This window comes from Spirosoma sp. 48-14 (assembly GCF_001898575.1).
In the GTDB taxonomy this organism is placed as follows: Bacteria; Bacteroidota; Bacteroidia; order Cytophagales; family Spirosomataceae; genus Spirosoma.
On sequence record NZ_MKUD01000019.1, the window covers coordinates 57,672 to 115,342 of the forward strand.

Annotated in this window: 56 protein-coding genes and 1 tRNA gene (2 of these 57 cut by a window edge); 33 read left to right on the top strand and 24 right to left on the bottom strand. The window is 49.1% G+C overall.

What is annotated here, in order from left to right; all coding sequences use genetic code 11:
• Positions 1-369, top strand: partial view of an ABC transporter permease gene (locus tag BGO59_RS11845; protein WP_293683837.1) — the final stretch only. Its footprint begins 2,265 nt before the window's first position; only the last 369 of its 2,634 coding nucleotides appear in the window; its start codon lies off the left edge, out of view; the stop codon is at positions 367-369.
• A gap of 191 nt (positions 370-560) precedes the next feature.
• Here the strand turns inward: BGO59_RS11845 and BGO59_RS11850 are convergent, their stop codons facing one another.
• Together BGO59_RS11850 and BGO59_RS11855 are read right to left on the bottom strand one after the other, a co-directional pair.
• Positions 561-1,436 carry a hypothetical protein gene (locus BGO59_RS11850; RefSeq protein WP_293683838.1) on the bottom strand — a complete coding sequence of 292 codons (876 nt, stop codon included), beginning with the start codon at positions 1,434-1,436 and terminating at the stop codon, positions 561-563.
• A gap of 194 nt (positions 1,437-1,630) precedes the next feature.
• Positions 1,631-1,837: a hypothetical protein gene (locus BGO59_RS11855; protein WP_293683839.1), complete on the bottom strand. Its 207-nt coding sequence runs from the start codon at positions 1,835-1,837 to the stop codon at positions 1,631-1,633.
• Positions 1,838-1,845: 8 nt separating this feature from the next.
• Here BGO59_RS11855 and BGO59_RS11860 point away from each other — a divergent pair, with 8 nt between their 5' ends.
• The 7 genes from BGO59_RS11860 (at position 1,846) to BGO59_RS11890 (ending at position 8,507) form a co-directional block, all read left to right on the top strand.
• A complete protein-coding gene (locus BGO59_RS11860; RefSeq protein ID WP_293683840.1) occupies positions 1,846-3,024 on the top strand; it encodes a helix-turn-helix transcriptional regulator in 1,179 nt (392 codons plus the stop codon).
• Between the two features lie 70 nt (positions 3,025-3,094).
• On the top strand, positions 3,095-3,901 hold the full coding sequence (locus BGO59_RS11865; RefSeq protein WP_293683841.1) for a C10 family peptidase: 807 nt from the start codon (positions 3,095-3,097) through the stop codon (positions 3,899-3,901).
• A 129-nt stretch (positions 3,902-4,030) separates the two neighbouring features.
• Positions 4,031-5,272, top strand: a complete 1,242-nt coding sequence (locus BGO59_RS11870) for a DUF1343 domain-containing protein (RefSeq protein WP_293683842.1) — start codon at positions 4,031-4,033, stop codon at positions 5,270-5,272.
• A 186-nt stretch (positions 5,273-5,458) separates the two neighbouring features.
• The gene (mnmA, locus tag BGO59_RS11875) at positions 5,459-6,574 is read left to right on the top strand and encodes a tRNA 2-thiouridine(34) synthase MnmA (RefSeq protein ID WP_293683843.1); all 1,116 of its coding nucleotides are present in this window, start codon (positions 5,459-5,461) and stop codon (positions 6,572-6,574) included.
• Positions 6,575-6,702: 128 nt separating this feature from the next.
• A complete protein-coding gene (locus BGO59_RS11880; RefSeq protein ID WP_293683844.1) occupies positions 6,703-7,410 on the top strand; it encodes a DUF1080 domain-containing protein in 708 nt (235 codons plus the stop codon).
• A gap of 108 nt (positions 7,411-7,518) precedes the next feature.
• Positions 7,519-7,773: a hypothetical protein gene (locus tag BGO59_RS11885; protein WP_365981833.1), complete on the top strand. Its 255-nt coding sequence runs from the start codon at positions 7,519-7,521 to the stop codon at positions 7,771-7,773.
• Between the two features lie 65 nt (positions 7,774-7,838).
• On the top strand, positions 7,839-8,507 hold the full coding sequence (locus BGO59_RS11890) for an HAD family phosphatase (protein WP_293683845.1): 669 nt from the start codon (positions 7,839-7,841) through the stop codon (positions 8,505-8,507).
• Between the two features lie 217 nt (positions 8,508-8,724).
• On the opposite strand, the gene BGO59_RS11895 is transcribed toward BGO59_RS11890, so the two are convergent.
• A complete protein-coding gene (locus BGO59_RS11895) occupies positions 8,725-11,961 on the bottom strand; it encodes a hypothetical protein (protein WP_293683846.1) in 3,237 nt (1,078 codons plus the stop codon).
• A 161-nt stretch (positions 11,962-12,122) separates the two neighbouring features.
• Here BGO59_RS11895 and BGO59_RS11900 point away from each other — a divergent pair, with 161 nt between their 5' ends.
• The 5 genes from BGO59_RS11900 (at position 12,123) to BGO59_RS11920 (ending at position 19,026) form a co-directional block, all read left to right on the top strand.
• Positions 12,123-13,166, top strand: coding sequence for an agmatine/peptidylarginine deiminase (locus BGO59_RS11900; RefSeq protein WP_293683847.1), 1,044 nt, complete (start codon positions 12,123-12,125; stop codon positions 13,164-13,166).
• Positions 13,167-13,299: 133 nt separating this feature from the next.
• On the top strand, positions 13,300-14,022 hold the full coding sequence (locus BGO59_RS11905; RefSeq protein WP_293683848.1) for a hypothetical protein: 723 nt from the start codon (positions 13,300-13,302) through the stop codon (positions 14,020-14,022).
• Positions 14,023-14,114: 92 nt separating this feature from the next.
• The gene (locus BGO59_RS11910; RefSeq protein WP_293683849.1) at positions 14,115-16,469 is read left to right on the top strand and encodes a peptidylprolyl isomerase; all 2,355 of its coding nucleotides are present in this window, start codon (positions 14,115-14,117) and stop codon (positions 16,467-16,469) included.
• A 123-nt stretch (positions 16,470-16,592) separates the two neighbouring features.
• Complete coding sequence (locus tag BGO59_RS11915; protein WP_293683850.1) at positions 16,593-17,966, top strand: peptidylprolyl isomerase; 1,374 nt, start codon at positions 16,593-16,595, stop codon at positions 17,964-17,966.
• 97 nt (positions 17,967-18,063) lie between these two features.
• Complete coding sequence (locus BGO59_RS11920) at positions 18,064-19,026, top strand: MoxR family ATPase (protein WP_293683851.1); 963 nt, start codon at positions 18,064-18,066, stop codon at positions 19,024-19,026.
• A 63-nt stretch (positions 19,027-19,089) separates the two neighbouring features.
• Here the strand turns inward: BGO59_RS11920 and BGO59_RS11925 are convergent, their stop codons facing one another.
• The 3 genes from BGO59_RS11925 to BGO59_RS11935 all read right to left on the bottom strand — a co-directional run bounded on the left by BGO59_RS11925 (position 19,090) and on the right by BGO59_RS11935 (position 22,049).
• Positions 19,090-19,275 (bottom strand): hypothetical protein, encoded by a 186-nt coding sequence (locus BGO59_RS11925; protein WP_293683852.1) that lies wholly within the window; start codon positions 19,273-19,275, stop codon positions 19,090-19,092.
• An 82-nt stretch (positions 19,276-19,357) separates the two neighbouring features.
• Positions 19,358-20,347, bottom strand: coding sequence for an ABC transporter ATP-binding protein (locus BGO59_RS11930; protein ID WP_293683853.1), 990 nt, complete (start codon positions 20,345-20,347; stop codon positions 19,358-19,360).
• Positions 20,348-20,426: 79 nt separating this feature from the next.
• On the bottom strand, positions 20,427-22,049 hold the full coding sequence (locus tag BGO59_RS11935) for an NADP-dependent glyceraldehyde-3-phosphate dehydrogenase (RefSeq protein ID WP_293683854.1): 1,623 nt from the start codon (positions 22,047-22,049) through the stop codon (positions 20,427-20,429).
• Positions 22,050-22,290: 241 nt separating this feature from the next.
• On the opposite strand from BGO59_RS11935, the gene BGO59_RS11940 reads away from it, so the two are divergent.
• Positions 22,291-22,524 carry a hypothetical protein gene (locus BGO59_RS11940; protein ID WP_293683855.1) on the top strand — a complete coding sequence of 78 codons (234 nt, stop codon included), beginning with the start codon at positions 22,291-22,293 and terminating at the stop codon, positions 22,522-22,524.
• Between the two features lie 39 nt (positions 22,525-22,563).
• Here the strand turns inward: BGO59_RS11940 and BGO59_RS11945 are convergent, their stop codons facing one another.
• Positions 22,564-22,971: a hypothetical protein gene (locus tag BGO59_RS11945; RefSeq protein WP_293683856.1), complete on the bottom strand. Its 408-nt coding sequence runs from the start codon at positions 22,969-22,971 to the stop codon at positions 22,564-22,566.
• A gap of 459 nt (positions 22,972-23,430) precedes the next feature.
• On the opposite strand from BGO59_RS11945, the gene BGO59_RS11950 reads away from it, so the two are divergent.
• The 8 genes from BGO59_RS11950 (at position 23,431) to BGO59_RS11985 (ending at position 34,043) form a co-directional block, all read left to right on the top strand.
• On the top strand, positions 23,431-23,511 hold the full coding sequence (locus BGO59_RS11950) for a potassium-transporting ATPase subunit F (RefSeq protein WP_020599353.1): 81 nt from the start codon (positions 23,431-23,433) through the stop codon (positions 23,509-23,511).
• A gap of 13 nt (positions 23,512-23,524) precedes the next feature.
• Positions 23,525-25,240 (top strand): potassium-transporting ATPase subunit KdpA, encoded by a 1,716-nt coding sequence (gene kdpA / locus BGO59_RS11955; protein WP_293683857.1) that lies wholly within the window; start codon positions 23,525-23,527, stop codon positions 25,238-25,240.
• A gap of 81 nt (positions 25,241-25,321) precedes the next feature.
• The gene (gene kdpB / locus BGO59_RS11960; protein ID WP_293683858.1) at positions 25,322-27,412 is read left to right on the top strand and encodes a potassium-transporting ATPase subunit KdpB; all 2,091 of its coding nucleotides are present in this window, start codon (positions 25,322-25,324) and stop codon (positions 27,410-27,412) included.
• A 59-nt stretch (positions 27,413-27,471) separates the two neighbouring features.
• Positions 27,472-28,035 (top strand): K(+)-transporting ATPase subunit C, encoded by a 564-nt coding sequence (locus BGO59_RS11965; RefSeq protein ID WP_293683859.1) that lies wholly within the window; start codon positions 27,472-27,474, stop codon positions 28,033-28,035.
• 28 nt (positions 28,036-28,063) lie between these two features.
• Complete coding sequence (gene kdpA / locus BGO59_RS11970; RefSeq protein WP_293683860.1) at positions 28,064-29,791, top strand: potassium-transporting ATPase subunit KdpA; 1,728 nt, start codon at positions 28,064-28,066, stop codon at positions 29,789-29,791.
• A gap of 94 nt (positions 29,792-29,885) precedes the next feature.
• Positions 29,886-31,073, top strand: a complete 1,188-nt coding sequence (locus tag BGO59_RS11975) for a porin (RefSeq protein WP_293683861.1) — start codon at positions 29,886-29,888, stop codon at positions 31,071-31,073.
• 54 nt (positions 31,074-31,127) lie between these two features.
• Complete coding sequence (locus tag BGO59_RS11980; RefSeq protein WP_293683862.1) at positions 31,128-32,258, top strand: sensor protein KdpD; 1,131 nt, start codon at positions 31,128-31,130, stop codon at positions 32,256-32,258.
• Positions 32,259-32,261: 3 nt separating this feature from the next.
• Positions 32,262-34,043 carry an ATP-binding protein gene (locus tag BGO59_RS11985; RefSeq protein ID WP_293683863.1) on the top strand — a complete coding sequence of 594 codons (1,782 nt, stop codon included), beginning with the start codon at positions 32,262-32,264 and terminating at the stop codon, positions 34,041-34,043.
• Positions 34,044-34,411: 368 nt separating this feature from the next.
• Here the strand turns inward: BGO59_RS11985 and BGO59_RS11990 are convergent, their stop codons facing one another.
• The 5 genes from BGO59_RS11990 to BGO59_RS12010 form a co-directional block, all read right to left on the bottom strand.
• Entirely contained in the window at positions 34,412-34,759 is a 348-nt protein-coding gene (locus BGO59_RS11990) for an L-rhamnose mutarotase (RefSeq protein ID WP_293683864.1), read from the bottom strand.
• A 42-nt stretch (positions 34,760-34,801) separates the two neighbouring features.
• Positions 34,802-35,614 (bottom strand): sugar phosphate isomerase/epimerase family protein, encoded by an 813-nt coding sequence (locus BGO59_RS11995; protein ID WP_293683865.1) that lies wholly within the window; start codon positions 35,612-35,614, stop codon positions 34,802-34,804.
• Positions 35,611-36,651, bottom strand: coding sequence for a zinc-binding alcohol dehydrogenase family protein (locus BGO59_RS12000; protein ID WP_293683866.1), 1,041 nt, complete (start codon positions 36,649-36,651; stop codon positions 35,611-35,613). Before BGO59_RS12000 ends, BGO59_RS11995 begins: the two co-directional genes overlap by 4 nt.
• Complete coding sequence (locus BGO59_RS12005) at positions 36,644-37,600, bottom strand: aldo/keto reductase (protein ID WP_293683867.1); 957 nt, start codon at positions 37,598-37,600, stop codon at positions 36,644-36,646. The genes BGO59_RS12000 and BGO59_RS12005 overlap by 8 nt, the downstream gene beginning before the upstream one ends.
• Before the next feature lie 396 nt (positions 37,601-37,996).
• Positions 37,997-38,080 (bottom strand) — tRNA-Leu (locus tag BGO59_RS12010).
• A 177-nt stretch (positions 38,081-38,257) separates the two neighbouring features.
• Here BGO59_RS12010 and BGO59_RS12015 point away from each other — a divergent pair.
• Positions 38,258-40,966 carry an ATP-binding protein gene (locus BGO59_RS12015; RefSeq protein ID WP_293683868.1) on the top strand — a complete coding sequence of 903 codons (2,709 nt, stop codon included), beginning with the start codon at positions 38,258-38,260 and terminating at the stop codon, positions 40,964-40,966.
• Positions 40,967-40,987: 21 nt separating this feature from the next.
• Here the strand turns inward: BGO59_RS12015 and BGO59_RS12020 are convergent, their stop codons facing one another.
• On the bottom strand, positions 40,988-42,226 hold the full coding sequence (locus tag BGO59_RS12020) for an ABC transporter permease (RefSeq protein ID WP_293683869.1): 1,239 nt from the start codon (positions 42,224-42,226) through the stop codon (positions 40,988-40,990).
• Positions 42,227-42,386: 160 nt separating this feature from the next.
• On the opposite strand from BGO59_RS12020, the gene BGO59_RS12025 reads away from it, so the two are divergent.
• The 3 genes from BGO59_RS12025 to BGO59_RS12035 all read left to right on the top strand — a co-directional run bounded on the left by BGO59_RS12025 (position 42,387) and on the right by BGO59_RS12035 (position 44,954).
• On the top strand, positions 42,387-43,649 hold the full coding sequence (locus BGO59_RS12025) for an asparagine synthetase B (RefSeq protein ID WP_293683870.1): 1,263 nt from the start codon (positions 42,387-42,389) through the stop codon (positions 43,647-43,649).
• A 1-nt stretch (position 43,650) separates the two neighbouring features.
• A complete protein-coding gene (locus tag BGO59_RS12030; RefSeq protein ID WP_293683871.1) occupies positions 43,651-44,109 on the top strand; it encodes a hypothetical protein in 459 nt (152 codons plus the stop codon).
• Positions 44,110-44,177: 68 nt separating this feature from the next.
• Positions 44,178-44,954 carry a prohibitin family protein gene (locus BGO59_RS12035; RefSeq protein WP_293683872.1) on the top strand — a complete coding sequence of 259 codons (777 nt, stop codon included), beginning with the start codon at positions 44,178-44,180 and terminating at the stop codon, positions 44,952-44,954.
• Positions 44,955-44,960: 6 nt separating this feature from the next.
• On the opposite strand, the gene BGO59_RS12040 is transcribed toward BGO59_RS12035, so the two are convergent.
• Positions 44,961-46,019: a DNA/RNA non-specific endonuclease gene (locus BGO59_RS12040; protein ID WP_293683873.1), complete on the bottom strand. Its 1,059-nt coding sequence runs from the start codon at positions 46,017-46,019 to the stop codon at positions 44,961-44,963.
• A 126-nt stretch (positions 46,020-46,145) separates the two neighbouring features.
• Here BGO59_RS12040 and BGO59_RS12045 point away from each other — a divergent pair, with 126 nt between their 5' ends.
• Positions 46,146-47,402: an NAD(P)/FAD-dependent oxidoreductase gene (locus BGO59_RS12045; protein WP_293683874.1), complete on the top strand. Its 1,257-nt coding sequence runs from the start codon at positions 46,146-46,148 to the stop codon at positions 47,400-47,402.
• Between the two features lie 20 nt (positions 47,403-47,422).
• Here BGO59_RS12045 and BGO59_RS12050 read toward each other — a convergent pair whose 3' ends face one another.
• From BGO59_RS12050 to BGO59_RS12095, 10 genes are all read right to left on the bottom strand, one after another.
• The gene (locus BGO59_RS12050; protein WP_293683875.1) at positions 47,423-48,355 is read right to left on the bottom strand and encodes a bifunctional riboflavin kinase/FAD synthetase; all 933 of its coding nucleotides are present in this window, start codon (positions 48,353-48,355) and stop codon (positions 47,423-47,425) included.
• 49 nt (positions 48,356-48,404) lie between these two features.
• The gene (gene truB / locus BGO59_RS12055) at positions 48,405-49,127 is read right to left on the bottom strand and encodes a tRNA pseudouridine(55) synthase TruB (RefSeq protein WP_293683876.1); all 723 of its coding nucleotides are present in this window, start codon (positions 49,125-49,127) and stop codon (positions 48,405-48,407) included.
• 87 nt (positions 49,128-49,214) lie between these two features.
• Positions 49,215-50,060 (bottom strand): undecaprenyl-diphosphate phosphatase, encoded by an 846-nt coding sequence (locus tag BGO59_RS12060; protein WP_293683877.1) that lies wholly within the window; start codon positions 50,058-50,060, stop codon positions 49,215-49,217.
• A 118-nt stretch (positions 50,061-50,178) separates the two neighbouring features.
• Positions 50,179-50,517 (bottom strand): DUF3098 domain-containing protein, encoded by a 339-nt coding sequence (locus BGO59_RS12065; protein ID WP_293683878.1) that lies wholly within the window; start codon positions 50,515-50,517, stop codon positions 50,179-50,181.
• A 108-nt stretch (positions 50,518-50,625) separates the two neighbouring features.
• Complete coding sequence (locus tag BGO59_RS12070; protein ID WP_293683879.1) at positions 50,626-51,507, bottom strand: permease-like cell division protein FtsX; 882 nt, start codon at positions 51,505-51,507, stop codon at positions 50,626-50,628.
• 147 nt (positions 51,508-51,654) lie between these two features.
• Positions 51,655-52,989: a tyrosine-type recombinase/integrase gene (locus BGO59_RS12075; RefSeq protein WP_293683880.1), complete on the bottom strand. Its 1,335-nt coding sequence runs from the start codon at positions 52,987-52,989 to the stop codon at positions 51,655-51,657.
• A 2-nt stretch (positions 52,990-52,991) separates the two neighbouring features.
• Positions 52,992-53,177 carry a hypothetical protein gene (locus BGO59_RS12080; RefSeq protein ID WP_293683881.1) on the bottom strand — a complete coding sequence of 62 codons (186 nt, stop codon included), beginning with the start codon at positions 53,175-53,177 and terminating at the stop codon, positions 52,992-52,994.
• A 153-nt stretch (positions 53,178-53,330) separates the two neighbouring features.
• Positions 53,331-53,645 carry a hypothetical protein gene (locus BGO59_RS12085; protein WP_293683882.1) on the bottom strand — a complete coding sequence of 105 codons (315 nt, stop codon included), beginning with the start codon at positions 53,643-53,645 and terminating at the stop codon, positions 53,331-53,333.
• 24 nt (positions 53,646-53,669) lie between these two features.
• Positions 53,670-54,290, bottom strand: coding sequence for an SHOCT domain-containing protein (locus tag BGO59_RS12090; RefSeq protein WP_293683883.1), 621 nt, complete (start codon positions 54,288-54,290; stop codon positions 53,670-53,672).
• A 32-nt stretch (positions 54,291-54,322) separates the two neighbouring features.
• Complete coding sequence (locus tag BGO59_RS12095; protein ID WP_293683884.1) at positions 54,323-55,141, bottom strand: helix-turn-helix domain-containing protein; 819 nt, start codon at positions 55,139-55,141, stop codon at positions 54,323-54,325.
• A gap of 110 nt (positions 55,142-55,251) precedes the next feature.
• Between BGO59_RS12095 and BGO59_RS12100 the strand changes: the two genes are divergently transcribed.
• From BGO59_RS12100 to BGO59_RS12125, 6 genes are all read left to right on the top strand, one after another.
• Entirely contained in the window at positions 55,252-55,500 is a 249-nt protein-coding gene (locus tag BGO59_RS12100; RefSeq protein WP_293683885.1) for a hypothetical protein, read from the top strand.
• 3 nt (positions 55,501-55,503) lie between these two features.
• Complete coding sequence (locus tag BGO59_RS12105) at positions 55,504-56,220, top strand: Rha family transcriptional regulator (protein ID WP_293683886.1); 717 nt, start codon at positions 55,504-55,506, stop codon at positions 56,218-56,220.
• An 11-nt stretch (positions 56,221-56,231) separates the two neighbouring features.
• The gene (locus BGO59_RS12110; RefSeq protein ID WP_293683887.1) at positions 56,232-56,546 is read left to right on the top strand and encodes a hypothetical protein; all 315 of its coding nucleotides are present in this window, start codon (positions 56,232-56,234) and stop codon (positions 56,544-56,546) included.
• Positions 56,547-56,552: 6 nt separating this feature from the next.
• A complete protein-coding gene (locus BGO59_RS12115) occupies positions 56,553-56,873 on the top strand; it encodes a hypothetical protein (protein WP_293683888.1) in 321 nt (106 codons plus the stop codon).
• Between the two features lie 268 nt (positions 56,874-57,141).
• Entirely contained in the window at positions 57,142-57,528 is a 387-nt protein-coding gene (locus BGO59_RS12120; protein ID WP_293683889.1) for a hypothetical protein, read from the top strand.
• A gap of 10 nt (positions 57,529-57,538) precedes the next feature.
• Positions 57,539-57,671: the beginning of a hypothetical protein gene (locus tag BGO59_RS12125; RefSeq protein ID WP_293683890.1), read on the top strand. It continues 398 nt past the right edge of the window; only the first 133 of its 531 coding nucleotides appear in the window; it begins with the start codon at positions 57,539-57,541; its stop codon lies beyond the right edge, outside the window.

A 57,671-nucleotide genomic window follows, 5' to 3' on the forward strand; every position in this document is an offset into this window, starting at 1 on the left:
GAAACCTCCACACTGATCGCGATTTTGATTGCCTGCCTGGGCCTGTTCGGTCTGGCTACGTTCTCCGCCGAACAGCGTACCAAAGAAATTGGCGTTCGGAAAGTACTGGGCGCATCGGTCGCCAGCATCATCGCCCTCATGACCAAAGATTTCCTGAAACTCGTAGCCATCGCCATGCTGATAGCTTCGCCCATTGCCTGGTATGCCATGAGTCAGTGGCTGCAAAATTTCGAGTTCAAAATCGGAATCACTTGGTGGGTATTTGCCCTAACAGGTCTGTTGATGGCGGTCATTGCCCTGCTGACGGTTAGTTTCCAGAGCATCAAAGCCGCCCTGATGAACCCGGTAAAATCACTGCGTTCGGAATGATTGGGTGTCGAAATTGATGTACCAATAGTGTATTATAGCCTGTTTAAACTTCTGTGGAATAGTTATTTATGTCATCCCGACGCAGGAGGATCTTCGGTGAGTGCCCATTGAGTAGCCTGTTTTCGAAAATCCCTCCTGCGTCGGGATGACATAAAATACCAACAAGTTCTTAATCCCGATTAATCCCGGCCTTACTGATTAATTGCTAAAAGAAGGCCGGGAATCATCAAAAGACCATCTAAATACACATAATATACATAGTCGGACAGGGGTGACTGAAGCCGACGAGCACTCAAAACCAGGAGTACCATAGGCAAGCCCAGACATAGGAGAGTTTTCGGCGGGATTCCCTGAAAAAACAAGGCCGTAAGCGTAACCACATAAGCCACCACTAACCCCCGAAAAAACAGGAGTGCCTGCTGGTTTGTGAGCATCGATACAATGGTTAGCCATTTCGATTTACCGTCATCGCTCCGGTCGCGGTAGTCGAACCAGAAGGCAATGCTGTAGATGAATACAAACCAGTTTAAAGCCCAGGTAACGACGAGCATACTGCTGAAATGCCGGGTTGTGTCGTTAATGAGCAGCGGAAGCCCAACCATAACGTATGTCCAGACCATCGACAGGTAGGCCGTTTTGAGAATGGCAATCCGGCGCAGTGCCAAAAAAGGCCAGAAATTAAGCTTGGGAGCCGTATACAAAAACGCCAGCACAACAACCGGAAAAAGATCGTACAGATAGGTCTTGAGTGCGTACAGTTCGCGTAAACCAATAATGGCCGACAGCAGAAAAAGCACGAGTAGCAACGGTTTGTTTCGTTGATTCCAGCGAAGCCGCAGAGCGCCTGCCGTCGATAAATCGGTCGGTACATCGGTCAGGTACCAGTGTAGAGAATAACTGCCCAGAGTGCCCGCAAACACGAAGAGCAAAAGCGAACGGGGTAGCCTGAGATCAAACAGCAATGCGGTCGTCTGGCATAAAACAACAGCGCAGAACGCAATGTAGGCATTGCTAAACAGAATGAACTGGAGCGCAGATTCTAAAAAGCCAAGCAGGGCTCGACGCATTCGATCATGATCAACTACGTGCATCAACGATACAGACAAGTCAAATTCTCAACTAGACGGTTAATGTGTACCCACACTATTGACGCGTGTACGGCAAGTATAGTCTGGTAATTTTTAGGGGGCAAAGCCATACCGAATCACCTCCCAAAATAAGGTAACAATTGACAGAACTTGTTGGTTATGCTGCTATTTAACTACCATTCCTTTAGCTTATCACCCTCCACCGTGAAGGGCGGCCGTTTGGCGGAAGTTATGACATCAAGACCGAACGTACCCCAAACGGCTGGTGCATTAATCATCTGAAATAAAACCTTAAATAGACCGATGGCAACGCATCGCTTCAATAAGGTCGTTTTACCCGTACTTTTGTTGTACCGGCCCGTTGGGGGTTGGTACAGCAAAAACACAGGTGAATATAAGCCTACACCCTTTCGACCTCATTGTTATCCTGGGTATCGCACAGGGACTTTTGTATGCTATCCTGTTGCTGACAAAGTATGGCCAATACCCTAGTAAGCAGTTACTGGCTTTTTTGCTGTTTGTTTTCTGCATTCTCAGTGCCAAAATTCTACTTCACACGCTGGGTTTATGGCAGAATCCGCATCTACGATATATCCCGCTGGCTTTCGACCTTGCCATCCAGCCGCTGCTTTACCTCTATGTAGTGTCGCTGACCCAGCGAAATTTCGTGTTTAAGCGAGCGTATTGGCTTCACTTTACCCCCACGCTGCTTTTTATGCTCCATGCCGTGCTGGTTTACAGCCGAACCCAGGCGACGGATAATCTGGCGATCAAAGACCAACTGGCCGAAGACCTGTACTTCAACACAGTGAAATCCATTGAAGACGTTCTGTCGGTTCTGTCGGGTATTGCGTATGGATTGATTAGTTATCGTCGGTTGGTTCGTTACCGGCAATGGTTGTTCAATTCAATTTCCAATTCGGCTTATCCAGGCTATTTGTGGCTGCGTACGATACTGGTTCTCATGGGAGGAGCCTTGCTGTTGCTGGGCCTGAATCTATTCCTGGATATGGGGTTAGGCTTCAATGGCCGGTACTTTTTTCATTGGCAGCTATTTTATGTGTATCTGGCCGCAAATGTGTACTACCTGGGCATTGTTGGGTATCAGCAGCCACCGTTTGACGTAGCGTTTGATGAGTCGGTAGCCGATACGTCGCCTAAACGAGTGCTCGATACGTTGAAAGACGACCAGATTCAGGGCGTAAAAAGCCGTATCGAAACTGCCCTCGAACAGGAGTCCGTTTTTTTGGACCCCGATCTGAGCCTGAATAGTCTGGCCGTTCACCTACAGGTTTCACCAGGGATTGTTTCGGCCGTAATTAACAGCGAATTCGAGAAAAGCTTTCGGAGTTTGATTAACGAACGGCGCGTCGAGGAAGTAAAGCGTCGGCTGACCGACCCGGCCTACAAACATCTGTCAATACTGGGCATTGCGCTGGAAACGGGTTTTAATTCGGAAGCCAGTTTTTACCGGGTCTTCAAATCCGTAACCGGGCTGTCGCCCCGACAATATACGGCCCAGAATACTCCCAATATCGTTATTGAGAACTCTCAAAAGCCAAAATGAGAGGTTTGCCAGCGAACGGCATGCGTGTTTTGCCCCGACAATTTATCGTTCAACGCAAATCATCATCGTCATGCTGCGAGTTGCCTTCATTAGTTTTCTGGTTATCCTTTCCTTGACAACCGTATCGGCCCAGTTGCAGGAGCCGGTTCAAAAAAACGGTACTGTTCTGCTGAAAACCCACTGGGATCAGTTTGGCCCCTATGCCCGCTATGCCCCCGATAACCATGTGTTGGGTTGCTGGAGTACGGCGCTGGCCCAGATTTTTTATTACCATCGGCTTCGGCCCACAGGTGTCGTTTCGTATCAATGCTCAAAAGGGTATAAAATTGAGGATACGCTGGCCAATCATACGATAGCGTGGGATCAGTTTGCGACACGTATCGAGCCAACTACGCCCCATGTGGCCCAGGATAATGTGGCCCGGTTTTCGTATATGACGGCCGAAGTGATTCGCAAAGATTTTGGAACGGGTAGCTATCTGGAAATGGTGAACCCCGTCGGGCAGGTAAATGCCTATTTCCCCTGCCAGGCTGAGTTTTATGTGTCGTTTACCGAACCAATTCCACTCTCTAAGGAACAGTTAGCGGCTATTGCCCAAAAAGAAAACATTCAGCATGTGCTACAACGCGATGAGGTAGTGAAGCTGATTCAGCGCGAAATTGATGCGAAACGGCCTGTGTATTTTCATTTCGGGAATTTCACGACCTACGGTCATTCAACCGTTATCGACGGCTGCCAGCAGGAAAACAACACGTTTTGGGTGCATATCAATTACGGCGCTGGTGGAAAACGCAGTGGTTGGTATGATCTGTTTAAGCCGATTGATGTTGCCGACGACATAAAACTGCGCGCCTTTGTCACTGTCAAACCCAATTAATTGGTCATTATTGTTGATTCTTCGGCTTGTCCGCGATACAATCGTGGGCAAGCTAATGGTCGATTGTAAACTTGTAGGTCAGCTTTTTTATCCGCAACTTGCCTTTTCATTGTCGATTTGCTGATGTTCATGAAAACAATTGCCCTCTTTTTGGCTCCACTTCTCCTGGGGCTTCTTTTTCCAACTACGCCTGCCGAAGTAACTAGCAACTTCCTTACGATAACTCCGCCTAAAGCCGCCAAACTCATGACAGGTGCCGATCAGATTTCGGCTTATCTGCCTTACCTGAAAGGAAAACGCATTGGTATGGTCGTTAACCAGACGTCGATCATCGGCAATAAACCGAGTGTCGATAGTCTGTTGAGCCTGGGCGTTACCATTGTCCGAATATTCGGACCAGAACACGGATTTCGAGGAAATGCCAGCAACGGAGCCAAAGTAGATGACGCGGTCGATACAAAGACAGGTATTCCAATCATTTCGCTATACGGAAAGAACAAAAAGCCCTCACAAGAGCAACTCGCCGACATTGACCTGATGGTTTTCGACATTCAGGATGTAGGTTGTCGGTTTTACACGTATATCAATACGCTCAACCATGTGATGGAAGCCTGCGCCGAGCATAAAAAGGAGCTGATGATTCTGGACCGTCCTAATCCGAACGGATTCATCATCGACGGGCCGATTCTGGAAAAACACCTGTATTCGGGTATCGGTATGCACCCTATTCCGATCACACACGGTTGTACCATCGGGGAGTTTGCCCAGATGATCAACGGCGAAGGCTGGGGTGGATTGCCCGGAAAAAACCTGTGTCAGCTCAAGATTATCAAGGTTGCCAACTACACGCACGATACGCCCTATACGTTGCCGGTTCTGCCTTCACCGAACCTGAATACGCAGCAGTCGATTATGCTTTATCCAAGCACCTGCTGGTTCGAAGGCACGATCATTAGCCAGGGGCGAGGTACGTATATGCCATTCACCGTCTTAGGGGCTCCGGCGCTCAAAGGTATCTACCCGTTCTCATTTAAGCCCGTCAGTATCAAAGGCATGAGCGAAACTCCTCTGCATCAGGATACCGAATGCTATGGCCTCGACCTGCGGAATTACGACACAAATACATTTCGCAAAAGCCGACAGCTTAATCTCCAGTGGCTGATGGAATTATACAAAGCGTATCCCAATAAAGAGCAGTTCTTCGATACAAAATATAGCAACCAGATTGGCAATTTCAACTTCCGCAGTGGCAACGAAGACCTGAAGAAACAAATCATTGCCGGTGTATCGGAAAAAGAAATCCGCAAAAGCTGGGAACCCGGTTTGTCAGCCTACAAACAGATGCGGAAGAAGTATTTGCTGTATCCATAGTTTTTCTGACAGGATTTACAGGATGAACAGGATTTTTGCCAAGACGGACGAATCCTGTTTTATCCCGTAAATCATGTCAGAAAAAGCCCATTGGAAACCAATTTCAACAAATCCGGTGTTGAACCCTTATTGGATAATTTTCTAGCAAGTTAAATCGGAGGGCTTTGAACCCTCGCAGATACGTACATGAGTAAACACGGACGCATTCTGGTCGCCATGAGTGGCGGCATTGATTCTTCACTGGCATCGGTTCTGCTGCACGAAGAAGGATACGAGGTCATCGGCATGACCATGAAAACCTGGGATTACGCATCCTCAGGAGGTACCAAAAAAGAAACCGGCTGTTGCAGCCTCGACAGTATTAACGACGCCCGCAACATCGCCGTCAGCCTGGGATTCCCTCACTATATTCTCGACATCCGCGACGAATTTGGGGATTATGTCATTGACCATTTCACAGGCGAATACCTGGAAGGCCGCACCCCAAACCCCTGTGTTCTTTGCAACACGCACATTAAATGGGACGCCCTACTCCGCCGGGCCGACCGGCTCGATTGTGAGTTTATTGCAACCGGGCACTACGCGAATATCCGACACGAAAACGACAGGTTTGTGATCTCGAAAGGGGTCGATACCCTCAAAGATCAGTCGTATGTACTGTGGGGCGTATCGCAGGAGAGCCTAAGCCGGACCAAACTGCCACTGGGCCACCTGCGCAAATCCGAAATTCGGGAGATGGCTAAAGAACGGGGTTTTATTGAACTGGTTACCAAATCAGAATCGTACGAAATCTGCTTCGTTCCCGACAACGATTACCGGGGATTTCTGAAACGACGGATGCCAGGTCTGGAGGCCGAAGTGGCCGGCGGTAATTTTGTGATGGAAGGAACAGGCAAGGTACTAGGTAAACACCAGGGCTATCCGTTCTATACCATTGGGCAGCGAAAAGGGCTCGGCATGGCGTTTGGGCAACCAATGTTCGTGACTGAAATCCGAAAAGACACCAACGAGGTTGTGCTGGGCGTCGACAAGGATTTACTGCGCGATGGTATGATTGTCAGCAAATTGAACCTGCAAAAGTACGATCATATTGCCGGGCTGCTCGAAACCGTCACGAAAGTACGTTACAAAGACCCCGGCACGTCCGCTACCATTTCCCAATCGGGCGATAAAATCGAGGTGCTTTTCCACGAAGGCGTTTCGGCTATTGCTCCTGGTCAGGCCGCTGTTTTTTACGAAGGCGACGACGTGGTTGGCGGTGGCTGGATCATGAAAAGCTTCCGCCAGTCGGATGCCCTTTAAATAGGGTTTAAATACAGAGTCACGGAGAATACAGAGTTTACTGGGTTCTTCGTGTCTCTGTGTTTAAATCAGACTTATTTTTACCTTGAAGCAGGATGTTTATATTCGTGCTGCAAAACCACCAAGTCATGTCTAAACTCACCTTTACGGCTTCACTGATTTTTAGCATATTATTTTCGTTGGCAGTCCATTCGCAATCCATTTCGATTCCGCCTAAAGGGCATCCTAACCCAAGTGGTGCGGGCTGGAAGCACCTCTTCGGACCCGATCTTTCAGAAGCCGTTTTTCCTAAAGGTGTCTGGTATCGGGATGATGAAGGAGCTTTGACCGCCACAGCCGATAAAACCATCTGGACGGCTATTCCTTACGACGATTTTATTCTGGACCTTTTTTTCAAAACCGCCGATGGTACGAACAGTGGTGTAGTGGTTCATGCCAGCGATACCACCAACTGGATTCCGAATTCAGTAGAGATTCAGATTGCCGACGATTACGCCAAACAATGGGCCGATTCGCCCAAAACCTGGCAATGTGGTGCTTTTTTTGGTCACCAGGCCGCTACGAAACAAAAGGTGGTGAAGCAACCAGGCGAGTGGAACCGCTACACCATTACCTGCCAGGGCAAAATGATCTATGTAGTGCTGAACAACGAACTGGTGAACACGATCGATCTCACCAAATTTACATCGACCAAAACCAATCCTGACGGCTCGCCAGTACCCGAATGGCTCAACAAGCCTGCTGCCGATCTTCCATTGCATGGATACATAGGCTTACAGGGCAAACATGCTGGTGCTCCCATCTATTTCCGAAATATTAAGGTCAAGGCCCTATAGCGTGGATGGCCCGTCCGCGTAGCCGAAGGCTACGTTGTAGAGGCTACTACATTCTCCTCTGCGTTCTATAAAGCGAACCGGGACAGGGGATATTATTGTTGCACAACTATGATACCTACCGAACCGCAGACTCGCTTCAGCCATACATTACCCGAACTCCGTTTTTCTTTAAGCCTGCTTTATGTAGGGCGGTTTCTGCTGGGAATGCACAATGCTGCGCCGACGGACGAAGAGCGTGTTCAGGCATTCGATGACCATATCGAAACGGTTACTGATGAGCTGGTCGCTACAGAATTACTGCACGAAGCCGCTGTGCTGGCCGGAGATATTTTACCAAACACCTCACCAGAGAATCCAGTTTAAGCAACGTTAAGCAGCAATCATCATTCTATACGTTTCCTGCTTTTGCTGCCGAAATCCATTCTATTATGCCCAATGCTCCGTTTGCCGCCCTGTTTGACATGGACGGTGTTTTGATCGACAATGCCGATTTCCACCTGAACGCCTGGTTGCAATTTGCCCAAAATCACGGTCTTTCGCTCACCCGCGATCAGTATATGGACCATATCAATGGCCATATATCTGCCGATTCACTGGCCTATGTCCTGCAACGCGCGGTTACACCTGCTGAGGTAATCATACTGACCGAAGAAAAAGAAGCAATTTATCGGGAGTTGTACCGTCCTCATCTTCGGCCCACACCGGGTTTGATTACGTTTCTGGATGCACTCAAAAGAGCGGGGATTCCAATGGCCGTTGGTACTTCAGCGCCTGAAAGCAATGTGGGTTTTACCCTCGACGGAACCCATCTACGTCCCTACTTCGATGCAATTGTCGATGCCAGCATGATTCATAAAGGCAAACCTGATCCCGAAATTTACCTCACAGCCGCCCAGCGTGTAGGCGTAGAACCCAGTCACTGTGTGGTTTTCGAAGATGCGTTTGCAGGTATCGAGGCTGGACTTCGTGCCGGAATGAGCGTCATTGCCCTGGCCACTACACACACCCGTGCCGAATTAGCCGATAAGGGAGCCAAACTAATCATCGACGATTTCACCCAATTGACTGTGGAGCAGGTACAAGCCTTGGTTGGCTGAGTTAGTAGGCGGAGTCAGGCTCTTACAACCTGACCCGTGAAGTTTTTGAAAATCGAGCCAGCTAAACTGTTCGGTTTTGAGAAACCTCACGAGGTCAGATTTAAGAATCTGACCTCACCCTATTGACTAATACAAACAACGTCTTAATTGATTCTCTACGATCTGTCTCCTCACAGATCGTGGGCAACTGTTCATTTGAAAGAATTTACAGCTTTATTTACTGAGGCTTTACCAATCGTTCTTTCGTTGTATCGGTCAACTGGCGAAGGGCCGTTAGTTTGTCGGACGCGAGTTTGCTTCGACTCAGCCAGCCATCAAACAAGTCGAAGCTCCACCCGTACACTTTGGCCGGATGCAGGCTAAAATACTTCGTTAACCGTTCCAGTGCCTGCGATCCAGTCTGTTCATTTTTCAGAACGCTCAGGCAATTGGCCAGATATTCTTTCAGAATTTCGTACCCATCCCGGATCTGTTCTGTCGGCAGGTTATTCAGGGCTCGTTGCGCCCGGTCGTACTGGCCGGTTAGTAAACTCAGTTCCACAATCGTCAGGCGGGTACCGGGGTCGGGATACGTCAGTTTTTCATAGGCTCGAATGGCCCGGCAAAAATTGGAATCGGCTTCGACCAGCTTATTTTTCTGGGCCAGATACCGGCCACTTTCGGTGTAAATATGCCCACTCAAGGGTGTTTGATCATTCGTCGGTAGAAACCGTTCGGCCTGTACTATGGCTTTAAATGCTTCTTCTGGCTGGCCCGTAACCCCCAAAATAGCTGCTTTCTGTTGCCAGTATGTAGCCAGATTTCGATTAGCCGATGCTGGATCCGTAAATTTATCCTTACGGAGCATCGGAGCATACTCAATGGCTTTATCGTAATCGGCCAGGGCATCGGCATACTCCCTCCGGAAAAAGTGCATACTGGCTCGATGGGCATACGGCAAGGATAGAATCGTATCGGGCGCATAGTCGATAGCCTTCTGAAGATCAGTCATGGCACCTGACCAGTCGCGTGTTCGGGCTTTCTGATTAGCTATTTGCTGGTAAGCGGCAGTCACTCTTCGATTCGGTTTACGCAAGCTTTCCAGTGGTACTAATCCAGCCTCCACAAAGCCTACCCGTAGGGCCTCTTTATCATGAAAACCCTGGTTAAGCGCATCAGGAAGCCGGTTGTCCCACAACGAAACAACATTTAGTTTGGGGGCATAGAGAATCTCGACGGGCAACTCCATCAATCGATTCTGATGCAGATTGAGCATACTCCAACTCACCTCTTTCCAGGGAATGGCGGGGAGATGACTGATATTACATTCCGTAAGACTCAGGTTAAACAGGCTTTTCAGCCGGGCCAATTTTGTCAGCACGTCATCGATGTCCAACTGAGGTTGGCGCTCAATAGCGACATCCCACAAATTGGTACAATAGACCAAACTATCCGGTAATTGCTGCAAGCCTCCCGTTGCTCCTTCCAACACTTTTTCTTTACCTGTAACTCTCAGATTACGAAGCTTCACCAAGCGGCCAATGGAGTTAGGCAAACCTTCCAGCTTATTCCGTTCCAGCGACAGACTGGTAAGTTCCTGACAGTTCCCGAGGCTAGTTGGCAAGGCGATTAACTCGTTATTACTCAGCATCAATTGCTCAAGTTTAATTAAAGCACCGATATTATCAGGCAGGAGCCGTAACTGCGTTCCCATAATCGTAAGTGATTCCAGATTTCGCAACTCACAAATGGACGCAGGCAACTCAGTGATCGGATTTGGATAAATAGCTAGCCGGGTCAGTTTTGTCAGACCGCCTATCGTGGCGGGTAAGGCAGTCAGTTCATTGGTTCCAATACTCAAATCGGTCAGATTGCGAAGTTGGCCGAGTTTATCGGGGAGGTTTTTTAGTCGGTTATTGCCAATCGTTAACTGTTGTAACGAATCCAGTTGACCGATACTGGCTGGCAACTCCCGCAACTGATTATTCTGCAACGAAAGCCAATGAAGCTTTCGCAGTTTACCCAGGTCGTCGGGCAGCCGTTCCAACTGATTATTGTCTACGTTCAACGTTCGCAAGGCCGACAAACGTCCAAAAGACCCAGGCAATTGCGTTAGTTTGTTGCGAGACAGTTCAAGTGTAGTCAACTGTGTCAACTGACCCAGGGCATCCGGCAACGTCACCAGTTGATTCCCACTGGCCATCAGTCGATGTAGCGACCGTATCCGGCTAAGATCGGGCAGTTGAGCCAGTTTATTTCCAGACAGATTCAGGTCTTCAAGTGCGGTTAACTGGCCAATGTCAGCCGGGACAGAATCAAGACCGCAATAACTTACACCCAATTTTTTCAACTGACGCAACGAACCGATGGACACGGGTAGCCGATCCAGTTTCAGATTCTCGATATACAATTCCGTTAGTTGATTCAGCTGGCCCAGACAATCAGGAATTTTCATCGACGTCCCTCGCCCGGTCAGTCTCAGCGACCGTAGGCGAGCCAGCGAACAGATACCCGACAGATCAAACGGGTGCGCGCTCTGGATGGTGAGCCGTTCCAGAGCAGGCAGGTAAATGAAATCACGGGTATTGATCACTAACTCCGAGTTGTTGTTTACATAAAACTCTTTTAGACTCGTTAGTTTATTTAATCGTAGCTCCCGCAATGAACGGATATTATCCAGCGTCAGTATGTTCAGGTTGGTAAGTCCATCAATTGTTTGCTGAAACGTCGTAGAATCGACCTTGACAATTGCCAATGACAGCTCCTGCAATTGCGTTAAGTTTCGGAATAACTCTGGTTTAATTACCCAGTTCTGCCCGCTAACCTTCAATTGCTCCAGTTTATTCAACTGACTCAAATCGAGCACTATAGGATCGATAGACGGAACGCTGTTCTGATCGAGATGGAGAATTTTCAGGGTAGGCAACTTTTCTATGATCGGCTTCCATAATCGATAATCACCATTGAGTCGAATATCCATCAGTTTTGGCCACTGCTGAATCGTATTGGGTGCCGTTTTTAACAAACGAGCGGTTTCTGGTTTATTTTCGATGAGTGCATACCCCAAAATGACCAGCCGCTCTAACGATGGCCAGTTCCGAACAGCCTGAAAGAGCGAGTCTGTTTGCCCGACTGTCAACCCGCTCAGGCTTAAAACGCGCACCGATGATAACTGACTCAACACAGCCAGATTTCCCTGCCGATATACCGACTGATCGATGCTTAAGGCTTCTATTTTTTCACCAGCTTTTGCCCGCTGAAGCAATTGATCGAGATTTTCAAAGCTATGCGCATCTGGCTTGGGATAATAGCTAGACGGCATATACGTATTGACTGGCTTATACACAGGATGCCAGAAGGGTAATCGATCAAGCGCCGATACCGGCTTTGACATGGGTTGAGCGATACCTTTTGTTGCCCAGATCAGGAGCAACGCAATCGCCTTGAGCCAACAAAGTTGCCTGTTGAACTGCATATTTATGTATTTTTGCCGGTGTGCTGTAATGGTTGCATGAAGATACAGCCATTGATTGAATCAACCACATTATCAATGTATGATGAATACGCTGAAATGAATAAGGTTAGCCACTACCTTATCGTGCATGGTATTCATTATTCATCCTATATCGTTCGTAAATGTCTTTTCTTCCTGCCCGTGAGGGCTTTTTCTTTCCTGCCGAATGGCATCCACACATGGCCACCTGGCTCAGTTGGCCACATACCGAAGCTTCCTGGACCAAAGATCGTCAGGAGCTGATGTTTCCGGCCTATATCGACTTCATCAAGGCCATTGCCGAAAGCGAGCAGGTGTGCATTAACGCCCATAATGAGATCGTTATTCAGGCAGCTAAACTCCGCTTATTGGCAGCCGGAGCCGATATGAGTAGGATTACACTCCTGCCCCACCCGACCAACGATTCCTGGTGCCGCGATCATGGACCTGCATTCTTGATCAACCCGGCCAAAAAAGAACGAATGATTGTAAACTGGGGGTATAATGCCTGGGGAGAAAAATACCCTCCGTATGATCGGGACGACCTAATTCCGGTCGAAATCGCGCATTACCGGGGATTAAATTACGTAACACCGGGTATCATTATGGAAGGTGGGTCGGTCGAATTTAACGGGGCAGGTACGGTACTGACCAGCCGGGCATGTTTACTCAACCAAAACCGTAATAGCCATCTGAACCAGGCCCAGATTGAACAGTATCTGTGCGATTATTACGGTGTTCAACAGGTACTCTGGGTCGAAGAAGGCATCGTTGGTGATGACACTGATGGTCATATCGACGATACGGTCCGATTCGTCAATGAAGACACGGTGATAGCTGCCTATGAATCGAATCAGCAGGACGATAACTATCCGTTTTTGCAGGAAATCCATCACGAACTCAGGCAAATGCGGCTTCTGAATGGCAAGCAACTGAACATTGTTGAGCTGCCCATGCCCGATCCGGTTGTTAGCGACGGTTTGCGGCTCCCCGCTTCGTATGCCAATTTCCTGATCACCAATGGTGCCGTCATTGTCCCTACGTTCCGGTGTACCAAAGATCAGCAGGCCCTCGACATCATCGGCACCTGTTTCCCCGACCGAAAAATCATTGGTATCGACTCAACCGACATCGTCTGGGGCCTGGGTAGTTTTCACTGCCTGAGTCAGCAAGAGCCACTTGTCTGAACCGGGATTCCGCTGATTAAACTGATTTTTATGATTTTGTTTATCTGGAATAAACTCTTCTCAGTTTAGCTACTTGATATGATTCATAAACATCCATTTACCAAAATCTCGCTTGTTCTGGTATACTGAAGCAATGAATATTTTTAACAAAATCATAAAAATCAGTTTAATCAGTGCAATCCTGGTTCAGACAATGGGCTGCGTGCGTCAACCGGCTCTTACGGCTGAGCTGGTTCCCCGTTCGTTAAAGGCACTCAATCTGGAAGAGACCCTTACCCGGCGCGATGAACTGATGTTGGCCTATTCGCTGACGAGCTACGATGCCCAGAATAAGGCGGTTGGGGTTGTCAATGGCGGCTGGGGCGTGGTGCCGGTCCAGAAAGATCAACAGATTGACCTGCAAAAGAGTGGTTCGGAACCAATTAGCCCGGCCAAGCCCATCAGCCTGACCTTACCGCGCAACGGACGCATTGTGGCCTCATTGGTGCTGATTGAAGTGGACGATTACACCCGTGCCCGGGAAACAATGGCTAAAATCCAGAAAATCCACAATGTAGTGGCTATTCCGGTTGGCTTACTCATTACGGCAACCGAAGTTCTGACGCCACTCAAATATGTATCGGCAGGTCTGGTGGCATCAGGAGTTGGCTTACAATTGATCGATAAACTCGACGAAGATGATTTGCTGGGTCAAAGTAGTGTAGAACTCCGGGAGGCTGATCTTCGAAAATCAGGCCAGCGTCTGGTGCATGTACCGGCTCAGTTTACGGGTCAGCATATGAAGGATGCATTCGACTACCGACTGGACTACGATGTGCTCCTCAAAACCGTTAAAATTCAGCCTGTTCGCCAATAACCTTGCTACCCAATCGTTCCTTTAACGGGAGCGAATGTTTTTGTTATCAGAACTGTTTTACCCCTACGTTCCCAATCACTTAAATCGACGCTATGCGCCATATAACTGGAGGTTTATTGCTGGCTTTACTTGTCTCAGCCTGCAAAACAACCACACCTGTTGTTCAGCAAACTCCCCCAAAACCAGTCATTCTGACCCTGGGCAACAAGACATTCACGACCGATGATTTTTTTCAGTCGTTCACCAAAAATCAACTTTCGGCGGACTCGGCCCAACGTACCGATATCAAAGAGTATTTTGATTTATACACGAATCTTAAACTAAAAGTACTAGCTGCCGAAGCCGAAGGGCACGACACGACCGAAGCCTTTCGGGAAGAGATGGCCACCTACCGGAAGCAACTGGCTCAATCATATTTAACCGATAAGTTACAGGTCGAATCTTTGGCGGCAGAAGCCTACCAGCGTATGCAACAGGATGTGAATGCCCAGCACATTCTGATTTCAGTATCGGAAGATGCGCTTCCTGCTGATACATTGGCTGCTTATCAGAAAATTGTATCCCTACGTCAGCAAGCACTGGCCGGAACGGATTTTGCTCAGCTTGCCCGCGATAACTCGCAGGATGTGGCTACGGCTAAAACGGGTGGAAATTTGGGCTTTGTTCCGGTCTTCGACGTGGTGTATCCGCTCGAAACAGCCATTTACACGACACCCGTTGGGAGCATTTCGCAGCCCGTTCGAACCCGATTTGGCTATCATTTGATCAAGGTCAATAGCCGTCGGCCTAGTCGGGGGCGGGCGCGGGTAGCGCACATTCTGGTCCGCATTAGTCCCAGTGCCGACGAGGCAGGTCAGAAAGCCGCTCAGGAGCGTATCGATGCCGCTTATGCCCGTTTGCAAAAAGGTGACTCGTTCGAACTGGTTTGTCGCGAAGTTTCCGATGATGCTACCTCCAAAAACAACGGTGGAGTTTTACCCCTGTTCGAACCCGGCCGCTGGGTGCCTGCGTTTGAAGATGCTGCTTTCTCGCTCATCAAACCGGGCGACTATTCGAAACCCGTTCACACTAATTACGGCTGGCATATCATCAAACTCATCGAGCGTCGGGCCATTGACCCCTACACCACGCTGGCCCCTTCGCTGCGGCAACGGGTTACGACCGATAGCCGGGCCGAGATGCTCCGGCAAGCTACCGTGCAACGGTTACGGAAAGAGTATGCTGTTGAAGATGTCAAATCGCTACTCGATGTTGCGCTTACCAAAGCCGACAGCAGTTTACTACGCGGACAATGGCGCTACACCGAACCGCTCGACCCAACCCTTCAGGGAAAGACGCTCGTTACCATAGCCCGGCAGCCCTTCACGGTCAATCAGTTTTTTGCCTTTGTTCGTCAGCGACAGCAACCCCAGCGAAATCCAGCCCTGGCTTCCAATCCGGCTACACCGGCCGACCGACCAGCTACGGGGTCTCCGATTGTTGCAATGCGTCGGCTGTACGATCGTTTTGTTGGTGATCAGTTAATCGCCACCGAGGAAGCTAATCTGGACAAAAAATCACCCGAATTCCGGGCATTGATGAACGAAATCCGCGATGGGGTACTGCTTTCGCAAATGATGGAACAGAATGTGTGGGATCGTTCGATGAGTGACTCTACGGGTCAACGGCTCTACTTCGAGCAGAATAAAGCGAAATATCGCTTCCCGGAACGGGCCGTTGCCACCATCGTAATCGCTCAGAACGACAGCCTGTTAGCCCAGGCGACAACGCTTTTTAGCAACCGCCCACCCTATCAGCTTAAGCGGTCGGCCGCACCTTTGTCGTTTACCAAAAATCAGACAACGCTAACTCCGCAACTACGCGAAACCCTGTTCGATGTACTGGTTGTCATGAGTCGCAACCCCGATTATGTGGTTGAAGTGAGCGGCTCACACGACCCTACTGAAACCGATACCGTCTCGGCCGGTCGCATTCGGAATGTGGTCAATTACCTTCAGAAGAACGGTGTGGCCTTGAGTCGGATCATGGAGAAAGATTACCAGGGCGCCCGACCAGGGGTAGCTCGTGATGCGCAGCGGAATGTTACGTTCCAGTATTTCAGCAATTCGAAAGAGGATGTCGTACGTGTGCTCAACAGCCGATCCGCAGCTACTGGAAACCAGCCAGCCATCACGCTTACAGAAGGTGTTTTTGCCGAAGGGTCGAATCCCTACCTCAACGCCATCAATCAGTGGAAAGTGGGGACTACTACCTTGCATCGCGACAATAAATCCGTTGCCGTCATCATCAGCCGGATAGAACCCGCCCGTGCCAAAACATTTGCCGAAGCCCGTGGAACGGTTATCAACGAGTACCAGGCTCAGCTTGAAAAACAGTGGCTTACACAACTCAAACAAACATACCCCGTTAAAGTAAACGAACAGGAAATTCAGCGGTTGGTAAAATAAGCTTGGAGCGAGGAGCTTGGTGCAGGGAGTTATCTCAACCACCCAACTCCAAGCACCAAGCTCCTCGCCTTAATTTTTCTTAAAACACAGGCCTATAGCGGTTCTGTGCGTATATTTGAGATTATGAAAAAAGTAATCAGCAGTGTGCTTCTTATTTTGACGGGCTTTCTCCTGACAGCTCCATCGTTTGGGCAGGGACAGGGTTTAAGCCTCAATAAAATAATCGCCAAAGTCGATAATTACTATGTGCTGCGCTCCGACCTCGAAGAGGCTTACCAGTCGTATGTCGGACAAAATCAGACCCCTCCGCAGAAATGCCAGTTGCTCGAAAGCTTGGTAATCAATAAAATGATGCTGGCCAAAGCAGAGATCGACTCAGTCGTAGTAGACGACAAAATCGTGGACAACGAACTCGATACCCGTATGCAATACATGGTGCAGCAGTTCGGGTCCGAGAAAAATATCGTTGAAGCCTACGGCAAAAGCCTGGAGATGCTGAAAAGCGAGCTACGCCAGCAGGTGAAAGATCAGAAGATTGTCCAGAAAATGCAGCAGAAAATTACGAACGATGTTAAGATCACTCCCCGCGAGGTTCGTAAGTTTTTCGATAGCATTCCCAAAGACAGCCTCCCTTACATGCCTGCCGAAGTGGAAGTTGGCCAGATTGTCCGATTTGCCAAACCGACTAAAGAGCAGAAAGAAGCCTTGCGCCAACGGCTGCTTGATTTGAAAAAGCGCGTTGAAAAAGGGGAAGATTTTGGTAAGCTGGCCAAAGAAAACTCCGAAGACGTAAGCTCAGCCGAACGCAATGGGGATTTAGGGTTTGCCAAGCGGGGGATGATGGTGGCTCCTTTTGAAGGCGCTGCGCTCAAACTGAAACCCAACGAAATGTCGGATGTGGTTGAATCGGAATTTGGGCTTCACCTGATTCAGTTAATCGAAACCCGTGGTGCCGAATACCACGCCCGGCACATTCTGCTACGCCCCGATTACAACCGCCTTGACCTGACAGGCCCAACCCATTACCTCGATAGTCTGCGGAACCTGATTCAGATCGACTCACTGAAATTTGACAAAGCCGCCAAAGATTTTTCGGAAGATAAATCCACGGCCGATGCAGGTGGACTGCTCCGCGATCCACAATCGGGTGCCAGCCGTTTGGCGATGGACGGTACCATGGAATATGCCCTGTTCCAGATGCTCGACACCATGCAGGTAGGAGCCATTTCGAAACCGTTACCTTACCGGACCGAAGATGGCAAAAGTGCGGTACGGTTGTTGTACTATAAAAGTAAGATTGTCCCCCATACGGCTGACTACACGAAAGATTTTGAAAAGCTACAAACCATTGTACTTCAAAATAAGAAAAACCGGGCTATCGACGACTGGTTCCGCAAATCGATTGCTGACGTGTATATTACAATCGACCCGGAATTTCATGGCTGTCGAATCTTCGGCACAACCCAAAATAGTGCAGCCAGTACTGGTGGAAATTAATTTTGAATGATAGAATGATTGACTTGTTTACTAATGATCTCACTGAAACAAGTCAATCATTCTATCATTCTATTATTCAAAACTAACTTTTATACCTGTGCCTTACTCATCGGACGTTGCGGCTGCCGAAGCCCTTACAAACTCGTATCAAAAGCTCAAAAGTGAAATTTCCAAAGTCGTCATTGGGCAGGATGAAACTGTCCGTCTGCTGTTAACGGCTATCTTCTGCCAGGGGCACTGTCTGCTGGTTGGAGTGCCGGGTCTGGCAAAAACACTGCTGATCCAGACCATCGCCAGTGCCCTCGATCTTGACTTTAACCGTATTCAGTTTACACCTGACCTCATGCCATCGGATATTCTGGGTTCGGAAACGCTTGATCAGGAACGTAACTTCAAATTCATCAAAGGGCCTGTCTTTGCCAATATCATTCTGGCCGATGAGATCAACCGGACTCCGCCTAAAACCCAATCGGCTCTGCTCGAAGCCATGCAGGAATACGCGGTGACTATTGCCGGGCAAAAATATAATCTGGGTCGCCCCTTCTTCGTACTGGCTACCCAGAACCCGATTGAACAGGAAGGAACCTATCCGCTCCCCGAAGCGCAGTTGGACCGGTTCATGTTTAATATTTATCTGGATTACCCATCGTATCAATCGGAGCTGGACATCGTAAAAAACACCACTTCCGATCAAAAGAACGAAGTAAAACGGGTCATTACCGGCGAAGAAATTCGGGAATTCCAACACCTTGTACGCCGAGTACCCGTTGTCGACAACGTCGTTGAATACGCGGTCAAGCTCGTGCACAAGACTCGTCCGAATACCGAAATGGCCTCTTCCGATGCGAACCAATACCTCGAATGGGGGGCAGGACCACGGGCATCGCAGGCACTGATTCTGGCCTCTAAATGCAATGCCCTGCTCAATGGCAAATACTCGCCCGATATTGAAGATGTGAAAGCCGTAGCCCTACCAATTCTTCGTCACCGGGTGGTTCGGAACTTCAAGGCTGAAGCCGAAGGAATCTCTGTCGAGCAATTGATCAAACGACTTTTATAACCAATAGAAGACATAAAAAAGAGAAAAGGATGGCTTGCAAGTCATCCTTTTCTCTTTTTTATGTTAGTCGTTCTCCGCGTCCTTTTTGTTCGTTTTTCCTAAATAGTCACTGTCTCCATCGCCCATACCCGTCGATTGATCATCGACACCCGTTGGTTCGACGCCTTCGGTTTTCTCGCCAACCAGAACGGTTTTCTTCCCGGTTTTTATATCCTGATCAATGTCCTGCAAATTATCCTGACGATTCATACTACATACGAGTTTGTTACAACCTTCGGCACTCTACTGGCCTGGTTTAACAACCGTACGCAATCAGAATAGTTATTGAAAATTAGCTTTTGAGCCGCCAGACCGCCTTGTCATCAAAGGAGATTTTTACCTGCTGATTGACGAGCAGATCATCGCGGGTCGTTAGCAAACGTAAGGACAGGTAGCGTGACACCTGCACATCCAGTTCGTAATGACTTCCCTTGAAAAAGATAACTCGTATCGTTCCGGGCGTTCCTTGTTCATCGAGTCGAACCTGTTCAGGACGCAGGCAAATCAACTCTTCTGACTGTTGCGGCTCTGTAAGGCCGAATACCGGCAAATACTTCGCTTTGAAGATATTGGCCAGACCCGTCATACGTGCCGCATAGGCTGTAGCGGGCTGATGGTACACGGTTTTAGGCGTCCCCGACTGAACCAGTTTTCCATCGCGCAAAATACCCAGCGTATCGGCCAAAGATAGCGCATCCGACGCATCGTGGGTGACAAACAGACAAGACGTCTGTTCATGATGTACCAGATCGAAAAGAAGATCCCGAACAATAAGCCGGTTGGGTAAATCGAGATGGCTAAAGGGTTCATCCAGCAACAGCACAGCAGGTTTATCGGCAATAGCGCGGGCAATGGCCGTACGCTGTTTTTCGCCACCCGACACCTGGCGCGGAATCCGGTCCTGTACGTCAGTTAGACGACACAGTTTTAGTAACTGATCTACGCGAAAATCGCGGTAGGCTTTTTCGAAAAAGCGCAGGGCGTAGGCGATGTTTTCCCGGACCGAGACATTAGGCATGAGCTGGTACTCCTGATGCACCAGCCGTATATCGTCGTGACCAGCGACCAGCTTCTCCGACGGCCCCACGACCCGTTGCCCATTCAACCAGACTTCCCCCGCATCGGCATCTGACAGGCCAGCCAAAAGATTAAGCAGGGTACTTTTGCCGGAACCACTAGCACCAACCAGTGCCATAATTCGACCGGGTTCCAGCGTCAGCGAAACCTGCCGGACGGCAGCGACCTCCGCGTATGTTTTCGTAAGTTTAGTGGCAGTGAGCAATTGTATATAGCCCGGATGGCCACATCCGGGTTAAAACTGATTTGACATCCCCGAACGTGGCCGCCCAGGCTATAGGACATCAAAAAATAAAGTTTGTACTTAAGAATTCTGATTTGTGTCCACGAACAATATCGTTCAGAATAGTCTTATTGGTTCCAGTATCTTTCGTAGCCACCGCCGACCGAATCGAAAACGACCGCAGCGCATCTTCAACAGAAAGCGTCCCTTCAGCCGAATCTTTCCGCCCTGTAAAGGGGAACGTATCGGGCCCGCGCTGACATTGAGCATTGATATTCACCCGGCTTACCAGATTCACTAACGGGTCGATCAGTTTGGCGATGGCGTCGGTATCGGTTCCAAAAATACTGGCCTGCATGCCATGATCGTCGGTGATCAGGTACTGGATAAATTCTTCTTCGTCCGTATAAGCCACAACAGGAATGACCGGGCCAAACTGTTCTTCGCGGTACAGCCGCATCCCCTCACGAACGGGGTACACTACAGCCGGTCGGAATAGCGATGCTTCCGTTTCGCCCCCCCCTTCATTGACGATAGACGCTCCACCAGCCTGAGCATCAGCGATGATGTCGGCCAGATACTGGGTCTTATTGGGTTCAGGTAATGGCGTGATCTGAGTGCCAGCTGTCCAGGGCATACCTGGTTTCAGTTTACTAACGGCAGGGCCAAATCGTTTCAGGAACTCTTCGACAATTGACTCGTGCGCCCAAATAATCTTAATAGCCGTACACCGTTGACCGTTAAAGGATAGCGTTCCGAGTAAACACTCACTCACGGCTACGTCCAGATCGGCGTCGGGTAGAATGATCGCTGCATTTTTAGCATCCAGACTCATGATGGACCGGAGCCGATTTAGTTTAGGGTGCTGACGTTGCAGTTCGTCGGCTACGCGGCTAGAGCCGATCAGGGTCAGCACATTCACTTTTCCGGACTGCATCACGGGAGGCACCACATTGGCACCACGCCCATACAACGAATTTACCACGCCTTTGGGAAAACTGGTACGAAATGCTTCGAGCAATGGATAATGCAGTAGTGAACCGTGCTTAGGCGTTTTGAACAGGATGGTGTTACCCATCAAAATAGCCGGGATCAGCGTTGTATACGTCTCGTTCAGTGGGTAATTGAAAGGCCCCATGGCCAGCACAACACCCAGAGGAGACCGACGGACCTGCCCAATAATACCCTCTTCAATACGAAACCGCGACGAGTTATGGTCCATATTTTTGAGCGTGTCGATGGTATCGTAAATATACTTTACTGTACGGTCAAACTCTTTGGTCGCGTCGGCCAGATTTTTGCCAATTTCCCACATAATCAGGTTCACGACCAGCTTCCGTTGTTCCAGCATTTTACCCACAAACGTTTCCATGCAGGCTATCCGGTCGGCCACTCCCATTTGTGGCCATTCGCCCCGGCCATTGTCATAAGCGGCAACGGCAGCGTCCAGAGCCTCCAGGGCTTCTTTTTCTCCCGTCACGGGAAAACTGCCAACCAGTTTTCGTTCTAAGGTCCCATCGGCAGCGGGAATGCAAATAGGCGAATATACCTCCGATACTGGGCCGTCCCACTGACGCATTTCACCATTGAGCAGGTATTCGCGCTGATGAATGGGTTCAATTCGATACTCGGCTGGAATTTGATCATCGGTCGGGAATAGTCCCGCCAGGTTTGAATCGTTCATGAGCAGAATCAACTTGGAAAAGAAACGGCGGTAAACGTCGGTATTTAGCGACCAAAATCCAACCCGGCCAAAAACAAAATGCCCCCGGAAATGCCGAAACAGGAAATCTTAATCGGGAATTAAGCCTGCGAAAACGTTAATCTTTATCGGGATTGCCTTTACTGAGCTCGTAGCGGCCTATTTTCCCCATTCTTTTCGTACAACTCACCTATAACATCCCTGGTCTAAGACAGGCTGAGCAATGGAAATCAATCACGACTTACTCCTCGCTCTGGGCTTTGTAAAACTGCCGAATCGAAAATCAGGATACACCTATAAGGGTGTAGCAGGCCGATTGCTGGCAGAAGACAATACCTTTTTCTTCTACGATTTCGCCCCAGCCATTCGCACGAAATCCGAACTACAATTCATGATGATGGCCATCGACTACCGACAGCGGCTGGAAGATGAGGCATTTGATCAATCGACACTGTAAGGGGAAAGCGAAAGAGGTACGAAGCGTTCTCTTCTGAATTTACATAGGCTGCACGCTTTTCAGGTTCAGCTTGTTGTCGAACACAAAAACTTTTTCGTTGATACGCAGGCTTCCCAGATGGTTTTTTGCCCGGTATTTCACCCGGACAATGATGTAAGCTTTTTGGGGATCGACCCGACCAAAGTCAGCCTCTTCCCGAATGATTTCCAGACTCGACGGATTGGGGGTAGTTGTTTTCAGGTATTCCTCCGCCGTCATTTTGGCATCCAGTAGCTCTTCGTGCCGAATCTGCCCTTCAATCAACAAGAAAGGCCCGGACTCAGCCATCTCGTAAAAATTCAGCGCAACAGACGTCCTCAGGTCTGGTTGATTAGTTATTACCCCTCCTAAAGCAGCAGGAACGAGCGCATATATACTAATAACGAGCGGTAAAAATTTCTTAAGCATAGCGAACTCTGTTTAAGCCGTACTGCCAATAGCCAGACGAGCTGGTTCCTGACTTCGTCAAATATATACAGTACGCGTTTATTTGCCCTTACCTGTACCGGCCAAGTTAGGCAAAGGTCTACGCCCCCGGCCTCTCTCGATCGTATGGTCGTTACCCGGCGACCCTTCCAAAATGGAAATACACCCTTCCAAAATGGAAAGCTTTCCAGTAGGCCCTCATCTGCAAGCACATCGACCAACAAATACAAGTTACTTCATTTCAGATAGTTAACATCAAATTCATAGCTACCTCTGAAGAACTGGCACAGGTTTGGACCATCTGGTAGCGAAACCAAACAGGTCTTTTATGGGAACGCTCCTGCTGCTGATTGTGACTGCCATTCTTTGCTTTATCATTTTCTACAAAGCTATCGACTGGTTCGAACGCATTTAAACTAAACACCGGCTCACCGGACTATCATGATTACGCTCGTCTTTATTGTTGCGCTTCTGGTTTTCGCTTACATGCTCTACGTCCTGATTAAACCAGAAAAATTCTAACTCAAACTACACAATGACTACCGAATGGATGGGGGTTATTGTCACCTACGGCATCACCGTGCTACTGGCAATACCTCTGGGCAAGTTTCTTGCCAACGTTTTTAAAGATGAACCGAATGCGTTCGACTTCATGAAGCCCCTGGAAAGGCTCATTTATCGCCTGGGTGGCATTGACCCCAGCCGGGAGATGAACTGGAAAGAAAATCTGGTGGCTTTACTGACGATCAATGCACTGTGGCTGATTTACGCTTTTGTGCTGCTACTAACTCAGGGAAGCTTGCCCCTGAATCCGGATGGCAACCCGTCGCAAACGCCCGATCTGGCATTTAACACGGCCATTAGTTTTCTTATCAACTGTAATCTGCAACATTACTCAGGCGAGTCGGGGGTAACGTATCTTACCCAGCTTGGCGTACTGATGTTTCTCCAGTTCGTTTCGGCAGCTACCGGCATAGCCGCTGCGGTGCTTCTGTTCCGCTCGTTTATGCCCAAACCCGTTGAGACCGTCGGGAATTTCTATGTACTCTTCGTCAAATCAATTACCCGCGTACTGCTGCCCTTCAGTTTGGTCATAGCCATGATTCTGGCTTTCAATGGTACACCAGCCAGTTTCGACGGAAAAGACACCCTCGTAACCATGCAGGGCGATACTGTTGGGGTGTCGCGGGGGCCCGCTGCCGGATTTATTGCCATCAAGCACCTGGGCACCAATGGTGGGGGCTGGTTTGGTGCCAACTCAGCCCACCCGCTTGAAAACCCCAATTATCTGACCAACATGGTCGAGATGATCGCTCAGGTTGTCATACCCATTGCCATGATTTTTGCGCTGGGATTCTTCATCAACCGGAAACGGTTCGCCTGGGTCATTTATGCCGTTATGACGGTGGGGCTGTTGATGCTATTGGTTCCTACCATACTGACAGAGCTGGGTGGGAATCCGGCTATTGCCCACCTGGGAATCGGTCAGCCCACAGGTGCCATGGAAGGGAAAGAGGTACGATTTGGCCCCCTGGCCTCGGCTTACTGGAGCATCGTTACCACCGTTATTTCAACAGGCTCCGTCAATTCCATGCACGACAGTTCCATGGCCATGTCGGGCACTATGGAGCTACTGGGGATGATGGTCAATGCCTTCTACGGAGGTGTGGGGGCCGGGTTGCTCAACTTCTACTACTTCCTGATTATCGCCGTATTCATTTCAGGACTCATGGTGGGACGAACCCCCGAACTTTTCGGCCGAAAAGTTGAAGCCCGCGAAATCAAGATTGCGTCGATCGTTGCCCTGCTGAGTGCCTTTCTGGTAAAGGGCGGAACGGCACTGGCCGCCTGGTTCTTCATCCACTATGGGGATGCGTCCTGGGCCGTTAAACCTTCAGCCTGGCTCAACAACCCCGGTTTTCACGGATTTACCGAGATGCTGTACGAGATGACTTCATCCAATGCCAACAACGGATCGGGTTTTGAGGGCCTGGGCGACAATAACTTTTTCTGGAACTATGCTACAGGTATCGTTCTGATCATGGGGCGCTACATTCCGATCATTGGTCCCGTTGCCATTGCCGGACTGCTGGCTCGTAAGAAATACGTCCCTGAGTCGGCCGGTACCTTACCCGTCGATACCCCTACGTTTGGCTTGATGATTTTTGCGGTCATCTTCATCATCACAGCGCTTTCGTTTTTTCCGGCCCTGACACTCGGGCCACTCGCTGAATATTTTTCGCTTAAATAACAGGAACGTCGTCACCCCTTCGGCTATCCTATGTAATGCCGAAGGGTGACCAACCCACCGCGTAAGCGGCCTATTACCACTATGGCAAAGCAACTTTCTTCCCCGAACCGCACACGGCCCGGCCTGTTCCAGAAAGAACTGATCGGGACGGCCATCCGGGAATCATTTATCAAACTGAATCCCGCTATTTTAGTCAAAAACCCGGTGATGTTTACCGTTGAAGTCGGTACTCTCATCATGGTTCTGGTCACTGTTTACATTGGTGTCACAGGCGATACTACCCAGGGCTCACTGGCGTACAACCTAAGCATTACATTTATCCTGCTGGTGACAGTTCTATTCGCCAATTTCGCCGAAGCCATTGCCGAAGCACGGGGCAAAGCGCAGGCCGAATCGCTCCGAAAAACCCGTCAGGAAACCCCAGCCAAAGTGATCCGTCCGGTTGGCGAATACAAACTCGACGAAGTACAAACCATTTCATCTGCACAACTAAAAAAGGGGGATATATTCCTCTGTGAAGCCGGTGATATTATTCCTTCAGACGGCGAAATCGTGGAAGGGCTGGCCACCATCGATGAGTCGGCCATTACGGGCGAATCGGCACCTGTGATTCGTGAAGCCGGTGGCGACAAATCGTCCGTAACGGGCGGTACGAAAGTACTGTCGGATCGTATCAAAGTAATGGTGACGACCCAACCCGGCGAATCGTTTCTGGACAAGATGATTGCGCTGGTTGAAGGCGCTACCCGTCAGAAAACCCCGAACGAAATCGCCCTGACGATTTTACTGGCTGGTTTCACCCTGATCTTTATCATCGTCTGCGTAGCCCTGAAACCCTTTGCCGACTATGCCAACACGCCCATCACGATTGCAGCCCTCATTTCGCTCTTCGTCTGTCTGATTCCAACCACCATCGGTGGATTACTATCGGCCATCGGTATTGCCGGGATGGACCGGGCTCTCCAGGCCAATGTCATCGCGAAATCGGGACGGGCAGTCGAAACGGCTGGGGATGTCGATACACTGCTGCTCGACAAAACAGGAACGATCACGATTGGCAACCGGAAAGCAACTAATTTTTACCCGGCTCCCGGCGTTAGCCAGACCGACATGGTACGAGCATCAGCCTTAAGCTCACTGGCCGACGAAACGCCCGAGGGCAAATCGATCGTTGAACTGGCCCGCAATGGCGAAACGGATGTCACCCGCAACCTGAGTACCACGGGGGCAACCCTCATCAAGTTTACGGCCGAAACACGCTCGTCGGGCATTGACGTACCCCTTCCGGGCGGAGAGTCGCTTCGGATACGCAAAGGTGCTATGGACTCCATCCGGGCCATCGTACAGCGGGCTGGCAATGTCTTTCCGTCAGAAATAGAAACGAAAGCCAATGAAATAGCTGCCAATGGGGGCACACCGCTGGTTGTTATCGAGAATGAAGCCGTCAAGGGAGTCATCGAGCTACAGGACATCATCAAACCAGGCATATCTGAACGATTCGACCGCCTTCGGAAAATGGGCGTGAAAACGGTGATGGTAACCGGCGACAACCCCCTGACAGCCAAATTCATTGCTGGCAAAGCAGGCGTTGATGATTTCATTGCCGAAGCCAAACCCGAAGATAAAATGAACTACATCCGTCGCGAACAGACGGGCGGTAAACTGGTAGCCATGATGGGCGATGGAACCAACGATGCTCCGGCGCTTGCCCAGGCCGATGTAGGTGTAGCCATGAACTCGGGAACGCAGGCCGCTAAAGAAGCGGGCAACATGGTCGATCTGGACAACGACCCAACCAAACTTATCGAGGTGGTTGAAATTGGGAAACAGTTGCTCATCACGCGCGGTACGCTGACAACGTTCAGCATTGCCAACGACGTAGCCAAATACTTTGCCATTGTTCCTGCGCTGTTTACGCTGTCGATCCCAGCACTACAGGCACTGAACATTATGGGGTTACATTCGCCCGAATCGGCCATCTTATCGGCGGTCATTTTCAATGCGATCATCATTCCCCTACTTATTCCACTGGCCCTGCGGGGTGTTGAATACAAGCCGATCGGTGCTTCGGCACTCCTGCGCCGGAACCTGTTCATCTACGGGCTCGGCGGTATTGTCGCCCCTTTTGTCGGAATCAAACTGATTGATCTGGCTGTAGGGCTGTTTATTTAATCACCATCCATCGGAGTACGCGCTTTCGTACTCCGACTATTTAAACTTGAACAAATACCATGAAATCTCATATTGGTCCAGCCATCCGACTCACGGTGGTCATGCTGGTTTTATTAGCGGTTATTTATCCGTTGGTCGTCGCAGGCATTGCTAAATTAGCCCCTGGTGGTGGTAAAGGCGAAACGGTTACCGTGAATGGTAAGGTAGTCGGCTATAAGCTGATCGGGCAGAAATTCACTGAAGATCGTTATTTCAACAGTCGCCCCTCGGCGGTAGAGTACAATGCTGCTGGTTCGGCAGGCTCAAACAAAGGCCCATCGAACCCCGACTACCTGAAATCCGTTCAGGCCCGCATCGATACGTTTCTGGTACACAATCCTGGTGTACAAAAAGACGCCATTCCGGCTGAGCTGGTAACGGCTTCCGGTTCAGGGCTTGACCCAGATTTATCGCCAGCAGGGGCTAAAATTCAGATCGCCCGTATTGCCCGCGTGCGGAGTCTTTCGGCCGAACGACTGAATCAGTTGGTCGATGATCATACCGAAGGCCCTTTGCTGGGTTTATTTGGCCCTGCCAAAGTGAATGTGTTGGCCCTGAACGTAGCTCTTGACCAGTTAAAGTAATCCAGACCGGCTTGTTCCGGGGAACCGGATGAGCCGGTTCTTCCGACGAACGAGTATGTATTATCAACTGTTGGGGCTGACCCTGCTGTTCGTATTTGCCGCTGGTCTGGCCGTTCTGATGGGTCGGTACATGAGTCGGGTCTTTAGAGGCCAGCCTACGGCGCTCGATGTGTTGACCCCTGTTGAGCGGTGTATCTATCGGGCTGGGGGCATCGATCCGTATCAGTCGATGACCTGGCAGCAATATGCCCTCTCGCTTTTAACGATCAACAGCATCTGGCTTGCTTATGCGCTCCTGGCCTTACGAACGCAGGCTTCGATACCTTTCTGGAACCAGGGGGGTATACCCTCCATGGACTGGTCACTGGCCATCAATACGGCCATTAGCTTTCTGACAAGCACAAATCTTCAGCACTACTCCGGTGAAAGCGGTGCCACCTACTTCACCCAGATGGCCGTACTGACTTTTTTGCAGTTTGTCTCGGCAGCCACCAGTTTAGCCGTCGGGGTAGCAGTCGTCCGTTCGTTACAGGCCAAAACGAGTTCAAACGTAGGCAACTTCTACCAGGATTTTGTGCTATCGATTACGCGGGTATTTCTGCCCCTGTCGGTTCTGGGTGCGGTATGGCTACTGCTACGTGGGGTTCCCATGACATTTCAGCCCTACACCCTCATTCATACGCTGGAGGGCGTTGAGCAGACGGTAGCCACAGGCCCCGTAGCTGCCATGATTCCCATCAAACACCTGGGTTCGAACGGTGGCGGCTTTTTTGGAACCAACACGGCCCATCCGTTCGAAAACCCGGACATGGTGAGTTATGGCATAAACCTGATCAATGTGCTGCTCCTGCCCATCGCTTTTGTGGTCTTCGTCGGCTACTTCCTGCATCGAAAAAAGCTGGCCTGGCTGCTGTTTACCATTATGACGGGTTGCTGGCTGGCGCTTACGCTACCCATCATTCAACAGGAACTGACGGGCAACACCGCCGTTTCGTTGCTGGGGGTCGATCAGTCGATGGGGAATCTGGAAGGCAAGGAAATGCGATTTGGCACCCTGGGGTCAGCTTTCTGGTGCGGTGTGAATGTAGTAATACCGGCCGGAACGCTCACATCCATGCATGACAGCTACACTCCTCTGGCCAGTCTGTTCATGCTGCTGGGTATGCAGGTCGATGCCTTTTACGGTGGTGTTGGAACGGGTTTTCTGTACATGTTTCTCTACCTCATCATCGCTATTTTTATTGGCAGCCTGATGATTGGGCGAACCCCCGAACTACTGGGCAAAAAAGTAGGTATTCCCGAAATCCAGGTAGCCGCTCTGATTATGGTCATTATGCCCCTCCTGTATCTGGGTGCCACCGCCATAGCAGTCGCCATTCAACAGGCGAATCCCGATATAGGCTGGTTAAGCAATCCTGGCTTTCACGGATTCACGACCATTCTGTACGAATATGTGTCGTCGGTGGCCGGGAATGGTTCTGGCTTTGAAGGGCTGGCCGATAACACTCCGTTCTGGAATTTAACCACCAGCTTTGTTATGTTCATGGGGCGATTTATTCCCCTGATCGGCCCACTGGCCATCGCAGGCAGTTTATACAGAAAGCAGTATACACCCCCATCAGCCGGTGTGCTGCCCACTGAATCCGTTACATTTGGCATCCTGGTAACGGCCGTTGTGCTGATCATCGGCGCGCTCTGTACCTTTCCTGCTCTGGCGCTCGGGCCCATTGCAGAGTATGTATCCCAGGCTAAATAGCCCAGGAATAACACGTTTCCCGGCAGCCCGCTTTTTCCGCTGTCATTTTTAAAAGTACAACAACCACAGACCGACTCATCGGTCAAACACAGTCATGAACCTAGTTTTAAGTACCATTTTCGCAGTATCGGTCGTATCCAGTTCGTCCTTTGGTCAAACCACCGACACGACTCAACACGCTATTCAACCAGGAACTTCATCAACCGACTCCACCAAAAGCCCATCAGCACCCGACCTGTCCGTCCATTCTTCCGGCTCTGGACTGACGTTAACGGGCTATGTAGAAGCGTATTACACCCACGACTTTACTGCCCCCAAAACGACCCAGGAACGACCCGGTTTTCTGTACAATCACAAACGAAACCGGGAGGTGAACATCAATCTGGCGTATTTGAAAGGAGCCTATTCAACTGATCGGCTCCGGGCAAACCTTGCCCTTCAGGTTGGCACATATGCTCAGTACAACTACGCAGCCGAACAGGGTCTGCTGAAAAATATCCTGGAGGCCAACGCTGGGGTCAAGCTCAGTAAATCCCGCGACCTGTGGCTGGATGCGGGTATTTTCACCTCGCACATTGGCTTTGAAAGTGCTATTTCGAAGGACTGCTGGACGCTTACCCGTAGCCTGCTAGCCGAAAATTCGCCTTACTATCTGTCGGGAGCCAAGCTCACCTACACGACACCCAACGGCAAATGGGTACTTCTTGGATCGGTCCTGAATGGCTGGCAGCGGATTGCCAAATTACCTGGCTATAGTGGTCCATCGTTTAGCACCCAGGTCCAGTTTAAACCATCGGATAAGGTAACCCTGAACTGGAGCACCTTTATTGGCTCCGATCGGCCCGACTCCCTGAAACAGGGGCGATTCTTCAATAACTTCTATGCCATTATCAACCCAGCCGGTAAAGTGGGCGTAATTCTGGGCTTCGATATCGGTGCCGACCGCAAACCCATCGGCCCCGGCGACCGTCGGATTGGTACAGGCAGCTATGTCTGGTATTCCCCGGTTGTTATTGCTCGTGTAGCTACCAGTGCCAAAAGCTACCTGGCTGGCCGTATCGAATACTATGCTGACCAGAATGGGGTCATTATCAGCACCGGAACTCCCAACGGATTTCAAACCATAGGGTATTCTCTGAATTATGATTATGCCATTATGCCCAACGCGCTGGTTCGTATCGAAGGCAAGATGTACGACAGTAAGGATGCGATCTTCGAGACGGCTACCGGATTCAGTAAAACAAATTCCTCACTAACAACCAGTCTGGCCATCAGTTTCTAATCCCGCCCCTAGTCGGGTAACAGCTGTTACCCGACCAGACCAGCCCCAAAGCCTATGCAACCCAACGAACGCGATCAATCGGCCGAGCAGTTTCTTCGACTTATCCAGGAGTCGCGCCGGGGTAAGTTCAAGATTTATATTGGCATGAGTGCCGGTGTAGGCAAAAGCTATCGTATGCTTCAGGAAGCGCACACCTTATTACGCAATGGGATTGATGTAAAAATTGGCTTTATCGAAACCCACAATCGGGCCGAAACCCATGCGTTGATTGATGGCCTCCCCATCATTCCGCGCCGGAAGCTATTCTATAAAGGGCGCGAACTGGAAGAGATGGATGTTCAGGCGATTATCAACAATCATCCCGAGCTGGCGATTGTCGATGAATTGGCCCATACGAATATTCCAGGCTCCAAGAACGAAAAACGCTGGCAAGACGTACTCGAGATTCTGGATGCGGGTATCAACGTGATCAGTGCCGTGAATATTCAGCACATTGAAAGCTTATACGACGAAGTTCACGAGATCACTCATGTTGACGTAACCGAACGGGTTCCCGACCGGGTACTGCACCTGGCCGATGAAGTCGTCAACATCGACCTGACTGCCGATGAACTAATTACCCGACTGAAAGAAGGAAAAATCTATGACAAGGCCAAAGTTCAGACTGCGCTGACGAACTTCTTTCAACCAGAGAAAATCCTGCAACTTCGCGAACTAGCCCTCCGCGAAGTCGCTACAGCTGTTGAACGGAAAATCGAAACATCCCTTCCGGCTAATATTCAGGCAAAGCCCGAGCGTTTTTTAGCCAGCATCAGTTCCAATGCGGATGTGGCCCGGAAGGTGATCCGAAAAACGGCCCGGCTGGCCGCCTATTACAACTCACGCTGGTACGTGCTGTACGTACAGACACCTGCCGAATCGCCCGATCGGATTCGGCTCGATACGCAGCGACACCTCATCAACAACTTCAAACTAGCCACCGAACTGGGTGCTGAGGTCATTCAGGCGAAGGGCGATAATGTTGTCAACTGCATCATGGAAGAGGTTCAGAAACGTAAGGTAACAACAGTCTGTATTGGTAAACCCCATTTTAATCTACTCCAGATTATTTTACGCACATTTGCTTTTAATCAGCTCTTAAACCGGCTTTCCGAATCAGACACGGACCTGGTTATTCTTTCGTAACGTATGACGCTCAGGGCCAAAATATCATTATCGCTAATCTTTCTGGTTAGCATTATCCTGCTACTGGGAGGATTGGGTGCTTTTTATCTGAATCGACTGTCGGAAGATTCACAGGCAATTTTGAAAGACAATTACATCTCGCTGGAGTTTGTCGGGAATATGCAGAAAGCCCTGACAGACCTCAGCGATCCCGATGCGCTGACGGATTTCGAAACCAACCTGAAAAAGCAGGAACGAAACGTAACAGAAGCCGGTGAACAACAGCCAACGGCGGCCGTACGACGCGAGTTTACCCGGTTAAAGTCAGGGGCAACCGATGAGGCCACCCTGAACCGAATCCGTCAACACTTACTGGCTATTGATGACGTCAATCGGCAGGCAATCGTACGTAAAAGTAAAACCGCCGATCAAACCGCCAACGATGCGCTGGTGCTGCTGGGCTCGGTAGGTACGCTGTGCTTCCTGGTCATTTTTTCGTTTGTCATAAATATCCCCAGCTACATAGCCAATCCGCTCCGGGAGTTAACACGTGGTATCAAACAGATTGCCAGTCGAAATTTTGAGGAACGCTTGCATTTTAAATCCAGTGATGAGTTTGGTGAACTGGCTCGCTCATTCAATTCAATGGCGCAGAAGCTCGATGAGTATGAGCATTCCAATCTGGCCAGGGTATTGTTTGAAAAAAAACGCATCGATACCCTGGTGGAACTGATGCCGGATGGCATCATTGGACTGGATCAGAAACGGCGGATTCTGTTCGTCAATCCCGTTGCCGAACGGTTGCTGGGCGTGGAGCGGTATCAGCTGATTGGCCAGTATGCCCCCGATGTAGCCACCACCAACGACTTGTTGCGAACGCTCATACAAGATCTTATGACGGATCAAACCGCAACCGATGATTCAGTTCCCACGCCTATTCCACTACCCGAAAGCGCCAATACGATCTTAAAAATTTATGATACCGGCTCAACCGGAAAAGGGAAGGAAAGTTATTTTACAAAACAGACCCATAAAGTAGTTGTAACCCCAACCGGCGAATCGCGCCCGATCCAGGCCGGCTATGTCATTGTCCTTCAGAATGTTACATCATATAAAGAGCTGGACCTGGCTAAAACTAACTTTATCGCCACAATTTCGCACGAACTGAAAACACCGATTTCAGCGATCAAAATGAGCCTGAAACTCCTGCGCGATAAACGCCTGGGCGATCTCAATAGCGAACAGCAGGAAATGGTCACCCATGTCGAAGAAAACGCGGATCGTTTACTTCGTCTGACGGGTGAAATTCTGAATATGGCTCAGGTGGAGTCAGGCCAGATCGAACTTCACATGCAGCCGGTTAAGCCGTTGGAAATGGTTCAGACAGCGATGGCAGCCCTCCGAACGCAGGCCGATCAAAAACAGATTCAGTTTTCGCTGTCGGCATCAGAGTATTTACCACTCGTCAAAGCAGATTTGGATAAAGCCTCGTGGGTCCTGATTAATTTTCTGTCGAATGCCATCCGATACAGTCCTGAACAAGCAACAATCGACATTGGAGTTAATCAACTGGACAACGAAGTGGAGTTCATGGTTCGGGATTATGGCCCAGGCTTACGGCCCGAACACCGCGATCGGGTGTTTGATCGGTATTTTAAAGCGCCCGGCCTCAACGGTCAAGTCAGCGGTACAGGGCTAGGTCTGGCCATTTCCAGAGAATTCATTCAATCGATGGGTGGTCAGATTGGTATCCATACCGATGTTGAACCAGGGGCCGCTTTTTTCTTTCGGCTCAACGCTTCGTAATCTATTCGGTACACAGAACCACAGGCCGAGGCCCGGCCCATTCCCACTCAGCCACGCTGTATATTTATCAGCCACCCAGAAAGGCTGGCCGGTTCTTCGGCATATGCCTGATAAAACCATGGCCCCATTGTATTAAGGGAAACCAACTAGTCTCACATGAATGAAAAAAAGCAGACCAAAATACTTAGTCTGCTTTTATTGATGTTGTATGTCTATATTCTACTTGTAGTAAAAGAGCAAATACCGTGTCATAGTTGCCTCGCTTTTTACTGTATATTACGAATGAGCTATTTAATAACACCAACTGACAGTTAAGCTATATGTAACTGCAAATTTCTCGCTAATCGTGGGAACATAAAAAATTAACGCTAAACGTCTTTTTCAAACTGAAAGATCTGATCCATCAGCACCCATTTTTCGCCGTCTTGCGCCCAGGGTAAAGGCTGCTGAAACCGCCACATCAGTCGTTCCCATTCCTGCACATGCGGATTGTCAGCGTCTAGTTCCCGTTTCTTTTCGAAGCTAAATGCATCATCCGTTTCCAGTATCATAAACATCCGGTTGCCCGTTCGGTATATCTGAAGATCCTGAATACCGGCTTTCAGATCATTAGCCCGCACTTCTGGCCAACCACTCCCTTTCGCATGCCACTGTTCATATTCTTTAATCAACTCAGGATCGTCTTTAAGGTCGAGAGCCAGACAAAATCGTTGCATAAGCTTGCTATTAAATCGAAAACTTGTTTGATAAAGAGCGAATTAGCCAAAGTAGGCCTTGTATGACTGAATGGTTTGCCGGGCAGCCTGGTCAGGGTCTGGAAAAGGAAACGCTTCAGCCGAAATATACCCCGTATACCCAATCTCTTTGAGGGCGGTGGCCACTTCGTCCATAGCCGTATGCCCTAATCCTATAGGTCGTCGGTTGCTATCGGCAAAATGAACATGGCCGATAGACGCGCCCGCTGCGCGAATGCTCTCAGGGAGCGACTGTTCTTCAATGTTCATGTGAAACAAATCGGCCAGCAATACCACCTGGCTCGTCTGCAGCGAGCGGATAAACTCAGCCCCAGTGCTGAGGTCATTGATCAGGTTGGTTTCGTAGCGGTTCAACGGTTCATAAATCAGCTTCACGCCCAGTGTTTCAGCATGATTTCCTAGCGTATTCAACCCATCGGCCAGCCACTGCATCGCCTGCTCTTTCTCTACGCCCGGTACTACGTTTCCCTGCATAGAGCCGATAATAGCCGGGGCACCGACAGTTGCTCCGAACGACATCATAGCGGCAATGAAAGCCACTGCCTGAGTACGAATTTGTGGATCGGGGTCGGTCAGTGTTAATCCGTGTAATACTTTTCCGGCTCCTGTTCCTACAGCCGCTACTTTCAGTCCAAATTGATTCATCAACTCCGTTAACTGGCTTGAGCTAACGGTATCGGCAGCGGGTGTAAATAACTCAACAGCATCGAAACCCAGAGCAGCCGCTTTGGCCATACTCGTTTCCAGGTCATTCCAGTAAATCCAGGGGCCCGTTTTGATAGAAGGCACCAGCGCAATCGTTACACAGGATTTCATGAGTTGGTAACGGGATCAAAATTGACCATAATTTTCGTGATTGGCCCTGGATTAGCCGACCATTCAGCTAGGGCAGCCCCTGCTTCATCCAGCGAAACCACCCGGCTAATCACCGCATCGACCGGAAATTTACCCGCTTCCAGATACTCGATTACCTCCGGAAATTCGCCCAGGCAATTGCGAGAGCCCAAGATTTCAATCTCTTTTCGGACAAACGTACCGGTGTTGTAATCGACGGGCTTTTTGGCATAGCCAATATAAACTACGCGCCCAGTATACGCCACTTCATCGACGGCGGCCCGATACGTAACCGGATGCCCGACGGCTTCGATAATTACGTCAGGCCCATCTCCATCGGTGATTTCCTGCAGAGCCTCGTGCAGATCGACGCGGGTTGTATTGATGGTGTGAGCCGCTCCGGCCAGGCTGGCTGTTCGCATCTTAGCGTCGTCGATGTCGATGGCGATCACCTCAGCCCCTCGATGAACCGCAGCCGCTACAGCGCCCATGCCCACAATACCGCAACCAATAACGGCAACTTTCTCCCCTGCTACGACCCGGCCACGGCTCACGGCATGAAAGCCTACCGTAAGCGGCTCAACCAGTGCCAGTTCACGGGCCGACAAGGTAGCCGAACGATGCAGTTTTTGCCAGGGAACGCTAATAAAACGGGTCATTGCACCAGGTCGGCGAACACCCATCGTTTTGTTATCCTGACAGGCATTGGGCCGACCTTTGCGACAAGAAAGACAAATCCCACAATTCAGATACGGATTTAAGGTAACCTGCATTCCAGGCTGAAACTGATCCGGCACCTGGCTACCTGTTTCCAGCACTGTAGCTCCCACTTCATGGCCCAGTACGTTCGGGTATTCCTGTAATTCGAACAACCCCCGAAAGCCGTTGAGATCGCCCCCGCAAAAACCAACCTTATTTACCTGTAACAGTACATCCTCCGGGCCGGGTGTGGGAATATCGATCTCGCGTATTTCGGTTTTTCCGGGTTCCACCAGAACCAGCGCTGGTTGTTTATTCATGTTGACCGTTCGATTTAGGTATGTTATTTTCCGGTTTTCCTTCAAACCACATCTGATTTTTTACCGGAGCCACCAGCGTTTCAATACGTTGCCATAATTCGTCAGGAACGAGGATGTCCATCGCCCGCAGATTCTGCTCGACCTGATACTGCTCCGACATACCGACGATGGTGGTTGCAATCACAGGATGACGTACCGCATAGTTTAATGCCACGTCGCTCAGTGCCAGGTCATATTCCCGACATAAAGCGATTAGTTTGGGCTGTATGGCTTTCACGGCCGGGGGTGAACTTTGCCAGGGCGGTATCGGCGCATCCGACAAAATCCGCTGCATCAGTGGAGCGGCATTCATCAAGCCAAATCCTTTTTCGATGGAAAGCGGTACCAGTTCGTCGTTGATTTCATCTTCCAGCAACGTATAGTGTCCCCAGGATAATACCGTGTCGACCTCGACCTGCCGGGCAATCTGCGCCAGATAACGGACGGGTAGCCCCGAAAATCCGACATAACGCGCTTTACCCATGGCTTTTACCTTCAGGGCAGCCGGAATAGCTTCGTTCAGTACCTGTTCACGATCACCGAATTCAATGTCGTGAACAGTCAGTAGATCTACATAATCGACCTGCAACCGCTCCAGCGATTCGTCGATGCTCTGCAAAACCCGATTGTACGAAAAATCGAATACCCCATTGCCGTATCGGCAGCACTTTGTAGCCAGAAAAACGGAATTTCGTTTATTTTTCAGCGCCTTCCCCAGCCGTGTTTCAGCCAGCGTATCGCCATAGAATGGAGCTACATCAAAGAAATTAATGCCCTGATCGATGGCTGTATGAACGGAACGGATACTTTCGTCTTCAGATACATCATTAAACACATTCCCTAGCGGAGACGCTCCAAAACTTAACTGTGATACAATCAGGTCTGTGTTTCCTAGTTGACGATATTGCATTGATTCACATTATAAAACAAAAAAATCTGGTAAGTGCTCTCCCTCCTGCCAACACGGGCCCAAAGATACTCCTACCCGATATACTCAGATAGCAAACACGCTTGACCCCCATTTCTACTAGCAGAAAGCTTGTATCAAGCCCCAACCAACAGGAAATTTATCGACAATGGATGCATTGAGATGAGCAAAAATTAGTTGCAGGCTACTGACTTAGGTACCACTTGCGAGATGATCAGCCATTGAGGCCGATCACGTTGGCTCTACAGATCTATAACTATAGAACGTCCTCAACAATCTTTGAAACCGATTCAGCTTCCAAGAAAATCCACAATTAGTTTAGCGAAAAACGAAAGCCCTTACAAATACTGATCTACAGGAATTTGTAAGGGCTTGATGTACCGGGAGCCGGACTCGAACCGGCATGTCCTTGCAGACAATGGTGTTTGAGACCATCGCGTCTACCGATTCCGCCATCCCGGCATCTGGAACCGTTCGCCGTTACCGACGATGCGTTTGTCAAACGTGGGTGCAAAAATAGAGGTATGGTTCGTGTTTTGCAAATAAAAATTAAAAGATACTTTATTTACCACGCCCCAGCCTCCTAGCAGAAATCAAACGAAACCCGTAGATTTACAATTGCACAGATTTGCATTTGTTATGCCTTCGTCATCCCCGACCCTTCCTTTAACGCCTTCCCTTCCCCTGCTCACAACGCTACTCAACCACTCCCCCTATGGTGTAATTGCCTACCACGCCATTCGAGACTCCAATGGTGTAGTTATAGATTACCAGACACGATTTTATAACCAGCAGGTACTGGTTATCACAGGGCATACCGAAGAGCAAATGACTCAACAGACGCTGTTTGAACGGGCACCGTACATGCGCGAATACGCTGAAGACCTGCGCCGGGTAGTTGACGAACAGATTCCGTACGAAGTTGATGAGCTTTTACCAAGCAACAACCGCTGGTTCCTGTTCGATAACCGCCCGCTTGAGGACGGCTTTTTTACCACATTTATTGACATTGACGATAATAAACGCGCTCAACAACAGCTTAATCAGCAGCAGCAATTGTTACAGGGAGTTCTTAATGCGACTGATAACTTTATTGCCTACTGCGAAACCGTTCGGGACCAGGCTGGTGAAATCATTGATTTTGTGTATCGTCTGACCAATCGTTTTCTAACGCAGCGGTCCGATGTAGCCGCCGATCAGATTATCGGTCATCGCATGACTACCTACTTTCCGAGTGTCAGACAAGTGGGCCTGTTCCAGCGATTTGTGGATGTAATGAAAACAGGAAAGTCGGAAAGTTTTGAATTCCAGTATCAGGCCGATGGTTACGATGCCTGGTACCTGATTTCGACAGCTCCTTTAAACGAGGGCATCGTTATATCGTTCAAGAATATTTCAGTCCTGAAACAAGCATCGCTACAGCTTCAGCAACAAAATGAACTGGTCGAAGGAGTCCTGAGTGCATCAGACAATGGGGTTATTGTGTATAAAGCCATGCTTAATGACACCGCTGACCAGGTTGATTTTCAAGTCGTACTGATCAATGACGCAGCCCTTCGCTTTACAGGTTCCCCGCGCGAGCAGGTAGTTGGGGGATTAGTCACTGACTTGTTTCCTCACACGAAACAGCTTGGCATGTGGCACCAGTATCAGCAGGTCCATAAAACGGGCGAAACCTTCCGGGGCCAACACTATTATGCCAATTTGAACAAGTGGTTCGATGTAACGATCAACAAATTGGAGGATCGACTGGTCGCGACCTTCAACGATATAAGTCAACTGTATCTGGCCACTCAACAGCTTCAGGAGCAGGCCCGTCTGTTCGATGGCGTTCTGGACAACATCACCAATGGCCTATCGGTACTGGAAGCCGTACGAGACGAGTCTGGCACGATTACAGATGTTCGTTATGTACGGGTTAGTCAGGCTATCCTGAACGACACGGGCTTACAAGCTGAACAACTCCTGGGCAAAACAATGACTAGTATATTTCCGGGCGTTAAAAGCACCGCTTACTGGGGAGCTTTCCTTCAGGCATTTGACACTGGCGAACCTCAGCACTTTGCGGTTGATTATGCTTTCGACGGATTCGATAACTATACCGACAACTGGGTTACTCGCCTGGACGACAACCGAATTATTTCAGTCTACTCGATCATCAACGAGCAGAAACAGGCCGAAGCACAGGCTCGTCAGCAGGCAGCTCTGCTCCAGACATTACTCGACAGTTGCCCGATTCCCATTGCGCTGTTTGAAGCCATCCGGGATTCATCGGGTCAAATTATCGACTTCCGGTATTTACTTCAGAATGATACCAATGCCCGTCTGGTCGGCTTACCCAATGCTAATGCTACGAACAAAACCATGCTTGAAGTGCTGCCCATTCTGAAACCATTAGGCATTTTTGACGAATATGTCCGCGTGGTCGAAACGGGGCAATCCAAACGACTGGAACAGCATTTTACGGGCAGCCTTATTGATGGCTGGTTCGCTATTTCTGTTGTGAAGCAGGAAGATGGTATTGTGGTGACAGCCAACGATCTGACTCTACTGCATGAAACCCTGCAACGAGCCGAGCAATTGGTCAACGAACTAAAACTATCAAACCGAAACCTGGAGCAGTTTGCCTACATTGCCAGCCACGATATGCAGGAGCCCCTGCGAAAAATTCAGTCGTTTGGTAACCTGCTATTGGATTACTACAGCAGTGCACTTCCTGAAGATGGCCAGAACATGCTGCGCCGAATGCAGTCGGCTGCCGATCGAATGAGCCAGTTGATCCGGGATTTACTGGCTTACTCCCGTCTATCTATTGAATTGGAGCCTTTTAAGCCCGTTAGTCTTCAGCAAATTTTCCTCGAAATAAAAAGCGACCTGGAAATCATTATCCGGGAAAAAAATGCGCAGATCACGCTTGGCGATAGTTCGGACGGAGCCTTACCTACACTGGCCGGAAACGCCAGTCAATTGCGGCAGCTATTTCAGAATCTATTGAGCAATGCCCTGAAGTTTGTATCGCCCAGTACAACGCCTATCATATCGGTGCAGGCTCGTCCGATCAACAACTATGATCTTCCCGCTACGATTGTCAATCGGGCAAAGCGTTCCTGGGTTGCCATCGACATAGCCGACAATGGGATTGGTTTCGACGAAAAATATCAGAATCAGATTTTCCAATTATTCGAACGACTACACGGTCGAAACGAATACAATGGCACAGGGATCGGGCTGGCGGTTTGCCGAAAAGTGGCCGAAAATCACGGCGGAACGATAACGGTACGTAGTCAGCCTGGTCAGGGCACTACATTCACAGTGTATTTACCAGAGAGTGAACAAGTGATCGAATGATCGAGTCTATTCGTTCACTTGTTATTCATACCTCAATGCTTCGATCGGATCGAGTTTGGAGGCCCGTACGGCCGGATAGATACCGGCAAATAATCCTACCGACACGCAAACAACGATGCCCAATCCCATCCAGCCCCAGGGCACCACAAAACTACCATTGCCCTGGCTGACCAAACTAGCAATAAGGTTACCTACGCCCAGGCCCAGCACAATACCACCCAAACCGCCGAGGATACAAATAACAATCGCTTCGATCAGGAATTGCTCACGGATGCGTTTAGGCGTTGCACCCAGCGATTTACGGATGCCAATTTCGCGGGTTCGTTCTGTGACTGACACCAGCATGATGTTCAGCAAAGCAATCGACGCACCCAGCAACGTGATAAACCCAATCCCAAAGCCGCCAATGCGCAGATAGCCACTGATGTTTTCCGTTTCTTTGGCCAGGTCATCAGCTCGTTCAATTTCAAACGAATCGGGCTGACCCAGTTGATCCCGACGAACCTGGCGCATGGTTCCCCTGGCCTCTTCTACGGCCTCGTCCTGACTAGCAACCGATGGCGCTGAAGCCGTTATATCGAATGAAAGCTGTCGGTTACCCGCCAGTGCCCGCGCGTTATCCAGCGGAATCAGAATCATTCGGTCTTCGCCCCCACCCGAAAGTCCACCTTTCTTATTAAGCACACCAATTACTTTGTATTGCGCTCCCAGCACACGAATCGATTGATTCAGCGGGTTAATCTTTTTCTCGAATAATGTATTCGCCGTTTCACTGCCTATAACGGCGACATTCAGCGAGTTTTCCAAATCATTTTGTGTCAGATTACGACCACTTTGGAGCGTAAAAGCCTTAACAGTCAGAAAATTATCATCTCCTCCTATAAGCTGTACGTTTGGATTTGTTTTCCGGGAGCCAAACTTGGCCTGAGCGGCTCCAGCTATCACCGACGATACCGAAATAGTAGCCCCATACGGAAACCGGCGCTTAAACTGTATTGCATCGAAATAATCGATAGGTGCATCCTGCCGCAGCACACGCCCTCCCCTCCGGAAGGCATCCTGTCGGGCAACAATGCTGAATGTATTGGCCCCCAAACCCGCAAAGCTATCGTTTACAGAATTCTGGAGCCCATCAATAGCCGTCAGGATACCGACCAGTGAGGTAATGCCAATAGCTATGATCAGCGACGTCAGTATCGTCCGAAGCCGATTACCTGCAATCGAACGAAGGCCTTCCCGTATGTTCTCAATCAGATTCATTTTTGACTGAGTGATTGAGTAATTGAGTGATTGAGCGAATAGTTTGTCTCAGTTATTCGCTCAATCACTCAATCGCTCAGTCACAATTAAATTCTTGCACAATATTTGTGTATATTTCGTTATAGCAAAACTACCAAGCGCATCTTTAACGGGGAAACCAATGAAACGGCTGCTATTACCGCTTATCCTAATTCTGAGTCTGGCTGGTCAGGTCTGGGCCTCTAAAATCCTGATTCCAATGGACGATGCCCAAAAGAATCATCTTAAAGCCTATGGCATTGCCTATTGGGTTCTTAAAGTGCATGATACCGAAATCGACTGGTTGCTCAACTACCGGGGCGGTTCGTTCATGATGCCGCAATCGCAGGCCTTTATCAATGAAATGGTGATCCGGGGTGTCAGCTACGAGGTTATTTCTGATGCGCAGTCAGCTCAGATACTGTCCGAAGTTGCGGCTGCCGATGCCAATATGGATGCCGTTAAGCTCCAGAAACCACCGAAAGTAGCCGTCTATTCGCCCAAGACCAAGCAGCCGTGGGACGATGCCGTAACGATGGTGATGACCTACGCCGAAATTCCTTACGATGTGATTTTTGACGAAGAGGTGATGAATGGCAAAATGCCTGAATATGACTGGCTACATCTTCATCATGAGGACTTCACAGGACAATATGGAAAGTTCTTCCACTTTAAAGACCAGCCCTGGTACATCGCCCAAAAACGGGAAGCGGAAACCATTGCCCGAAAATATGGCTTTACCAAAGTGCCTCAGCTTAAGCTGGCTGTAAGCCAAAAAATCCGTGAGTTTGTGCTCGGTGGCGGATACCTGTTCGCGATGTGCAACGCAACCGATACCTACGACATTGCCCTATCGGCTCATAACACGGATATTGTCGATTCGTTCTACGACGGTGACCCCGCCGACCCAAACGCGAATAGCAAGCTGGACTACAGCCAGACATTTGCCTTCCGTAATTTTCAGGTTTATACTAATCCGTATCTGATCGAGTTTTCTAACATCGACAATCAACCTGAAGAACGTGGCCTGAGCGAGCATAACGATTACTTTACGCTGTTTCAGTTTTCGGCCAAATACGACCCCATCCCAACCATGCTGACCCAAAATCACCAGAACGTCATCAAAGGATTTATGGGGCAAACGACGGCGTTTAAGAAAGCTTATATCAAACCGGAAGTAGTCATTATGGCCGAAAACCGTTCGGTAGGTGAAGCCCGGTATATCCATTCGCCCTATGGCCGGGGATTTTTCACATTCTACGGAGGCCATGACCCGGAAGACTACCGTCATGAAATTGGTGAGGAGCCAACCGACCTTAACCTGCATCCCAATTCAGCTGGTTACCGACTGATTCTGAACAACATTCTGTTCCCCGCAGCCAAGAAGAAGAAGCAGAAAACCTAGGATGGATACATTCACCGAATCCCAGCGCTTTCGCCAATGGTGGATCTGGATAGTAATGGTCGCTGCCCTGCTCATAACAACAGTGCCGTTGGTGACTACAGATGCCGGGAAAGAACCGTTTGCCTGGGGCGGCCCTGTAATAACCCTACTGGTTATGCTTCTACTGTACGTCTGGCGACTGGATACCCGTATCGACGACCAGGGTATCCACTATCAGGTTTTTCCTGTTTTCACCTGGCGTACCATCCCCTGGGCCCACATTACGTCTGCCTCGATAGCTACTTATGGGTTTGTTGGCTATGGTATTCGTCTGGGTTTCGATGGCTGGGTGTATAATATTGCTGGCAATAAAGGAGTGCGTATTACCAAAAAAGGGAACACGATCATCACGATTGGCACGCAGCGCCCCGACGAACTGGAAGCGTTTTTAGCTTCCCACCAAAGTTTAATAACAACTTAATTCGGTTTCAATAAGGGGTTAATGCATCGGTGAGTAGTTAGCGCAATAATTTATTTCCGCTAACAATCATGAAAAATCTCATACTCTGTGCATTAGCTATCTATCTGGCAAGTAGTTGTACCACCATCCGCCAGGGTGAAGTAGGGGTCAAGCGTCGATTTGGCAAGCTGGACCCATCGGTAAAAGGGGCGGGTATTCATGGGTATAACCCGTTCACGACGACCATAATCCGGGTGCCCACACGGACCATTAATTTACCGCTAGCCCTGGAAAATATCCCCTCAAAAGAAGGACTCAACATCAGCTCCGAAATGGCTGTTCTTTACCGAATTGTGCCCGAAAAGGCTCCTCAGGTACTGACGACCATTGGCGAGAAATACGAAAGTGTTGTGATTGTGAGTGTATTCCGATCGGCAGCAGCGGATGTCTGTGCCCGTTTTTATGCGAAAGATATGTACACCGGTCAGCGCGAAGAAATCGAAAAGGAAATTGCGGCCGAAATGCATAAGGTGCTGGAGCCTAGAGGCATCGTTGTGGAAAGTGTACTCATGAAAAGCATCGAATTACCCAAAGGACTGGCCCAATCCATCGAGCAAAAGCTTGAAGCCGAACAACAGGCTCAACAGATGGAGTTTATTCTGCAAAAAGAGCACAAAGAAGCTGACCGCAAAGTGATTGAAGCCAAAGGGATCGCGGATTCCCAAAAAATCATTTCGGAAGCGCTCAACAAGCAGATTATCGAGTATAAAACCATCGAAGCCTTCCGGCAGTTGGCCACTTCACCTAATGCCAAAATCATCGTTACCGATGGCAAAACGCCCATGCTCATCAATCCGAATCAGTAGTCTGATTTAGTTGCTAAACCATTCATCCACCATTTCTTCGCGGCTTTTGCTTTCCAGCTTTCGTTCCAGGTCGTCGGGGATTTTGGGGAAGAAATCAATGCCCGTTAACTGCTCGATTAAATCAACCGGTACCACGAATGTTTTCAAAGACTCCGTTGACCCTTCGTTGTCGAGCAGGAAGCCAATCATCCGGATTTCAGGCTTATTGCAATACAGGATGACTTTGTAAAATTTTTGGGGCACACTGACCTCGGTACTTTTTCCGATAGTAGGCAAACCAGGTTTCAGCACAGGTCCTGTAATGACATATAAACCATTATCCCGGCGAGCCCAGGTACGCACCAGATTTTCCAGATCACTCCAGATACCCCGGTTAAAATCCGGAGCCTGCGGGGTGATGTTGCTCATAAAAAACGTTTCGCGCATGATTCGCTGCGAAAATTTAAAGTCACCAGCCGGAGCCAGGTGGCCCCGGTCGTAGCCCGACCGGGTATAGTCGGATGGTAAGGCCGTTCCATTTTCGACAGATGGGTCCGGTTTAAACTGTTCGTTTTTACGATCGGCATCTCCTCGGGTTTCATACGAAAGCAAGGGGTAGGCTACCCATTCGGCGTCTTTGTACTGATCTCTGTAGTTGAGTGTATAGCCTTCATGACGGATCAAATCGCCGTTCCATTTGGACTGGGGCAGCAGGAAATCAACCTGTTTTTCAAAATCGAACCGTTCGTTTCCCGATGAAGCCTCCGAAGGCGAATTCCGATCCCCATCGGAAGCCTCGCTTTCATCCGACCGCGATTTGTTTCGATCATCGGTAGCTACATCCGACGATTGGCCAGGTTCGGGTGCTTTGTATGGGTTATCTCGTTCCCGGTCTGGTCGGGAACGGCCCAGGCCAATGATCTCCCGAACATCGTTCCAAAAGGCAACCACTGGTTTGGTTTTGCCCCCGTAATGCAGAAATAACCCGATCAGGAAAAAGACAAACAGCGTTACGAGTGTATTTCCCCGCAGACGGAAGCCCCGGCGGGTCGTATTTTTTGGTGAAAAGCGAGGTTTCAGATGCATAGGCCAAAGTTAAGTTTTTGTTTGATGCTATAGGATGGTCGTTACAAAAGAGGTACTACCATCGTCGAGCTGATCTATCCAGCCTATTAGTCGGAACATGAAATTCAAAAAGACTGTTACCCCTCCATGTCATCCTTACGTATCGTTGTTATTGGTGGTGGAGCAGCCGGTTTTTTCGGGGCCATCACAGCCGCCGAAACCTTTCCTGACGCCACAATCACAGTTTTAGAGAAGAGCCGAACGGTACTGAATAAAGTCCGTATTTCGGGCGGGGGGCGCTGCAATGTTACCCATGCCTGTTTCGACAATAAAAAACTGGTTAAATATTATCCCCGTGGTGAGAAACCGTTACGCAATCTATTGAATCAGTTCGATGCTACGACCACCGTACGCTGGTTTGAAGCGCACGGGGTTGCGTTGAAAACGGAAGCGGATGGCCGCATGTTTCCATCAACGAACACCTCCGAAACCATCGTAACCTGCCTGATGGGAACAGCCCGCCGACTGGGGATTCAGGTACGGACCAGTTGTGGGGTATCAACACTTACCCCTACAAAAACGGATGATGGACAAACGGTCTGGCAGGTAGCCCTGTTGAACGATGAAGTTATTCAGGCCGATCGAGTCTTGATCGCTACGGGTGGCTATCCGCAGGCATCCTCTTATCAGTGGCTCCCTCAACAAACCGAAGCCCTGGTATCGCCCGTTCCTTCATTGTTCACGTTTAATGTACCCGAGAGTTATTTATTGCCCTTAGCAGGTGTATCGGTTAGCGATGCGGCCGTCTCCATACAGGGAACAAAACAGGAACAACGCGGCCCATTGCTGCTGACGCATTGGGGATTTAGTGGCCCGGCTATTCTGCGCCTATCGGCCTGGGCGGCCCGTGAACTGGCCGCTATGGACTACCGATTCACGCTTCGCATCAATTGGGTCCCTACGCTCAACGAGCATCAACTCCGCAATCTGCTCCAGGATTACCGGCAACAAAACGGGCGGAAACAGGTATCTTCACAAAATCCGTTCGGTTTACCGAATCGATTATGGCAGATTTTTGTGTCGGAGTCAGGCATGACTGACGCACAACGCTGGGCCGACTTACCTGCCAAATTGCTGAACCGATTAATTGAGCGACTGACCAATAGCCAGTTTCAGGTTGTTGGAAAAACGACCTTTAAAGACGAGTTCGTTACCTGCGGAGGCATTACCGTTGACAGTCTGAATCCACAAACGCTTGAAAGCAAAACCCAACCCGGTCTATTTTTCGCGGGCGAAGTTCTGGACATTGATGGAATTACCGGGGGCTTCAACTTTCAGAATGCCTGGACTACAGGATATATAGCCGGGAAGCATATTGGTCAAGGATTGGCAAGCATAGCCTGAGCATCCTTGACCATCTTTGACTATTTCTGGTCAAGCACTACTCGTGCCGTTTCCTCGTCCCGTTTCAACTGAGCTACGAGTGCAGGGAGGCCGTCGAATTTTTGCTCCGGGCGCAGAAACTCCCGAAATTTCAGGGTCATGTGTTCGCCGTAGATGTCCTTGTCAAAATCGAAAATATACGTCTCGATGGTTTGGTGCGTCCCCGCCACAGTCGGGCGGAAGCCAATGTTGAGCATTCCGCCCAGCGTTTGCCCGCCATACTCCACCTCAACCGCATACACCCCATTGGCCGGAATTAGTTTTGTTGGATCATCGACCTGCATGTTGGCTGTGGGGAAGCCAATCGTACGGCCTAACTGACGACCTTTTACAATCGTACCTGTTAGGTTATAAGCGCGTCCCAGCAAGCGATTTGCGGTGCGAACATTACCTTCGTTCAGGGCCGCCCGAATTTTAGACGAACTAACCCCTACGGCATCCACATCCTGACGGGGTATTTCTTCTACTTCAAATCCATATTCACTCTGGTGGGCACGGATATATTCGAACCCACCTTCGCGATCGCGGCCAAAACGGTGATCGTAGCCAATCACCAATTTTTTTGTACCAATTTTATCGATCAGAATCTGACGGATGTATTGTTCCGATGTCAGTTCAGAAAACGAACGTGTGAACGGAATAACCACCAGATGATCGACACCCGCCTGATCGATCAGTTCAATTTTTTCGTCGAGCGAGGTCAGCAATCGTAGATTCTGGCTATCGTTCGATACGACCGTTCGGGGATGCGGCCAATAGGTAATCAGCACCGACTCTCCCCCACTCGCCTGGGCTACCTCAGTGAGCCGCGCCAGAATCGTCTGATGGCCTAAATGAACCCCGTCAAATGTTCCGCTGGTGACTACCGCATTGACTAAAGGTTGTATGTCGTTGAGACCGTTGTAAATAATCATATTCAGTCGCTAATCGTCAGTCATCAGTTTATACGGGTCAACAATAGTACTATTGCTGACTATTGACTGCTGACTCACGACTTATCTTTATAAACTCGTCGATAGTATGGGCTTCTTCGATGCGAAAATGACCAATCCGCGTTCGACGCAGGCTACTCATGTATGCACCATTGTTGAGCAACAGCCCCAAATCGCGTACGAGACTGCGAATATAGGTGCCTTTCGAACATACGATGCGAAAATCTACTTCGGGGAAACGGCTGGCATCAACCTCAAAAACGGAAACCGTCACCTGCCGAGCCTTGATACCTCCCTCCACACGGTCAGCGGTTTCGCCCCGTCGGGCTTTTTCATAGAGCCGTTCTCCGTTGACCCGTACAGCTGAGTAAATGGGTGGAACCTGCAAGATGTCGCCCGTCAATTGTTGAGCTGCTGCCTGAATCTGATCGGCTGTAATACCCGTTGTCTCGAATTCAGCATCGAATCCCGTTTCCAGATCGACCGAAGGGGTTGTTTTACCCAGCACCAGTGTACCCGTGTATTCTTTTTCCTGCGCCTGATACTGATCAATTTGTTTGGTCATCTTGCCCGTACAAAGAATGAGCAGGCCGGTTGCCAATGGGTCGAGCGTACCGGCATGACCAATTTTCTTGAATTTACAGGCGTATTTTAACTTATTGGCGACATCGAACGATGTCCACGTAAGCGGTTTATCGATTAGGATAACCTGACCAGGGTCAGAAGCAGGGCTTATTTCAGTTTGTTGTGGCACAGCAATACATGGAGAAACCACAAAGATACACAGAGTAAAGTCCAATGTGTGTCTTTGTGGTTCCTCGTGTATGCTATACCTAACCTTTTAGAGAACATCCAGCTTTACGCCAGCCGCCAGCAAACCCAGCAACACCAGCCCAAGCACGATCCGGTAGTATCCAAAAACTTTAAAACCATAACGGGTCAGGAAACTAACGAATCCCCGAATAGCCAGCATACCAACCACGAAAGCAATGGCATTCCCGATCAGTAACGTTTGGTAATCGTCGGGTTGAAGCAGTTTATAGGTTTTCAGCAGTTTATAGCCCGAAGCCGCAGCCATGGTGGGAACCGCCAGAAAAAAGGAGAATTCGGCCGCCTGCGCTCGCGTTAACCCCTGGAACATACCCCCAATGATGGTTGCCGCCGATCGCGAAACCCCCGGAATCATGGCAATACACTGAAAAAAGCCGATTCGGAGCGCATCAGGAACAGAAACGTCACCATCTTTCGGCTCCCGGTTCACAATTCGATCAATGAACAGCAGGATAATACCACCCACCAGCAACATGATGGCCACAACGGTAACATTTTCGAGCAGTGAATCAATAAAGTCGTTCAGCAAGAAGCCGATCACAGCAGCTGGAAGAAAGGCAATCAGGATTTTACTATAAAAATCGAGCAGAGGCTGCAAACGGGGAGGAAATGATTTCAGGTAACTGGGTATGGTAAAATTACCTGTGCGAGGGTCGGTCAGGAAACGACGATGGTATAGCACCAGTACCGACAGAATACAACCGAATTGAATATCGACCGTGTAGAGTTTGGTAAATTCATCACTGGCAATGCCGGCCAGCGATGAATAGATAATCATGTGCCCGGTTGAGGAAACGGGCAGAAACTCGGTTAAGCCCTCAATAATCGCCAGTACAATTGCGTGAATCAGCTCCATTAACTAATAAAAAAAGGTATAGCGTTGTAAAGTTGTCGAGTTACCGTCAGAAAATCTTTTCGGCAAAACTACTTTACAACGCTATAACTTTATAGCACTTCAACGTTATAACTTTCCGCTACGCCTTTGGCCGGGTCAGGATGGCAACGAATTCCAGAACAAAACCGCTCATTACCACAATCGGGCCGAGGGTCAGTCCTAAAAAGCCAAACCCAAATTCTTCCTTATCGAGACTCATAATGAAAAACCCGGCCAGAATTACCCCTATGCCGATTAGCATGAACAGGTAGTTCTGCTTCCCAAACGGAAGTGCCGTGGCTGGCGATGGACGCAACGGTTCACCACTTATGGGCCGAGTAGGCGAACTTTTCGGAGCCACCGTCGGCGTGACTGTCGTTTTTTTTGCTGGTTCTTCGCGAGAGAGCGTAGCTGAGCCAGTCTGCTTATCTTTTGCCATCGTTTCGTCTATTTAATGGAGAATGAACACTAGTGAGTAAGGATGGCTGAACGAATCATCAGCAGCACATTACTCTTTACGCATTATTCCGTTTAAATTATTCACTACTCAATAAAGCTCATCCAGTGTTAAGCCGAGGTAACGGTTTACGGCCTGAAACGTACTCAAAAAGCCAATCAATATACCTAATCCAACCACACCCGCCATCAGAAAAATAGTCTTTTCAGTATCCTGAAACATCCCCACTTCGGGCAGATTATGGATGGCAATCTGTAAACAAACCAACAACAGGGCAACTGCAATCAATCCAGCCAGAAACCCCTGCCACATACCCCGGCCTAAAAAGGGTCGGGTAATAAATCCATTCGTTGCTCCTACCAGTTGCATACTCCGGATGAGCATACGCTGTGAATGAAGCGCCAGCCGGATCGTATTATTCATCAGCACTACAATGATCACTAACAAAATCACGGCAAATGCAGACATGACGGCGTAAATTTTGGTGATATTCCGGTTGATATTATCGACCAGATTTTCTTGATATACCACTTCGAATACTCCGTCAATCTGCTCTAAATCCTGCTTTACCTGCTGCAGTTTCGCTTCTTCAAAATACCCTTCATTGAGCTTGATGCGGTAGCTGTCATGCAACGGGTTCTCTCCTAAAAACTTCGAAAAATCCTCTTTGGTTTCGGCAATAAATGCTTTGGCTGCTTCATCTTTCGTTACCAGAACCACCTGCGGCTTTCCATCTGTTTTCAGGACGTAGGGCCGTTCGGCAATAGTCTGAAAAAGTTTTTCTGTTTGTTTCTCGTCCAGGTCTTTATCCAGAAACGCCCGGATTTCGTAATTTTCACGAATATAGGTAACCAGTTTTTTCGACTGAATAGCCAGCAAACCGCAAAAACCAATTAAAAACAACGCCAGCGTCAGACTAAACAAAATCATACCGCTGGGATAGGCACCAACTTTCTTTTTTATACGAGCCATTCAGGGGTTCGTGTTATGTGACAAAAATAATGGATTCAACTGCTGAGCGGTCGAATTTAAGAAAATTTAGCTTTTCACTCCCCTGTTTCCTCCTCATTCGTCCGCTATCTACCTAGTATCAACGTTTTAATTTCTGCTTTAGCCGAATCATTCGGATAGTATCCGCTTCGCTTTGACTCCATTCTTTGCCTTGGGGTCAACGGTTATTTTTGACCGTTTCCAGGCTTCGATCGACTGGCTGACGATCATCTGGTTATCGACCGTTGCGTATTTCTGGGTTGACGCAATCGATTTGTGGCCCATGATCTCCTGCAATACTTTGGTAGGCAGTCCCCCTTGGGTCATCAGGCTGGCAAACGTGCGACGGGCCATGTGAGAGGTCAGCGTGTCCCACAAAGGTAAATGATCGATCATCAATTCTCCCTTGTAATACGACCCAACGGTGACAATTCGCTCCAGCCCCGCCTGCTGACCAATTACTTTCAGGTGCATCATGTAGGATTCCATATTGGCAGGTTTGCTGGTAGGCACCGGATTGTGCAACATGGTCAGCGTTTGCTCGCCAACAGGAATGGGCACCGCTTTGCCCGTTTTTTTCTGAACAACCTGCAAACAGGGTACGCCGTCGAAGCGAATAATCGTTGGATGCAGGAGCTGATGCAAATCCGAGTAGCGTAGACCCGTCGCGCAGGCCAGCAGAAAATACCATCGCGTCGCTTCGATGGCTGCCAGATAGGTTGGATGAGATTCGTCCGAGTGTGTCAGTTTGACGGCCGCGATGGCATCGATGTCGGCGTGGGTCAGAATCGGCCGCAGGGTATCCCCCACCGATCGCGTTTCGACAAACTGATAATCGGGTGGCACGGGGTATCCCAGCCGAATGGCGTAGGTCAGCATGCCGCGCAGTAGCGACACGTAGGTTTCCAGCGTTGCGTCGGAGTGTTCGCAGTCGTCCTGCAAATAAGCCGTAAACTGGTTAAGGGTATTTAGCTTCAAGTCTGGCCAGTCCAGATCGGCCCGAAACGCAACCAGGTGACCCGCCAGTACATCGATCGACTCCTTCCAGCTTTTAGAGCGTTCGGCTCTTCGCAGTTTACTATACCCTTCAGCAAATTGCTTGAAACTAGGCTGCGCGGGTACGTGGATGACAGGTGCTTTGGCTTTGGGTGATTTACCCAGTTGCTCAGCCCGAAGCTGATTGATGTGTTCCGTTACCTGCTGTTCAGTCGGGGCAATCAAAAGCGGCTTGAAATAATCGTCGATACCATCCTGATAGATACCGATCCGCCGGTTGATCACTTTGGCGACCTGAGCACTGCGTTTAACGCGTTGGCTGGAATCGTCCCACTGATCAGGATGGACCTTTTCACCGATGGAGCCCCGTACCTTGAGCGAACCCCAGCAAACCCGAAAACTGATCGGACAGCGGCCATCAGCGGCCTGCCGGTCAAGCCTGAGTTGAAATGTGATGGTGGCTTCCATTTCTAGTTGTTGAGTAATTTACTGACTTCCAGATGTGCCGCTTTGTAGGCCATGCCCGATGTGTACATAGATGATACGGCCGTAAAATCCTGTTTTTGCTGGCTTCGAAACTTCACTTCCAGTAGGTTAGCGGAGATAAGGGCTTCGTAGTGGACTTTTTCCCGAATCAGAGCTTTGCGGGTGGACATGGAATCTTAAGAATTTTGTCTGAACTTTATAGACAAATAGATAGACTATGGAACAGGCAATCGAAAGACAAAAGCGTTTGTGCGGACTAATTGAAGCTGGCTTAACTAACCCACACCTGACTGATGAATATAAAGCAGAGCTTGAGAGATATATCAAAAATTGTTCAGAGTCTCCATCTTCCATTGTCCCTTTGCCACAAGTTGTTCGACAATTGGCTTCAGTCGTTGAAAATCCGCTTTAGCCATACCGCCAGGCACTCCCCCCATTGAGAAGAAATAAGTTGACTCATGAACGAAGTCATAATACTTACGGATGGTGTAATCACTGGGATCATTGCGTTTTAATTGCCGAACAGCATGTTCAGAGCGCCGAACTTCTGCATTGCAATAATCTATTAAATCATGCCAGTCCAAGGCCTGAGCCTTTTGAAGAAACTTATCAATATCAAAGTATTTATCTCTGTCCACTTAGTAAGCATTTAGAATTAGTGATTACTGATTTAACAGTTTCTTTTTCTGAGCGTCATATTCCTCCTGTGAAATAGCCCCAGCGTCTAAAAGCTTTTTGAATTTCATCAACTCATCAGCGACGCTCGTTGCTGGCTGATTGGCTGAAGTTGTTGGTTTCCTAAATTGTGGAGGAGGTATAACTTCACCCGCTTCAATCGCGCTTTCAAGTTCAATGTAGTAGCGAACCGCCAGCCCTACTCCGACTAAGGCCACCATTGTGAACCCTGTCTTCTTACTGCCAATCATACCCAAATCTTTGACAATGAGCCGGGTATTAGCATAGCGAGTCGGTAAATAGGCTTTTACCAAATCGCCATTGGGCTTCATAACGGCCGTTAAGGCTGCCGGATTTTCATAGGCAAAGGCAAAGGATTTGTCTGGCATTGTCCCTTTACCCATCTGAAGCGTATCCCCTCGTTTGATCGTCCAACCAGGCGCTGCCGATGGCTGATACCCATAATCATAGTCGTACGCATTCAACCGCTTACTGCCATGCATATCCGCTTCCGTAACAGGAGTTGTACGCTTTTTTACGGGTACATAATCATCCTGAGCGAAACAAAAGACAGGCACTATAAACAGGAGAATGGATAGATATTTCATGGTGAGGAAAGATTATTACCTATAAGCTTCGCCTAAGAACTTCGTCGCCTTTTCTGTTGCAACGAAACGATATTATAAAGCTCATAAACTTCGGAAAGTCGGTAAAATGAGTCTGGATAAAGTTCTTTATTTGGATTCAGGGACTTACAGTATAGAATACCCTTTTTGACATCATGGTCAACAATGCGTTTTATAACAACTCCATCTTGATGGACAATTACAAAATCTGGATATTCGTGATAGTGAAGCTTATGTTCCCAGAAATGAGAAGGTAGTCGGCGCGCATCTACAATATCTCCCTCACAAATTGACTCCCTACTCCCATCGTCCATACTATCTCCCCGTACGGCGAACGCCTTGTATATGCCCTGATGAATCTGATCTACTGTTATTACGTGTTTAGGTAACTCCTGAATGTATTCGGGGTCTTTCCATCCAGCTAGATACCCAGCATACGCATGCTGTTCAACTAAAGGTATAAACATTCGATAACGACCGTCCTTTAGTTGCTGAAATTGCATGCCATTAGCCGTCATCAACGTAAACTCTTCTTCGCTGGTTTGGATAGGAATAGCTTCAAGGTATTCTTCAGAAGAATCCTCTTCACCCTCTTTAATTAAATTCAAGTCAAGTATACTCTCATTGCCTAACAAGGAGTAAACCGGAACATTTAACACTTGAGCTAAACTCATAAGTTTAGTCACGGTAATGTCACTCTTATCACTTTCGTAAAGAGAAAACATACTTTCCGATATGCCTAACTTCTCAGCTAACTCCTTCTGGGTAAGCTTTTTAGCCTTTCTTGTGCGCTTGATATTCTCGCCTAATGACATATAGCTAATCGCCACCATACTTGAGCAAGGTTAAATTTTGTTCAGTTTTATTTGGAAACTTGAGTTTAATTAAATTATATTTGTTATGCGATTTCAATGAAACTCAAGTGATAAACCTTGTCAAACGTATGACAAACAAAAGTAACAAACAAAATGGACTCGACAAACGGCAAAGAGGGCTGATTTCGCGGTTCAGATCAGCATATGAGCGGCTGAGTTACAATCAGCGACAAACGGCAAGGGGTCAGTTTTGCGGCATTCACGGGGTAACAGAAGGGACATTCAGAAATAAGATGAATGGATTTTCGGCTCTGTCGGAGACAGAAGTAGAATGGATGGAGTCGTATGACCCCTATGCTCAACCATTAGCTGCCTAAGTCATGAGCCCATCAGCGCAACCCCAAACCATGACCAGCCTGGAGATTGCTCAACTGACGAGTAAGACCCATAAGAATGTACTTCGGGACATTCGCAAAATGGTCAGTGAGTTTAAAAAATCAACGGGCTCAACTTTGAGCCGGTTAAAATGGTACTGCGAGGAGTCATCGTACTGTGATGACAAAGGCGAAAGTCGCCCTCTATTTCTGCTCGACAAAACAACCACGATTACGCTTCTTTCCGGTTACGATGTAGTTGCCCGTCATAAGATCGTCACGCGCTGGGAGGAACTCGAAACCGAGCGGGTTGCCGCAACGCACGAGGCTCAACAGCTACTGGTTTTTACGGATCGAACCAAGCAGATCACCAACTCGAAAGAGGTCAATAGCTTCAACTTCAACAACGGCGGTGTTGATAAGGTGATTGACTACAACCGGAAGAACTGCTTTTACCATACGGGCAAACTCCCTCATGAAATCACGGATTGGGCCAAAAAGAAGAAATGGCCTTCAAAACTACGCTCCTCTGCCAAAGAGGTAATTCGGGCAATTCGGCCAGCCGTGAGCAGTTCAATGGCTTTGACCGACGACTTCTGTAAAACCGGGAAGATGGACGTAGAACAGGCAGCTAGTTTCTGTAAATCACATGCCTTGCCCCTGTTTGAGAAGATGGCCGAATTCGGCCTAATTGGTACACCCACACCTAAACAACTCGGTTAATCATACTGACAATGAGCTACTTATTAACTATCAATGAGGAGGTAGTATCAAGCCTGCCTCTAACTGAGCTGATGGCCCTGGCGAATTTGATCGAGGTAGAATTGAGCGGTTACCATGACCTGCTAAAGACCCTAAAGGGAGTAAAGGCAAAAGCACATTATCAGGAGCTATTCGATACGTTGGCTGTAGCCAATGAGATTGTTCAGAATTACATCGACAAACGTCGTGAGTCGTACTTCACGATTCAGCTTCCTAGTGGCGAAAATGCTTTCGAGCACTACCCAGCCGAAGAGGGTGAAGAGTTTCCTTTCTCTGCAACCGCCTAACCTGCCATGACCACAGCCACACTCATTACAATGTCTGCTGATGATATGGCAGACCACATTGCAGCCGCTGTTCGTAAGGCGATGCTGCAACTCGAAAACCGGACTGCTCAATCGGTTTTATCGGTTCAGGATATTGCCAAAGACTCCGGTTTTTCGGCTGATACGGTTCGTAGCTGGATTCAGCACGGCCGCACGGCTCCCGGTGGGAAGACCGTCAAACTGAAAGTCATGGACGGCATCAGCGACACCTACCGCATTCGCTGGGAGGCTTACCGGGCGTTTCTGGCTGAGTTTCCCGACATCGTATGCCCAACGCCAAAACGATAACAACCTAACCGCTCCGGCGGCCCGGCCCTAACCCATAAGTGCATCGGTTATACCGCAATTCATAATTCTAATTCTTTGAAAAGTCCCTGATTCTGCAACATGGGTCAGGGCAACTTAGACGCCTGTCGGCAATTCATAATTCTAAAATAAAGTCCTCCAACCGGGAGGCATCGGCTGTCTGCAATTCATAATTCTAAAAACAAGACAGGCCGGACTCAAATGCGGTCCGGCCTGTCAGCAATCATAATTCTAAAATTAAGCTGTAAAGATGATGAAAAATCAGTTCACTCCGACCCTGCAAATGGTCGATCATTACCGCAACAATCAGCCGCTTACCCTGGCTGACCTGGACAACGATCAGGATGATTCGCCCCTGGATTCATTGATTCAAAAAATGGCAGGTCCATTTTGTAAGAAGATCGAATTCGTTGATGATAAGACCGTTGACGGCTGGCGTCGGCTGTATTATCAGGTAACAACGCCCGTCTATACAGGCCGAATCGACACCGACGAGAATGGTAAATATGCTGATTCGGATGACGCGAAAGAGATCGTCTGGGTGCCCGTCGCACCGGATATGGGCATCCGATTTATCGCTATGCAGGTAATGGTTCAGGTTCGCTCAATCGAAAACAACGTGTTTACCACTCTTTAACCTCCCGACAATGGAAACCTTTCAACAACGCAAAGACCTGATTACCTCTCGTGCCAAATCGGCTCAGGCCTGTTCGGGCGAATACAGCAAAGCCATTCGCTCGAATACGGATGGCGAATTACTGGCCGTCATTAAGGACAATT

Excerpts from the sequence above, each read along its gene's own strand:
- BGO59_RS11850 (WP_293683838.1), bottom strand. The coding sequence starts at position 1,436 with ATGCGTCGAGCCCTGCTTGGCTTTTTAGAATCTGCGCTCCAGTTCATT.
- BGO59_RS11865 (WP_293683841.1), top strand. The coding sequence starts at position 3,095 with ATGCTGCGAGTTGCCTTCATTAGTTTTCTGGTTATCCTTTCCTTGACA.
- BGO59_RS11870 (WP_293683842.1), top strand. The coding sequence starts at position 4,031 with ATGAAAACAATTGCCCTCTTTTTGGCTCCACTTCTCCTGGGGCTTCTT.
- mnmA (WP_293683843.1), top strand. The coding sequence starts at position 5,459 with ATGAGTAAACACGGACGCATTCTGGTCGCCATGAGTGGCGGCATTGAT.
- BGO59_RS11880 (WP_293683844.1), top strand. The coding sequence starts at position 6,703 with ATGTCTAAACTCACCTTTACGGCTTCACTGATTTTTAGCATATTATTT.
- BGO59_RS11885 (WP_365981833.1), top strand. The coding sequence starts at position 7,519 with ATGATACCTACCGAACCGCAGACTCGCTTCAGCCATACATTACCCGAA.
- BGO59_RS11890 (WP_293683845.1), top strand. The coding sequence starts at position 7,839 with ATGCCCAATGCTCCGTTTGCCGCCCTGTTTGACATGGACGGTGTTTTG.
- BGO59_RS11895 (WP_293683846.1), bottom strand. The coding sequence starts at position 11,961 with ATGCAGTTCAACAGGCAACTTTGTTGGCTCAAGGCGATTGCGTTGCTC.
- BGO59_RS11900 (WP_293683847.1), top strand. The coding sequence starts at position 12,123 with ATGTCTTTTCTTCCTGCCCGTGAGGGCTTTTTCTTTCCTGCCGAATGG.
- BGO59_RS11905 (WP_293683848.1), top strand. The coding sequence starts at position 13,300 with ATGAATATTTTTAACAAAATCATAAAAATCAGTTTAATCAGTGCAATC.
- BGO59_RS11910 (WP_293683849.1), top strand. The coding sequence starts at position 14,115 with ATGCGCCATATAACTGGAGGTTTATTGCTGGCTTTACTTGTCTCAGCC.
- BGO59_RS11915 (WP_293683850.1), top strand. The coding sequence starts at position 16,593 with ATGAAAAAAGTAATCAGCAGTGTGCTTCTTATTTTGACGGGCTTTCTC.
- BGO59_RS11925 (WP_293683852.1), bottom strand. The coding sequence starts at position 19,275 with ATGAATCGTCAGGATAATTTGCAGGACATTGATCAGGATATAAAAACC.
- BGO59_RS11935 (WP_293683854.1), bottom strand. The coding sequence starts at position 22,049 with ATGAACGATTCAAACCTGGCGGGACTATTCCCGACCGATGATCAAATT.
- BGO59_RS11940 (WP_293683855.1), top strand. The coding sequence starts at position 22,291 with ATGGAAATCAATCACGACTTACTCCTCGCTCTGGGCTTTGTAAAACTG.
- BGO59_RS11945 (WP_293683856.1), bottom strand. The coding sequence starts at position 22,971 with ATGCTTAAGAAATTTTTACCGCTCGTTATTAGTATATATGCGCTCGTT.
- BGO59_RS11950 (WP_020599353.1), top strand. The coding sequence starts at position 23,431 with ATGATTACGCTCGTCTTTATTGTTGCGCTTCTGGTTTTCGCTTACATG.
- kdpA (WP_293683857.1), top strand. The coding sequence starts at position 23,525 with ATGACTACCGAATGGATGGGGGTTATTGTCACCTACGGCATCACCGTG.
- kdpB (WP_293683858.1), top strand. The coding sequence starts at position 25,322 with ATGGCAAAGCAACTTTCTTCCCCGAACCGCACACGGCCCGGCCTGTTC.
- BGO59_RS11965 (WP_293683859.1), top strand. The coding sequence starts at position 27,472 with ATGAAATCTCATATTGGTCCAGCCATCCGACTCACGGTGGTCATGCTG.
- kdpA (WP_293683860.1), top strand. The coding sequence starts at position 28,064 with ATGAGCCGGTTCTTCCGACGAACGAGTATGTATTATCAACTGTTGGGG.
- BGO59_RS11975 (WP_293683861.1), top strand. The coding sequence starts at position 29,886 with ATGAACCTAGTTTTAAGTACCATTTTCGCAGTATCGGTCGTATCCAGT.
- BGO59_RS11980 (WP_293683862.1), top strand. The coding sequence starts at position 31,128 with ATGCAACCCAACGAACGCGATCAATCGGCCGAGCAGTTTCTTCGACTT.
- BGO59_RS11985 (WP_293683863.1), top strand. The coding sequence starts at position 32,262 with ATGACGCTCAGGGCCAAAATATCATTATCGCTAATCTTTCTGGTTAGC.
- BGO59_RS11990 (WP_293683864.1), bottom strand. The coding sequence starts at position 34,759 with ATGCAACGATTTTGTCTGGCTCTCGACCTTAAAGACGATCCTGAGTTG.
- BGO59_RS11995 (WP_293683865.1), bottom strand. The coding sequence starts at position 35,614 with ATGAAATCCTGTGTAACGATTGCGCTGGTGCCTTCTATCAAAACGGGC.
- BGO59_RS12000 (WP_293683866.1), bottom strand. The coding sequence starts at position 36,651 with ATGAATAAACAACCAGCGCTGGTTCTGGTGGAACCCGGAAAAACCGAA.
- BGO59_RS12005 (WP_293683867.1), bottom strand. The coding sequence starts at position 37,600 with ATGCAATATCGTCAACTAGGAAACACAGACCTGATTGTATCACAGTTA.
- BGO59_RS12015 (WP_293683868.1), top strand. The coding sequence starts at position 38,258 with ATGCCTTCGTCATCCCCGACCCTTCCTTTAACGCCTTCCCTTCCCCTG.
- BGO59_RS12020 (WP_293683869.1), bottom strand. The coding sequence starts at position 42,226 with ATGAATCTGATTGAGAACATACGGGAAGGCCTTCGTTCGATTGCAGGT.
- BGO59_RS12025 (WP_293683870.1), top strand. The coding sequence starts at position 42,387 with ATGAAACGGCTGCTATTACCGCTTATCCTAATTCTGAGTCTGGCTGGT.
- BGO59_RS12030 (WP_293683871.1), top strand. The coding sequence starts at position 43,651 with ATGGATACATTCACCGAATCCCAGCGCTTTCGCCAATGGTGGATCTGG.
- BGO59_RS12035 (WP_293683872.1), top strand. The coding sequence starts at position 44,178 with ATGAAAAATCTCATACTCTGTGCATTAGCTATCTATCTGGCAAGTAGT.
- BGO59_RS12040 (WP_293683873.1), bottom strand. The coding sequence starts at position 46,019 with ATGCATCTGAAACCTCGCTTTTCACCAAAAAATACGACCCGCCGGGGC.
- BGO59_RS12045 (WP_293683874.1), top strand. The coding sequence starts at position 46,146 with ATGTCATCCTTACGTATCGTTGTTATTGGTGGTGGAGCAGCCGGTTTT.
- BGO59_RS12050 (WP_293683875.1), bottom strand. The coding sequence starts at position 48,355 with ATGATTATTTACAACGGTCTCAACGACATACAACCTTTAGTCAATGCG.
- BGO59_RS12060 (WP_293683877.1), bottom strand. The coding sequence starts at position 50,060 with ATGGAGCTGATTCACGCAATTGTACTGGCGATTATTGAGGGCTTAACC.
- BGO59_RS12065 (WP_293683878.1), bottom strand. The coding sequence starts at position 50,517 with ATGGCAAAAGATAAGCAGACTGGCTCAGCTACGCTCTCTCGCGAAGAA.
- BGO59_RS12070 (WP_293683879.1), bottom strand. The coding sequence starts at position 51,507 with ATGGCTCGTATAAAAAAGAAAGTTGGTGCCTATCCCAGCGGTATGATT.
- BGO59_RS12075 (WP_293683880.1), bottom strand. The coding sequence starts at position 52,989 with ATGGAAGCCACCATCACATTTCAACTCAGGCTTGACCGGCAGGCCGCT.
- BGO59_RS12080 (WP_293683881.1), bottom strand. The coding sequence starts at position 53,177 with ATGTCCACCCGCAAAGCTCTGATTCGGGAAAAAGTCCACTACGAAGCC.
- BGO59_RS12090 (WP_293683883.1), bottom strand. The coding sequence starts at position 54,290 with ATGAAATATCTATCCATTCTCCTGTTTATAGTGCCTGTCTTTTGTTTC.
- BGO59_RS12095 (WP_293683884.1), bottom strand. The coding sequence starts at position 55,141 with ATGGTGGCGATTAGCTATATGTCATTAGGCGAGAATATCAAGCGCACA.
- BGO59_RS12100 (WP_293683885.1), top strand. The coding sequence starts at position 55,252 with ATGACAAACAAAAGTAACAAACAAAATGGACTCGACAAACGGCAAAGA.
- BGO59_RS12105 (WP_293683886.1), top strand. The coding sequence starts at position 55,504 with ATGAGCCCATCAGCGCAACCCCAAACCATGACCAGCCTGGAGATTGCT.
- BGO59_RS12110 (WP_293683887.1), top strand. The coding sequence starts at position 56,232 with ATGAGCTACTTATTAACTATCAATGAGGAGGTAGTATCAAGCCTGCCT.
- BGO59_RS12115 (WP_293683888.1), top strand. The coding sequence starts at position 56,553 with ATGACCACAGCCACACTCATTACAATGTCTGCTGATGATATGGCAGAC.
- BGO59_RS12120 (WP_293683889.1), top strand. The coding sequence starts at position 57,142 with ATGATGAAAAATCAGTTCACTCCGACCCTGCAAATGGTCGATCATTAC.